The 44,951-nt window shown below is 65.8% G+C and carries 40 protein-coding genes and 1 tRNA gene; 9 read left to right on the forward strand and 32 right to left on the reverse strand.

Features of this window, described 5'->3' with window-relative positions:
- Positions 1-458 precede the first annotated feature (458 nt).
- Positions 459-725 (reverse strand): HigA family addiction module antitoxin, encoded by a 267-nt coding sequence (locus tag VF643_RS10445; protein WP_414713841.1) that lies wholly within the window; start codon positions 723-725, stop codon positions 459-461.
- 226 nt (positions 726-951) lie between these two features.
- Here VF643_RS10445 and VF643_RS10450 point away from each other — a divergent pair, with 226 nt between their 5' ends.
- Positions 952-1,347 (forward strand): hypothetical protein, encoded by a 396-nt coding sequence (locus tag VF643_RS10450; protein ID WP_331043329.1) that lies wholly within the window; start codon positions 952-954, stop codon positions 1,345-1,347.
- A 161-nt stretch (positions 1,348-1,508) separates the two neighbouring features.
- On the forward strand, positions 1,509-2,057 hold the full coding sequence (locus tag VF643_RS10455; protein WP_331043330.1) for a glycine zipper 2TM domain-containing protein: 549 nt from the start codon (positions 1,509-1,511) through the stop codon (positions 2,055-2,057).
- 19 nt (positions 2,058-2,076) lie between these two features.
- On the opposite strand, the gene VF643_RS10460 is transcribed toward VF643_RS10455, so the two are convergent.
- The 5 genes from VF643_RS10460 to VF643_RS10480 form a co-directional block, all read right to left on the reverse strand.
- Positions 2,077-2,421 (reverse strand): hypothetical protein, encoded by a 345-nt coding sequence (locus tag VF643_RS10460; RefSeq protein WP_331043331.1) that lies wholly within the window; start codon positions 2,419-2,421, stop codon positions 2,077-2,079.
- 52 nt (positions 2,422-2,473) lie between these two features.
- Complete coding sequence (locus VF643_RS10465) at positions 2,474-4,597, reverse strand: prolyl oligopeptidase family serine peptidase (protein ID WP_331043332.1); 2,124 nt, start codon at positions 4,595-4,597, stop codon at positions 2,474-2,476.
- 156 nt (positions 4,598-4,753) lie between these two features.
- A complete protein-coding gene (locus VF643_RS10470; protein ID WP_331043333.1) occupies positions 4,754-5,437 on the reverse strand; it encodes a Fe2+-dependent dioxygenase in 684 nt (227 codons plus the stop codon).
- The gene (locus VF643_RS10475; protein WP_331043334.1) at positions 5,431-6,147 is read right to left on the reverse strand and encodes a tetratricopeptide repeat protein; all 717 of its coding nucleotides are present in this window, start codon (positions 6,145-6,147) and stop codon (positions 5,431-5,433) included. The genes VF643_RS10470 and VF643_RS10475 overlap by 7 nt, the downstream gene beginning before the upstream one ends.
- Positions 6,147-8,639 carry a TonB-dependent receptor gene (locus VF643_RS10480; RefSeq protein ID WP_331043335.1) on the reverse strand — a complete coding sequence of 831 codons (2,493 nt, stop codon included), beginning with the start codon at positions 8,637-8,639 and terminating at the stop codon, positions 6,147-6,149. Before VF643_RS10480 ends, VF643_RS10475 begins: the two co-directional genes overlap by 1 nt.
- 123 nt (positions 8,640-8,762) lie before the next feature.
- Between VF643_RS10480 and VF643_RS10485 the strand changes: the two genes are divergently transcribed.
- A complete protein-coding gene (locus tag VF643_RS10485; protein ID WP_331043336.1) occupies positions 8,763-9,830 on the forward strand; it encodes a PA0069 family radical SAM protein in 1,068 nt (355 codons plus the stop codon).
- A 44-nt stretch (positions 9,831-9,874) separates the two neighbouring features.
- Positions 9,875-10,012: a hypothetical protein gene (locus VF643_RS10490; RefSeq protein WP_331043337.1), complete on the forward strand. Its 138-nt coding sequence runs from the start codon at positions 9,875-9,877 to the stop codon at positions 10,010-10,012.
- A gap of 6 nt (positions 10,013-10,018) precedes the next feature.
- Here the strand turns inward: VF643_RS10490 and rutA are convergent, their stop codons facing one another.
- The 11 genes from rutA to VF643_RS10545 form a co-directional block, all read right to left on the reverse strand.
- Entirely contained in the window at positions 10,019-11,092 is a 1,074-nt protein-coding gene (rutA, locus tag VF643_RS10495; RefSeq protein ID WP_331043338.1) for a pyrimidine utilization protein A, read from the reverse strand.
- Positions 11,093-11,095: 3 nt separating this feature from the next.
- The gene (rutD, locus tag VF643_RS10500; RefSeq protein ID WP_331043339.1) at positions 11,096-11,890 is read right to left on the reverse strand and encodes a pyrimidine utilization protein D; all 795 of its coding nucleotides are present in this window, start codon (positions 11,888-11,890) and stop codon (positions 11,096-11,098) included.
- Positions 11,890-12,273: a pyrimidine utilization protein C gene (gene rutC, locus VF643_RS10505; protein ID WP_331043340.1), complete on the reverse strand. Its 384-nt coding sequence runs from the start codon at positions 12,271-12,273 to the stop codon at positions 11,890-11,892. The genes rutD and rutC overlap by 1 nt, the downstream gene beginning before the upstream one ends.
- Before the next feature lie 3 nt (positions 12,274-12,276).
- Entirely contained in the window at positions 12,277-13,005 is a 729-nt protein-coding gene (gene rutB / locus VF643_RS10510; RefSeq protein WP_331043341.1) for a pyrimidine utilization protein B, read from the reverse strand.
- A gap of 66 nt (positions 13,006-13,071) precedes the next feature.
- Positions 13,072-14,664 (reverse strand): long-chain fatty acid--CoA ligase, encoded by a 1,593-nt coding sequence (locus VF643_RS10515; RefSeq protein WP_331043342.1) that lies wholly within the window; start codon positions 14,662-14,664, stop codon positions 13,072-13,074.
- Between the two features lie 14 nt (positions 14,665-14,678).
- Positions 14,679-18,170, reverse strand: a complete 3,492-nt coding sequence (gene dnaE, locus VF643_RS10520) for a DNA polymerase III subunit alpha (protein WP_331043343.1) — start codon at positions 18,168-18,170, stop codon at positions 14,679-14,681.
- A 285-nt stretch (positions 18,171-18,455) separates the two neighbouring features.
- Positions 18,456-18,935: a glutathione peroxidase gene (locus VF643_RS10525; protein WP_331043344.1), complete on the reverse strand. Its 480-nt coding sequence runs from the start codon at positions 18,933-18,935 to the stop codon at positions 18,456-18,458.
- Positions 18,932-19,708 carry an ABC transporter ATP-binding protein gene (locus tag VF643_RS10530; protein WP_331043345.1) on the reverse strand — a complete coding sequence of 259 codons (777 nt, stop codon included), beginning with the start codon at positions 19,706-19,708 and terminating at the stop codon, positions 18,932-18,934. Before VF643_RS10530 ends, VF643_RS10525 begins: the two co-directional genes overlap by 4 nt.
- On the reverse strand, positions 19,701-20,951 hold the full coding sequence (locus VF643_RS10535) for a lipoprotein-releasing ABC transporter permease subunit (RefSeq protein WP_331043346.1): 1,251 nt from the start codon (positions 20,949-20,951) through the stop codon (positions 19,701-19,703). Before VF643_RS10535 ends, VF643_RS10530 begins: the two co-directional genes overlap by 8 nt.
- Before the next feature lie 413 nt (positions 20,952-21,364).
- Positions 21,365-21,781, reverse strand: a complete 417-nt coding sequence (locus tag VF643_RS10540) for a nuclear transport factor 2 family protein (protein ID WP_331043347.1) — start codon at positions 21,779-21,781, stop codon at positions 21,365-21,367.
- The gene (locus VF643_RS10545) at positions 21,778-23,382 is read right to left on the reverse strand and encodes a GGDEF domain-containing phosphodiesterase (RefSeq protein WP_331043348.1); all 1,605 of its coding nucleotides are present in this window, start codon (positions 23,380-23,382) and stop codon (positions 21,778-21,780) included. The genes VF643_RS10540 and VF643_RS10545 overlap by 4 nt, the downstream gene beginning before the upstream one ends.
- 121 nt (positions 23,383-23,503) lie before the next feature.
- On the opposite strand from VF643_RS10545, the gene moaA reads away from it, so the two are divergent.
- From moaA to VF643_RS10565, 4 genes are all read left to right on the forward strand, one after another.
- The gene (gene moaA, locus VF643_RS10550; RefSeq protein WP_331043349.1) at positions 23,504-24,538 is read left to right on the forward strand and encodes a GTP 3',8-cyclase MoaA; all 1,035 of its coding nucleotides are present in this window, start codon (positions 23,504-23,506) and stop codon (positions 24,536-24,538) included.
- A 24-nt stretch (positions 24,539-24,562) separates the two neighbouring features.
- Positions 24,563-25,339 (forward strand): NAD kinase, encoded by a 777-nt coding sequence (locus VF643_RS10555; RefSeq protein ID WP_331043350.1) that lies wholly within the window; start codon positions 24,563-24,565, stop codon positions 25,337-25,339.
- A gap of 162 nt (positions 25,340-25,501) precedes the next feature.
- A tRNA-Asn gene (locus VF643_RS10560) sits at positions 25,502-25,576 on the forward strand.
- A 156-nt stretch (positions 25,577-25,732) separates the two neighbouring features.
- The gene (locus tag VF643_RS10565; RefSeq protein ID WP_331043351.1) at positions 25,733-26,347 is read left to right on the forward strand and encodes a CC0125/CC1285 family lipoprotein; all 615 of its coding nucleotides are present in this window, start codon (positions 25,733-25,735) and stop codon (positions 26,345-26,347) included.
- Between the two features lie 60 nt (positions 26,348-26,407).
- Here the strand turns inward: VF643_RS10565 and secA are convergent, their stop codons facing one another.
- The gene (gene secA / locus VF643_RS10570) at positions 26,408-29,146 is read right to left on the reverse strand and encodes a preprotein translocase subunit SecA (protein WP_331043352.1); all 2,739 of its coding nucleotides are present in this window, start codon (positions 29,144-29,146) and stop codon (positions 26,408-26,410) included.
- 80 nt (positions 29,147-29,226) lie between these two features.
- Entirely contained in the window at positions 29,227-29,481 is a 255-nt protein-coding gene (locus VF643_RS10575) for a hypothetical protein (protein ID WP_331043353.1), read from the reverse strand.
- Positions 29,482-29,609: 128 nt separating this feature from the next.
- On the opposite strand from VF643_RS10575, the gene argJ reads away from it, so the two are divergent.
- Positions 29,610-30,830 carry a bifunctional glutamate N-acetyltransferase/amino-acid acetyltransferase ArgJ gene (gene argJ, locus VF643_RS10580; RefSeq protein ID WP_331043354.1) on the forward strand — a complete coding sequence of 407 codons (1,221 nt, stop codon included), beginning with the start codon at positions 29,610-29,612 and terminating at the stop codon, positions 30,828-30,830.
- Between the two features lie 154 nt (positions 30,831-30,984).
- On the opposite strand, the gene VF643_RS10585 is transcribed toward argJ, so the two are convergent.
- The 13 genes from VF643_RS10585 to VF643_RS10645 form a co-directional block, all read right to left on the reverse strand.
- The gene (locus tag VF643_RS10585; RefSeq protein ID WP_331043355.1) at positions 30,985-31,269 is read right to left on the reverse strand and encodes a DUF1467 family protein; all 285 of its coding nucleotides are present in this window, start codon (positions 31,267-31,269) and stop codon (positions 30,985-30,987) included.
- Positions 31,270-31,272: 3 nt separating this feature from the next.
- On the reverse strand, positions 31,273-32,910 hold the full coding sequence (locus VF643_RS10590; protein WP_331043356.1) for a ribonuclease J: 1,638 nt from the start codon (positions 32,908-32,910) through the stop codon (positions 31,273-31,275).
- A 54-nt stretch (positions 32,911-32,964) separates the two neighbouring features.
- Entirely contained in the window at positions 32,965-33,762 is a 798-nt protein-coding gene (locus VF643_RS10595) for a type III pantothenate kinase (protein WP_331043357.1), read from the reverse strand.
- Positions 33,763-33,791: 29 nt separating this feature from the next.
- Positions 33,792-34,550 (reverse strand): biotin--[acetyl-CoA-carboxylase] ligase, encoded by a 759-nt coding sequence (locus tag VF643_RS10600; protein ID WP_331043368.1) that lies wholly within the window; start codon positions 34,548-34,550, stop codon positions 33,792-33,794.
- Between the two features lie 44 nt (positions 34,551-34,594).
- Positions 34,595-36,040 (reverse strand): NADH-quinone oxidoreductase subunit NuoN, encoded by a 1,446-nt coding sequence (nuoN, locus tag VF643_RS10605; RefSeq protein WP_331043358.1) that lies wholly within the window; start codon positions 36,038-36,040, stop codon positions 34,595-34,597.
- Positions 36,037-37,569 (reverse strand): NADH-quinone oxidoreductase subunit M, encoded by a 1,533-nt coding sequence (locus VF643_RS10610; protein WP_331043359.1) that lies wholly within the window; start codon positions 37,567-37,569, stop codon positions 36,037-36,039. Before VF643_RS10610 ends, nuoN begins: the two co-directional genes overlap by 4 nt.
- 7 nt (positions 37,570-37,576) lie before the next feature.
- A complete protein-coding gene (gene nuoL, locus VF643_RS10615; RefSeq protein ID WP_331043360.1) occupies positions 37,577-39,655 on the reverse strand; it encodes an NADH-quinone oxidoreductase subunit L in 2,079 nt (692 codons plus the stop codon).
- A gap of 4 nt (positions 39,656-39,659) precedes the next feature.
- Positions 39,660-39,965, reverse strand: a complete 306-nt coding sequence (gene nuoK, locus VF643_RS10620; protein WP_331043361.1) for an NADH-quinone oxidoreductase subunit NuoK — start codon at positions 39,963-39,965, stop codon at positions 39,660-39,662.
- A gap of 46 nt (positions 39,966-40,011) precedes the next feature.
- The gene (locus VF643_RS10625; RefSeq protein ID WP_331043362.1) at positions 40,012-40,623 is read right to left on the reverse strand and encodes an NADH-quinone oxidoreductase subunit J; all 612 of its coding nucleotides are present in this window, start codon (positions 40,621-40,623) and stop codon (positions 40,012-40,014) included.
- Positions 40,624-40,788: 165 nt separating this feature from the next.
- Positions 40,789-41,274, reverse strand: a complete 486-nt coding sequence (nuoI, locus tag VF643_RS10630) for an NADH-quinone oxidoreductase subunit NuoI (RefSeq protein ID WP_331043363.1) — start codon at positions 41,272-41,274, stop codon at positions 40,789-40,791.
- Positions 41,274-42,419 carry an NADH-quinone oxidoreductase subunit NuoH gene (gene nuoH, locus VF643_RS10635; protein WP_331043364.1) on the reverse strand — a complete coding sequence of 382 codons (1,146 nt, stop codon included), beginning with the start codon at positions 42,417-42,419 and terminating at the stop codon, positions 41,274-41,276. Before nuoH ends, nuoI begins: the two co-directional genes overlap by 1 nt.
- Before the next feature lie 43 nt (positions 42,420-42,462).
- On the reverse strand, positions 42,463-44,457 hold the full coding sequence (gene nuoG / locus VF643_RS10640) for an NADH-quinone oxidoreductase subunit NuoG (RefSeq protein WP_331043365.1): 1,995 nt from the start codon (positions 44,455-44,457) through the stop codon (positions 42,463-42,465).
- Positions 44,458-44,704: 247 nt separating this feature from the next.
- On the reverse strand, positions 44,705-44,951 hold a 247-nt coding region (locus VF643_RS10645), incomplete at its 5' end, for an NADH-ubiquinone oxidoreductase-F iron-sulfur binding region domain-containing protein (protein ID WP_331043366.1).

The following is a 44,951-nucleotide window of genomic DNA, read 5'->3' on the forward strand; positions in this document are numbered from 1 at the left end:
CTAGAGCGCGATGACTTGATACCGATCCGTTCGTCCTGAGGAGCCGCTGAGCGAAGTCGAAGCGGCGTCTCGAAGGACAGGTGAGACCCACTGTCCTTCGAGACGGGCCTTCGCCTGCGCTCAGTCCCTCCTCAGGACGAACCGAAGTAAGTCAATCCAAGGTCATCATGCTCTAAGTGGTCGCGGGCATGAGTAAGATTTTCCATCAACTCCGTAAACCCAGGTCGCGACCGCCATTCTCCTGGGCGATCCGTTTTCCAGCTCCGATAGATTCGGCCTTGATCCTCGAATCGGTCTTGCCACAACGTCACCGCAACGGTTTTGCCGTCCGTACTTCTACCGGACCAACTCCACCGCGTATTCCCTCGGAATAGTTCCGAAGAACTCGAAGCAATCGGTGTGACTGTAATTTCTCGGCACGCTTCACCTGTCCGAAACTTGTGATGGAGGCGCTTCAATTACGCAGCCACACGCTCCACAGCAATGGCCCCCTCACGCATGCGCACCTGCGCCAAGTCATACGCCGCCTGCATCCGCATCAGCGTATCCGCACTCAGCCCAAACGCCTTCTCGAACCGAATAGCCATCTCCGCAGACAGCCCCGCGCGGCCACCCAGCAGATTGCTCATCGCCTGCCGCGTGACGTGCAGCTTGGCCGCGGCGTTGGTTACCGACAAGCCATGCGGCTCGACGATCTCGCTACGCAGCCATGCGCCTGGATGCATGGCTATGCTCGGATGCAGCTTGACGGAAATTCGTGCCTCCTTTTACTAGGGCTGAAACAGCGCGTTTGGCGACAGATGCTTACCAGCGGCACGGCAAGACTGCCACCGCGCCACTCTCGAACATCCGGTTTGCTATTCCCGGCACCTCACAATAACATCACTGTCCCGCCACCAACCTGCAAAATTCCCACTGTCCTACAAGCCATCACCCCGGCAGACGGCCCGGATGACCCATCCGCAAGACCCCCTCGCCTTCACCCCCGTCGCCACCGCCACCGCGCGCCATGACGGGTGGACGCCCGCCAGGCAGCGGGAGTTTATCGAACAGCTCGCCCGGTGCGGCGTCGTCGCCGCCGCGGCCAAGGCGGTCGGGATGAGCGCCAAGTCCGCCTATGCGCTGCTCAAGCGCGCGGGCGCCGGCTCCTTTGCCGACGCATGGAACACCGCCATCGACTCGGGCAGGCAGCGGTCGCTCGACACCGCGATCGAGCGCGCGATCCACGGCGTCGCGCGCCCGGTCTTCTATCGGGGGCGGCAGGTGGGGGAATATCGCACCTATAACGACCGGCTTGTCATCGCCGCCATCCGTGCGCGCGATCCGTTCGCGCCGCCGCCGCCATAATCCAACGCTTCATCCACGCGTGCGTATGAATCACCGTTACCTTCGTTACCTTTGCGCAAGCGTTCGGCGCGCAGCGGACCAGCCGTTCAGGAACCGTCTCGGATCGCCCGCGTATGACCCGGCATGCCTCGTCGTTCGGGGCCAGCAGAGGATCGTCCACCATGTTCCCGAGTTTTCGCGCCGCCGGCCTCACCCTCGCCGCCTGTCTCACCCTCGCCACCGCCCCGGCCGCCGCGCAAAGCCGCGCCGCCGATGCGCGCTGGGCGCAGGCGCAGGCGCGCTTCGATCGCGAACTGGCGCTCTATCGCCAGGAGTTCGAACGCCACCGCGGCATCGCGCCACGCGGCGGTTATGCCGATCCGGCCTATGACAACGGCCAGTATCGCCAGGCGCCCGATCGCTACAGCGAAGACGACGATCGCGACGAGAACGGTTACGACGCGGCGCGTTATTATCGCAGCGGCCCGAATTATCAGGAGCGCGTCCTCTCACCCGAGGACCGCGTCTATGCCGGGCAGGACGGCCGCTATTATTGCCGCCGCAGCGACGGCACGACCGGGCTGGTCCTCGGCGGTGCTGCGGGCGGTATCCTGGGCAACGTCATCGACGGCGGTCGGTCGCGGATCGTCGGCACCCTGCTCGGCGGCGCGGCCGGTGCGCTCGCGGGCAGATCGGTCGACCAGAACCAGTCGCAGATCCGCTGCCGCTGAGCCTGCGTGGCGGTGGAGCCTACCCCTCCACTGCCATCAGCAGGCCATCCTGATATTTTTCGTCCTTGGACGCGAACAGCGGATTGCGCTCGAACCGCCGGGGCGTAAGCCGCACCGCACCCAGGCCGACGAGCTTGAACGTGCCCAGCTTCACCTCCTTGGGCGGCTTGCCGTCGCGCTCGATCGTCACCGCGTCGATATGAAGCTCGCCGTGGCGGGTGTAGATCACGTGCGGCGCCAAGATCACCTCGCCGCGATTGTAGGTCGCGGCGACGCAATGCTGCTTCACGATCGCCTCGAAGATGATCGGCGTCGAAGCGGGGGGCGGAGGCGGCGGGGCCGTCGCTGCGTCGTTGGTCTGCATCGCCGCCTCCTATCGCGTAGTGCTGCGCCGCAACAAGCGTTTTGCCGCGGCGCTAGTTCCCCGTCCCGTTTTGCGCCGCATCCGCCGGCGCCGGCCCGATCAGCTTCTGTGCGAAATACGTCATCTGCAAAGCCTGCAACCTTGCTCCCTGGGCGATGTCGGCGTCCCCCGAATGGCCGCCGGCGGTGTCCTCGTAGAACAGATACGGCAGCCCCAAGTCCTTCATCCGCGCCGCGAACTTGCGCGCATGCTGCGGCCCGACGCGGTCGTCCTTGGTCGTCGTCCAGATATACGGCTCGGGGTAAGCGACGCCCTTCTTCAAATTGTGATAGGGCGAGATCGTCTGGAGAAACGCACGTTCCTCGGGCACGTCGACCGATCCATATTCATCGACCCAGGACGCCCCCGCCGCGATCCGTTCGTAGCGAATCATGTCGAGCAGCGGCACCGCGATCGTCACCGCCTTCCAGAGTTCGGGATGCTGGTTGAACTCCACCCCCATCAGCAGCCCGCCGTTGGAGCCGCCATAGATGCCCAGCTTCGCCGCGCTGGTCAGCCGCCGCGCGATCAGATCCCGGCCGACTGCCGCGAAATCGTCGTAGATGATCTGCCGCTTGGTCTTGCGGCCGGCGTCGTGCCACGCCGGACCGAACTCGCCGCCGCCGCGAATGTTGGCGAGGACGAAGCTGCCGCCCTTCTCCAGCCACAGCTTGCCGGTGATCCCCGAATAGGCGGGGGTCCGCGACAGCTGGAAACCGCCGTAAGCGGTCATGATCGTCGGCGTGGAGCCGTCGAGCGCGATGTCGCGGCGGTGGACGATGAAATAGGGGATCTTCGTGCCGTCGCTCGACACCGCCTCGAACTGATCGACCACATGGGTGGACGCGTCGAACTTGGCGGGCAGCGCCTTGACGACCTGCGGCGCAGCGGTGCCGGCGGCGTCGAGCGTGACCAGCTGCGTGGGCGTCAGAAAGCCCGTGACGCTCATATAGGCACGGTCGCTGCGATCCGTCGTGCTGGCGACCGCGATCGCGGCATTGTCGGGCAGCACGACATCGCGGCGGGTCCAGCCCTGCCCGGCCGGCGCCATCACCATCGTTCGGCCCCGGACGTTGTCGCTATAGTCCAGGATCACCCTCGATTGCGTGACCGATACCCCCTCGATCGCCTGCCGCGGCCCCGGCGCGAACAGCAGCCGCGGCTTGCCATGGCCCTTTCGGAACTCATCGACCGGCATCCATGCCACCCCGCCGGCGGGCACGTCACCCCAGGCATCGCTGGTCGTGAACACCACCCGACCATCGACCAGCCCCACCGGGAAGGCACGCGCCGGCATCGCCACCGGCGTCACCCCGGCAGGCGACCAGACCAGCTTGTCGCCTTCGAAGAAGGTCCGTCGCCGTTCGATCACGATCAGGCGGTTGCCCTTCGCATCGGTGAACGTCGTCGCTCCCGCACCAACGTCGGTCACATCGCCGCGGAAGACCTCCGTCGCGGCGTCGAGCGATTGGCCGCGCTTCACCATCTTGACGACGAAGGGATAGCTGGATTTGGTCAGCGTGCCCGCCCCCCAGTCCCGCGCCACCAGCAGGGTATCGCGATCGACCCAGGTCACCTCATGCTTGGAGGTCGGCAGGTCGAACCCGCCGGTGACGAACCGCCCTGGCTCCAGGTCGAACTCGCGATAGCTGACCGCATCCTCACCGCCCGCCGACAGCGCGACCAGGCACAGCCGCTCCTCGGGCTGAAGACAGATCGCACCTTTCCAGACCCACTGCTTGCCCTCAGCCTTGCCGAGCGCATCGAGGTCGATCGCGACCGTCCATTTCGGCGCGGCATTCGCGTAATCGGCCTCGGTAGTCCAGCGCCAGACGCCTTGCGGATGTGCCGAATCGCGCCAGAAGTTGTAGATGCGGCCATAGCGCTGCTCGGGCATCGGAATCCGGTCCTCCGCCGAGGAAATCGCAAGCGCGTCTGCGTAGAAGCGCTTGTATCGCGGATCGTTCTGGAGTCGCGGCAGGCTCGTGGCGTTCTCGGCCTCGACCCAGGCGAGCGCCTTGGCCCCGTCCTTGTCTTCCAGCCAGATGTGCGGATCGGTTTCGGTCATCGGCCCGGTCTGCGCGAGCAGAGGCGCCGCTGCAAGGATCGTAGCGGCCAGCAGGATAGATCGGAACATTGCATCACCCATTCTTGTCATATGGCATTTGCCCGGGCGGTGCGCGAAGCGCAACGCACACCGGCGATGGAAGACATGGGCCACGGGCAGCAGGTGTCCAACGCGCGCTGGGTAATAGCGACAACTTACGACCTTCTCATCTGCGCGGCCGGCCGTTCAGACGTCGGCCCAGCGCCGGAGGAGGTTGTGGTACACGCCGGTCAGCTGCACCGTCGCAGGATCGCCCTGTCCCTGTAAGGACGCCACGGCCTGTACCCCGCGATCCAGATCGAACAGGATGCGGCGTGCACCATCATCGCGCACCATCGACTGCACCCAGAAGAACGATGCCAGGCGTGTACCGCGGGTAACCGGCGCCACGCGGTGAAGGCTGGACGCCGGATAGAGGATCATGTGCCCGGCGGGCAGCTTGACGGATTGCTCGCCGAACGCGCCTTCGACGATGAGGTCGCCGCCGTCATAGGCGTTCGGGTCTTCCAGGAAGATGGTCGCCGACAGATCGGCCCGGATGCGAAAGTCGGTCCCGCGGCGCACCCGCACGGCCGTGTCGACATGGGTGCCGAACGCCTGACCACCCGCGTAACGGTTGAACAGTGGCGGAAAGACCTTGAGCGGCAGCGCGGCCGCGATGAACAGCGCCGAACGGCCGAGCGCGTCGAGCACGATCCGCCCGGCCTCGGCCGCCGCGACGCCATCCTCGGGCAGCTGCGCATTATCCTTGGCGAGCGCGGATTGGCTGCCCGAGGTGGCGTTGCCATCCACCCATGCAGCCGCGTCGATGATGCCGCGCACGCGGGCGACCTCGGTCGCATCCAGAACTTGCGGGATTTCGATCAGCACGTGGCACCCTGCCGCATGGCATCGGCCCCGGCTGCTCCGAGCACCGGATCTGCTTCCAGATAGCGGATCGCCTGTGCGACGAACGCCGGCGTCGCCGTCTCGCCCGCACGGCGCAGCCACGCCAGCGCCTCGTCGATGCGTCCGGCAGCCGCCAGCAGCCGCGCATGGTTGAAACAACCGCGAAAGTCGCCCCCCTCGGCTGCAAGCGCATACATGGCAGCCGCACGCGTCAGGTCGCGGTCGCACGCCCAGCCGTCTTCGGCGAAGCTTCCGACGAAGTTCATCGCCTTGGCATTGCCCAGCGCCGCGGCTTTCTCCAGCCACTGCAACGCTGCATGGCGATCCTGCTCCACGCCTTCGCCCATCGCCAGCAGCGTCGCATAATTGTACATCGCCCAGTCTAGCCCGCGCTCGGCCGCGACCCGATAGCATTCGGCCGCACGGCACTTGTCAGGCAGGGTGCCCCAGCCGAGATCGTAACAGCGCCCGACCATGTTGAGCGCCATCAGATGATGCTGCGCCGCCGCCTTGACGAACCACCCAAGCGCCACTGCTGCCTCCCCGCGGTCGAGCAGCATCTGCCCCCAAACCGCCTGCGCCTCCGCCACCCCGGCCTCGGCGCCCGCACGGATCAACTGCTCGCGCTCGTCCGCCGATCCCGCCAGCCGGGCAGCGATGGTTTCGGGATCGAGCGCAAGCACAGACATCATCAATACCGCGCGGTCAGCGTCGCAAAGCCGCTGCGCCCCGGCGCGATCGTGGCATAATGCGAACTATAGGCTTGGCTGAAGTAGCGCTTGTCCGTGAGGTTCTGGATGTTGACCGCCAGTTCCAACCGGTCGCTGATCTTCACGCCGGCACGCGCATCGAACCGCCAATAGCTCGGCACCGATCGCGCCAGCACCACTGTAGCCGGCACGACGACCGCAGTCGCGCCCGTTCCCGAAACGTAGCGATTGTCGGCGTAGCCGCCGAACACGCGGCTGGTGTAGAAGGCGCCGCCGCCGATGTTGAACCGGCCGATGTCGTAGCCGGTCCAGATCGACAGGCTGTGCTTGGCGCTCTGCGGGAATTGCTTGCCGGTGTTGACCGAGGTTTGGAGCACGGTACGTGCCGCGACCCCGCCGCCTGCCGGCAGCACGAATGCCGTAAAACCGCCGTCGACGATCTCGGCATCGAGATAGGTGTAGCCGCCGAATATGCTCCACTGCGGCAGAATGCGGCCGTTGAAGCCGATCTCGACACCGTCGACCCGCCGCTCGCCGATGAACGTCACCGTATTCGCGTCGCTCGTCACCCGCGCATTCCTGGTCTCCGTGCGGAAGATCGCGGCGGTAAGCGCCAGGCGCTGGCCGAACAGGTCGGCCTTGGCGCCGATCTCATAGGACTTCGAACGCTCGACGCGCAGGGCGTCGATCGCCGCTTGCCCGAGCGCCCCCGCGACGGTGCCCAGCCCGTTCGCCTCCTGACCCTCACCGACCAGACTGTTGGGCGGAGTCGCCGAAGTCGCGATCGAGCCGTAGATGCTGGTGTTGGCGGTCGGCTTGAGCACGACGCCGACCTGATAGGTGACGAAATCGTCCTTGCGGCTGACCTCGGGCCGCAGATCGCTCACCACCGGCAGCTTGACGCGCGAGCTGAACTCCTCCCAGCGCGCGCCCAGGTTCAGGATCAGCGGCGCCGCGATCGTGATACTGTCGAAGGCATAGACCGCACGCGTCCGGCTCTCCGTAATCGTGCCCAAACCGCTCGCCGCCTTGGCGACGGGGGTCGCGACGACGGCAGCACCGGCAACATAATTGACCCAGGGGTCGTTCGGGTTCGGGCTGAACAGATCGGCGCAATTGTAGGGCGCGGTGCCCGGTGCCGTGCCGCAGCGCAGGCCGCCGCTCGCGTTATTGACGCCGGTGTTTACGACATACGCGTTGCGTTCGGCATCCTGCCAGGCGATCTCGGCGCCGGTGGCGAAACTATGCGCGATGCCGCCCGTGTTGAACTTGCCGGACAGATCAAGCTGATCCACCACGCTCTCGGTCGTCCCGAACCGGGTATTCGCCCGGCGCCACACCCGCCCACCGCCAGCATAATCGTTGAACCTCCCGCCCGGCAGCGCGCCGACGTTACGGTTGCCTGCGGGGATGCCGAACACGTTGGCCTGGCTATCGTCCGGCTGGGTGAAGATATAACGCTGGTTGGTGAAGCTGTAGCGTGCGGTATTGCGCAGAACGACGCCGCCGAAATCATGCTCCGCCCTGAGCGTCGCCTGATCGACATCGGTCTTGCGGAAATCGCGATTGACTAGCCCGTAGAAATTGTCGGGCGAGATATATCCGCTGCGGCCCGATGCCGTCGTGAACTGGCCCACCGCAGGGTTGCCATAGAGCAAGCCGGCACTGCCCGTGGGCGTCGCGTTGACCGATGCGCTTGCGACATACGCGTAAGGAAAGCCGCTGTCTGGCAGTTCGTCGGTATGAAGGTGGTAATACATCGCCGTCAGCCGGGTCGGTCCGCCGACGCCGATGGTGATGGACGGTGCGACGCCCCAGCGCTTCTGGAACAGGGCATCGCGTCCGGCCACGTCCTGATCGTGCCACATGCCGTTGACCCGCACCGCGACCTGATCGCCCAAAGCGACGTTCACGTCGGCGGTCGCCCGCTTAAGATCGGCGCTGCCATAGCTGATCGCGCCGCTGGCGAACGTGCCCGCCTCCGGCAGCTTGGACGTGATGTTGAGCGTCCCCCCAGCCGAACCGCGGCCGCCCAGCGTCGAGTCGGACCCGCGCACGACCTGGATGCTTTCGACCGCGAACACCTCTCGGCTTTGCGCACCGACGTCGCGTACCCCATCCAGGAACGTGCTGCCCTGGCTGTCGAAGCCTCGGATGAAGGGCCGGTCACCGATCGGGTTGCCGCCCTCGGCCGCGCCGAAGGTGATGCCGGGCACGGTCCGCAACGCGTCCTGCAGCGTCGTCGATCCAGTCTGTTCGATCACTTCCCTGGGCACCACGACGATCGATCGCGGCGTATCGATCAGTGGCGCAACCTGCTTGGGACCGCCATCTTTTCTCAGGCCCTCCACGATGACATCGGTGCGCTCCGGCTCGCCATAGCGCTGCGGGGCCGGATCGGCTGCATGCGCAGGTGCGGTAGCGATGAACCCCACGCACGAAAGTGCGAGGAAGGAAGTCGTATTCGTGGACATGCGGAACCCCTTTTCGAGTGCCGCTGCTATTGCGAGTAGTTCTCACTGTCAATGAATTTGCGATCGAGTCGCATCATTATGATAGTTCTTGCTTTGTTCTCGTGACTTTTACACGATCTCACGATGAAGAATCGGCCCTCTCGCGGCGCAACGCTCAATGACGATAGCCGACGCTTCAACCTGCCTCAGACAGAAGTGGATGGCGATTGGTTGGACGTGCGCGAGGTGATCGACGGTGCACCATCGCGGCTGCGCACGACGGTCACGGTCGAGAAGCCCAAAACCATCATCAGCCGCAACACGTCGCCCGATGTACCGTTCGATCGGTCAATCAATCCTTATCGCGGCTGCGAACACGGCTGCATCTATTGTTTCGCGCGTCCGAGCCACGCATTTCACGATCTATCGCCAGGCCTGGATTTCGAAAGCCGCCTGTTCGCCAAGCCCGATGCGGCTGCGTTGCTGGGCGGCGAACTCCGTCGTCCGGGATACCAAGTCGCGCCCATGGCATTGGGAACCAACACCGACCCCTATCAGCCGATCGAAGCAGAATGGCGGGTGGCTCGCGGTATCATCGAAGTGCTTGCCGAAACCAACCACCCCTTGTGCATCACGACCAAATCGGATCGCGTGGTGCGCGATCTGGATCTTCTTGCACCGATGGCGGCGAAGGGGCTGGCAACGGTCACTCTCTCGATCACCTCGCTCGACCGCCATATTGCTGCAACGGTCGAACCCCGTGCGCCGACGCCTGAGCACCGGCTGGCTGCGGTGCGCACGCTGGCCGACGCAGGCATACCGGTGCAGGTTTCGATCGCGCCGGTAATTCCCGCGATCACCGATCACGAGATCGAGCATCTGATTGAGCGCGCGGCCAAGGCCGGCGCAAGGGCGGCGTTCTTCATTCCCGTGCGTCTGCCCTGGGAGGTCGCGCCACTGTTCCGCGCATGGCTCGATGAGCATTTTCCCGATCGCGCCGCAAAGGTGATGGCGACGATCGCTTCGTTGCGCGGCGGGCGCGACAACGATCCGGCGTTCTTCACGCGGATGCAGGGCAGCGGTCCCTGGGCCGATCTGCTCCGAACCCGCTTTCGCATGGCATGCCGAAAACATGGCCTGAACCGGGACCGTATCGTCCTGCGCACCGACTTGTTCCGACCGCCTGCCGGGCCGCAGGGCGAACTGTTCTGAACCTTCCGCGCCCAGCGGGGTTCTCCCGACGAAGGAGCAAGATCATGCCCGACCCGAAGATCGAGAACACACCCCCCGCAGCCGAGGAATCGGGTGCCGGCTATGGCAACAATGCGCAGACCGACGACGTCGGCGCACCTGCCGTGGATGACGAGCAGGCTTCCGAAGCCCATCCTTCGTAAGCGGGTTCAGGAAACGGTAGCGACCGACCGACACGTCATCAGCGGTTGGATGCGCGTGCCGAACGCCTCCACCCCCTCGATGAAGTCGTCGAAGGTCAGCAACACGCCGCCTGTGTTCGGTACGGTCGCCATCTCGTCGAGCATCCTCGCGACATTTTCATAGCTGCCGACGAGCGTGCCCATGTTGATGTTGACCGCCCCTTCGGGCGCGGCGAGCTGGCGGACGTTGGTGTCCGTGTTGACGGTGTCCTTGGCCCCCTGTTCGGCCAGCCAGGCGATCGCATCGAGATCGACGCCGTCGTTGTACGATTTCCACTTCGCCGTCGCTTCCTCATCGGTCTCGGCAGCGATGATCATGACGAGGACGAATACCGATACGGCACGCCCGGTTTTCGCGGTGGCCAGGGCCAGTCGCTCGTTGTTGCCGGCGAAGGCGGTTGGGGTGTTGACGCCCTTGCCGAGGCAGAAGGCATAATCCGCCCATTTGGCCGAAAACGCCAAGCCCTCGTCAGACGATCCTGCGCAGATGATCTTCATCTCGCCGCCCGGTTGCGGCCGGACGCGGCAGTCGTCCATCTGGTAATAATCGCCCTTGAAGTCGGAGACGCCGGTCTCCCACAGTTCGCGCAGGACACCCGCATATTCGTCCAGCATCTTGTAACGGTTGCGGAAATGCTCGTCGCCCGGCCAGATGCCCATCTGCGTATATTCGGGCGGCTGCCAGCCGGTGATGAGGTTCAGCCCGAAGCGCCCGTGGCTGATCGAGTCGATCGTGTTGCACATCCGCGCGGCGAAGGCGGGCGGGATGACCAGGGTCGGGCAGGTGGCATAGATTTTGATCCGCGTCGTCACCGCGGCGAGCGCCGCCATCAGCGTGAAGCTTTCCAGCCCATATTCCCAGAATTCGGTTTTGCCGCCGAAGCCGCGCAGCTTTATCATCGAGAGCAGGAAATCGAGACCGTATTTCTCGGCGCGGATCGCGATCTCCTTGTTCATGTCGAACGAGGGTTTGTATTGCGGCGCGTTTTCCGAAATCAGCCAGCCGTTGTTGTTGATGGGAACGAAGACACCGACCTGCATGACCTACCCCTCTTCGCCGTCGAGCCAGTCGAGCAGCCACATCGTGAAATGATCCGCGCGCGTCACGTTGCACGCGTGGCCGCCGGTCGCCATGCGCGCGATCTGCGCGCCCGGTATCGCATCGCGCATCGGCCCGGAACAATGCGGCGGCACCAGCATGTCGTCTTCGGCCACCACGAACAGCGTCGGAACGCCGATATCTTTCAGCGCATCGCCCGGCGCGAACCGCCGCGCCGCCGCGATCCGCCGCTGCATCGTCTCCGCGCCCGGAAAATGCGCGAATTGCGCCTCTTCCTCATCCATCAACTGCGCATGATGGCCGGATATCCAGGCCGAGGGGTAGAGGAATAGCGGCTGGGCATGCAGGAACGCGCGCACCCCGCTGTCGCGGAGCAATGCGAGGCGGGTGTCGAAACAGCGCGCGGTATGCGGGTCGAGCTTCGCCCAGCCGTTGATGACCACCAACCGCTCGACCCGGCCCGGCGTCGCCAGCGCGGCGGCCAGCCCGATCATCCCGCCGATCGCATGGCCGATGATAGTGGCGCGCTCGACCCCGGCGGCGTCGAGCAGGATCGGCACATCTCGCGCCATCGCCTCGATCGTCACGTCTCCGGGGAGTTCGCGCGACGACCGCCCGGTGCCGCGGTGATCGTAGAGCAATACGCGGTGGTCCTGCGCCAGCGCGGTGAGATTCGGCGCCCAGTAATTCGCCGATCCACCCAGGCCGCTCGACAGCAGCAGCACCGGCGCCTCGCGCGGCCCGTGATCTTCCCAATAGAGGCCGTCCGCCTCCGCCATCAGCCGGTATGCGCGACCGAGGCGATCTCGACCAGGCAGTCGGGCTTGACCAGATCGCAGCGGATGCAATAGCGGGCGGGCCTGGCGCCGGGGAAATACTCCGCATAAACAGCGTTGAACGCCGCGTAATCCTCAAGGTCTCTGAGGAAGATATGGTTCATCGCGACATCGGCCATCGTCGCGCCGGCGGCCTCGAGCGTCGTCTTGATGACTTCGAGCACATGCCGGGTCTGCGCCGCGGCATCGCCTACGTGGAGCACCACGCCACCCTCGCCGAGCGCCAGCACGCCCGAGATGTAGACGGTGTTGCCCGCCTTGGCGCCCGCCGAATAGGGCGCGATCGGGGTCGGGAATTGCGGCGGGTTGATCGCTTCGAACGGCATGTATTAGTAATCCTTGGCAATCTGCCCGAACGCACTGCAGAAATCGGCGACCGTCGATATCCAGCCGAAGAATTTCTCGACGTTGTAGACGCTCGCTTCCTGCATCGCGGGCGGGCCGAGGTGGTGGGTGGCATCCTCCAGCATCACGCCGAAATATTCGAGGTGGAAGCCGTCGCGCAGCGTCGACTCGACGCAGACGTTGGTCGCGATGCCGACGAAGACGATGTTGCGGATGCCGCGCGCGCGCAGGACGCTGTCGAGCTGCGAATTGAAGAAGGCCGAATAGCGGGTCTTGTGGAGCGAGATATCGCCTGGCCGCGGCGCGAGCGCATCGACCAGCGCATAATCCCAGCCGCCGCGCGCCAGCAATTGCCCCGCCAGATCAGGAACCTTGCGCATGTGCTTGAGCGCGTTTGATTTATGCCAATTGGGCGACCCCGGCCCGCCGGCCTCAACGTAATCCGGATCCCAGCCGTTCTGGAAATACACCACCTGCACGCCCGCAGCCCGCGCGGTGTTGAGCACCTGTGCGATCCGGCCGATCGTCGCCGCGGCCCCTGCGATATCGAACCCGGCAAGATCGACATAGCCGCCGGGCGAGGCATAGGCATTCTGCATGTCGATCACGACCACCGCGGTCTCGGCGGGGTCGAGCCGCAGCGCCTCCGGCCGTGCGGGCAGCGTCACCGCTTTGGCATCGTCGGTCCCGGTCCGGATGATCGTGCCGTTCAAGCCGTGCTCCCGCCTGCGAGTGGACAGGGTGGCGCATCCACGGCCGCCAGCGCAAGCGCTATTCGCCTATGCCGCCGCCACGCGGAAATCGCCATATTGCTCGCGCAGCGCGGTCTTCAGCAGCTTGCCCGTCGCGGTGTGGGGCAGCGAATCCACGAACAGGATCGCATCGGGCAGCCACCATTTGGCGACGTGCCGGCCGAGATGCGCGACGATCTCCGCCTCGCCGACCGTGGCGCCGGGCTTGCGCACCACCAGCAGCAGCGGGCGTTCGTCCCAGCGCGGATGCGGCACGCCGATCGCCGCCGCCTCCGCCACGCCCTCGCAGCCCATCGCCGCATTCTCCAGTTCGACCGAACTGATCCATTCGCCGCCGGATTTGATGACGTCCTTGGCGCGGTCGGTGATCTGCATCGTACCGTCGGGGTGGAGCGCCGCGACGTCGCCGGTGTCGAACCAGCCATCGGCATCGACCGCATCCTCCTCGGCCTGGAAATAGCGTTTGACGATCCACGGGCCGCGGCATTGCAGCCGCCCGGTCGCCACACCGTCGCGCGGCAGCTCGCGGTCCTCCTCGTCGACGATGCGCAATTCGACCCCGAACGGAACCCGCCCCTGCATCGCGACCTGATCGACCTGCTGTTCGAAGGTCTGGTCGTCCCAATCGTGCGGCCGGGCGCCCATCGTACCGATCGGGGAGGTTTCGGTCATCCCCCAGGCATGGTTCACGCGGATGCCCATGCGCATCAACTTCTCTATCATCGCGCGTGGGGCGGCGGACCCGCCGATGGTCACGAGCTGCAGGTGGCGCGGCGCCTCTCCAGTGCTGTCCATGTGTGAGAACATGCCCAGCCAGACCGTTGGAACACCAGCCGAATGTGTCACCTGCTCGCGGTTCATCAGGTCGCACAGCACCGCGGGTTCGTTAACCGCGGAATAGACGATCTTCACGCCCGCCGCCGCTGCCGCGAATGGCAGGCCCCAGGCGGCGGCGTGGAACATCGGCACGATCGGCAACACCACCGAACGCCCTGAAAGGTCGAATACCGCGGGCTGAAGTTCGGCCATCGCGTGTATCACCGTGGACCGGTGGGTATAGAGCACACCCTTGGGGTTGCCTGTCGTGCCGCTTGTATAGCAGAGCATGCAGGGTTCGCGCTCCGCCCCCTCGACCCAGGCGTAATCGGCGCCGCGCGCATCGACTATCGTGCGAAACGCGTCAGGACCGTCACCGTCCATGACGACATAATGCTGGATCGAGGTCCAGCGATCGCGCAGGCGGTCGACGATCGGCTGGAAGGCGCGGTCGTAGAACAGCACCCGGTCTTCTGCATGGTTGGCGATATAGACGAGTTGGTCGTCGAACAGCCGCGGGTTGATCGTGTGGATCACCCCGCCCATGCCGATCGCGCCATACCAGGTCGCGAGATGATGCGCGTGGTTCATCGCCAGCGTCGCAATCCGGTCGCCCGGCTTGCAGCCCAATTCCTCCAGCAGCCGTGCGACGCGTCGTGCGTCGGCATCGATGCCCGCCCAGTCTGTGCGCGTCTCGCTGCCGTCGGCCCAGCGGGTGACGATTTCCCGGCGGCCATGTTCGCGCGCCGCATGGTCGATCAACCGCGGTACGCGCAGTTCGAAATCCTGCATTCCACCCAGCATCACGCTCTCCCGACCTAACCGACCAGCGCAAGCCTCGTCTCGGAGGTCTTCAGCGCAACAGCAGCCACACCGTGCAATGCTTCGATCGCGCTCGCAAGCTCCGCGTCGAGCAGAAAGTCGCGGCCTAGCAGCATCGTGACCGCGCCGCCGTCCGCCATCGGCGCCACCGCCCTCACCTCGCCGCGCGCGCCCCGGTGACGGTCGAGCAGCGCCGCGAGTGGCGCGAAGGCGGCGGCATCGTCGATGGTCACGTCGATCACGAATCGGGCGGTAGACGCCAGCGTCTCGAACGGCTGTATGCGCTTGATCGTGACGCGAGGCGCATCCTCGCCGGGCCGCCGATCCAGTTCAACCGTCGCCAGCCCGCAGCCGCCGGCGCGTGCCGCCTCCTCCAGATCCTTGGCGACCGCATCGTCGAAGCAGGTGGCGGCGAACTGGCCGCTGGCATCGGAGAGTTGCGCCATCATGTAGCGCTTGCCGCGTGCCGAGGTCCGCCACTTCGCATCTTCGACGAGCACCGCCATCGTCGCGCCCGCACGGGTGCCGTCATCGGGAATCGCCAGCTCGGCCAGCGCCGCGAATGCACGCGCGCCGTGCATCGTCGCCAGATGCCGGTGACGGTCGACGGGATGGGCGGAGAAGTAGAAGCCGAACGCCTCTTTCTCCTGCTCCATGCGCTGGCTGAGCGACCAGACCGCCGTCTGCGGCAGGCGGATCGCGTCGCCGGCGGGTTCGGCATCGCCGAACAGCCCGCCCTGCCCGCTCGCCTTGGCCTCATGCGTCCGTGCCGCGACCGCGATCAGCGTCTCGGCGATGGCGTGGACGCCGGCGCGGTTCGGCTCGATGCCGTCGAAGGCACCTGCCGCGGCCAGCGTCTCCAGCTGGCGCTTGTTCAGCAGGCGGGGATCGACGCGGCGGGCGAGGTCGTCGATGTTGGCGAAGGTGCCGCGTATTGTGCGCTCTTCAATCAGCCGCTCCATCGCGCCCTCGCCCACCGACTTGAGCGCGCCCAAGGCATAACGTATTGATAATACTCCGTTTTCTTCCTCGACGTCGAACTCGGCGGCGCTGCGGTTGAGATCGGGGGCGGTGATGGCGACGCCCAGGCGCCGGGCGTCGTCGACGAAGATGTTGAGCTTGTCGGTGACGCCCATGTCGTAGCACATCGAGGCGGCGTAGAATTCGTGCGGATAATGCGCCTTCAGCCACGCCGTCTGATAGGTGAGCAAGGCATAAGCGGCCGAATGACTCTTGTTGAAACCATAGCCGGCGAACTTGTCGATCAGGTCGAACAGCGCGTTGGCCTCGGCTGCCTCGATGCGGTTGATCTTCAGACAGCCTTCTACGAAGCCGGCACGCTGGGCGTCCATCTCCGCCTTGATCTTCTTGCCCATCGCGCGGCGGAGCAGGTCGGCGCCGCCGAGACTATAGCCCGCGAGGATCTGCGCGGCTTGCATCACCTGTTCCTGATAGACGAAGATCCCATAGGTCTCCTTCAAGATTCCTTCGAGAAGAGGATGAGGGTATTCAATGGCTTCGCTGCCGTTCTTGCGTCGCCCGAACATCGGGATGTTATCCATTGGTCCGGGTCGATAGAGCGCATTCAAGGCGATGATGTCCTCGAACACCGTCGGGCGCACTGCGGTCAGCGTGCGCCGCATGCCCTCGGACTCGATCTGGAAGACACCGACCGTGTTGCCGGCCTGCATCAGTTCGAACGTCGCTAAATCGTCCCACGGGAGCGCATCGAGATCGACCACGATCCCCCGCTTCGCAAGGAGTTGCACGGCTTTCTTCAGAACCGACAGCGTCTTCAGGCCGAGGAAGTCGAACTTCACCAGCCCGGCGCCCTCGACATATTTCATGTCGAACTGGGTGACCGGCATGTCCGAGCGCGGATCGCGATAGAGCGGGACCAGTTCGGCGAGCGGGCGATCACCGATGACGACGCCCGCGGCGTGGGTCGAGGCGTGGCGGGGCAGGCCCTCCAGCCGCATCGCCAGATCGAGCAGGTTGCGGACGCCATTGTCGTTGGCATATTCCTTCGCCAGTTCGGGCACGCCGTTCAGCGCGCGCTTCAGATCCCACGGGTCGGTCGGGTGGTTGGGGATCAGCTTGGCGAGGCGATCGACCTGGCCGTAGCTCATCTGGAGCACGCGGCCGGTATCCTTGAGCACCGCGCGCGCCTTCAGCTTTCCGAAGGTGATGATCTGCGCGACCTGATCGCGGCCGTATTTCTCCTGGACGTAGCGAATGACCTCGCCACGCCGGGTTTCGCAAAAGTCGATATCGAAATCGGGCATCGACACGCGTTCGGGGTTAAGGAAGCGCTCGAACAGCAGCCCCAGCTTCAACGGATCGAGATCGGTGATCGTCAGCGCCCAGGCGACGACCGATCCCGCGCCCGAACCGCGGCCCGGACCGACCGGAATGTCGTGATCCTTCGCCCATTTGATGAAATCGGCGACGATCAGGAAATAGCCGGGGAAACCCATCTGCGCGATGACGTCGAGTTCGAATTCGAGGCGGGCGTGATAGGTGTCGCGCCAGCCCGCCTCGCCTTCTCCCTGCAGCGCCGAAATCCGGTCAAGCCGCGCCTCCAGCCCGATGCGCGCGTCGCGGCGGAGCAATTCGGCCTCGCCCGCCACGTCGCCGGCGAGACTGGGCAGGATCGGCTTGCGGTTCGGCGCGGCGACCGCGCAGCGCTGCGCGACGACCAGCGTGTTCGCGATCGCCTCGGGCAGATCGGCGAACAGTTCGCGCATGACGGCCGCGGGTTTCATCCAGGCCTCGGGGCAGCTTTTCGGGCGGTCGTCGCTCTCGACATAGGTCGAATGCGCGATGCAGAGCATGGCGTCATGCGCGCGGCCGAAATCGCTTTCGGCAAAGCAGCACGGGTTGGTCGCGACCAGAGGCAGGTCGCGGGCATAGGCCAGGTCGATCAGCGCATCTTCGGCGGCGGTCTCGATCGCGTCGCCGCGCCGCGCGAGCTCGATATAAAGGCGGTCGGGGAACAGCGCCTGCAAACGGTCGGCGTAAGCCTCGGCACCGCCGGGTTGATCCTCGGCGAAAAGCCGCGCCAGGCCACCCTCGCCGCCGGCGGTCAATGCGATCAGCCCGGCGGTGCGGCCTTCGAGATCGGCGAAGGCGACGTGCGCGGGCTGTTCGATCGGGCGGTCGAGATGCGCGCGGCTGACGAGCGCGCACAGATTTTCGTAACCGGCCGCGTCCTGCGCGTAGAGCGCCAGCCAGTCGAGCGGCGCGGCGATGCCCTCGGGCATGTCGGGACGGGCGACGCCCAGCATCGTGCCGATGACCGGCTGCACCCCGGCCTTCTTCGCGGCATCGGAATAGGCCATCGCCGCATAGAGCCCGTTGCGATCGGTCAGCGCCGCGGCGGGAAAGCCCAGCGCGCGCGCCTGGGCGGCGATCGCCTTCGGCTCGATCGCGCCATCGAGCATGGTGTACGAGGAGAAGACGCGAAGGGGGACGAAGCCGGAGTGCATCGCGCGGGTATGGGCCGGGGAGGATGATTCGTGAACCGCTTAATCCTCTCCGGGCTATGCTCGGGGAGGAGGGCAATCGCATATGATCGCTAGAGTCGTTCGCGGCCAAGTTTGCTCTCCCCTCCCCTTCAGGGGAGGGGCTGGGGGTGGGGGCTCTCCACGAGCGATAAACCTGCGGAAGCACCCCACCCCAACCCCTCCCCTAAAGGGGAGGGGCTATCGCGTATCAACTTGGTCGAGTTCGACTCTAGAGAAAGCGGTCCCCCACAGTTCGGGGAGGATTGGTTAGAGGAGGCGTTCGATGTCGGCAGTCAACGCTTCGGGCTTGGTCGTCGGGGCGTAGCGGGCGACGGGTTTGCCGGTGCGATCGACCAGGAACTTGGTGAAATTCCACTTGATCCCCTTCGATCCCATCACGCCGGGCGCTGCTGCCTTCAGCGTTTCGAACAGCGGATCGGCGGCCGGGCCGTTGACGTCGACTTTCGCGAACATCGGGAAGGTGACGTCATAGGTCAGCGAGCAGAAGTTGGCGATCTCCGCCGCGTCGCCCGGCTCCTGCGCGCCGAACTGGTTGCACGGAAAGCCGAGCACCGCGAACCCGCGCTCCGCATAGTCGCGGTGGAGTTGCTCCAGCCCCTGATATTGCGGGGTGAAGCCGCATTTCGATGCGGTGTTGACGATCAGCAGCACCTTGCCCGCATGCGCGGCGAGCGGCGCATCGCTGCCATCGGCGGCGCGAACGGTGAGTCCGGTGATCGCGGTCATGCCAGCATCCCTTCGTGCAACCGCACCACGCGGTCCATCTGCGCGGCCAGCCGCTCGTTGTGCGTCGCGACCAGCGCCGCTGACCCCTCCTCGCGCACCAGGCGCAGGAATTCGGCCAGGACGATCCCCGCGGTATGTTCGTCGAGGTTGCCGGTCGGTTCGTCGGCTAGCACCAGCGCGGGGCTGTTGGCGAGCGCGCGGGCGACCGCGACGCGCTGTTGCTCGCCGCCTGAGAGTTGCGCGGGGCGGTGGGTGAGCCGGTGGCCGAGGCCGAGCGCGTTCAGCAGCGTCTCCGCGCGCGCCTGCGCCGCCACCGACTCGGCGCCGTGGATCAGCTGCGGCAGGATGACGTTCTCGATCGCGTTGAAATCGGGCAGCAGGTGGTGGAATTGATAGACGAAGCCGAGCCGGTCGCGCCGCACCAATGTGCGCCCGTGCGCGCTCAGCGATCCGGCTTCCGCACCCGCTATGCGGATCGAGCCGGAAAAGCCGCCTTCGAGCAGGCCGACCGCCTGGAGCAGGGTGGATTTGCCCGATCCCGACGGGCCGACCAGCGCGACGATCTCGCCCGGCGCAACCGACAGGTCGATGCCGCGCAGGACGTCTATGGTTTGGCCGCCCTGGGTGAAGCTGCGTGCGAGGCCGCGGGTTTCGAGAACGGCGGGCGCACTCCCATCGGCGCCGTCGGTCGCGGCAAAGCCGCGCCCCGTGGCGCCGGCCGTGCCGCGCCGCCCGTGCGGCATGAGCTGCGGCGCATTCGCGTCCTCACTCATACCGCAGCACCTGCACCGGATCGGTGTTCGCCGCCTTCCACGCCGGATAGACCGTGGCGAGGAAGGTCAGCAGCAGCGCGATGAGCACGATCGCGACGATCTCCGCCGGATCGGGCTTGGATGGCAATTCGGTAAGATAGCGGATCGAGGGATCCCACAGGTTCTGACCCGTCACCAGTTGCACGAAGTTGACCACTCCCTGGCGAAAAAACAGGAACACCGCGCCCAGCAGCAGCCCCGCGACGATGCCCAGAACCCCGATCGTCGAGCCCACGGTGATGAAGATCCGCATCATCGCGCTACGTGTCGCCCCCATCGTCCGCAGGATGGCGATGTCGCGAGTCTTGGAACGCACCAGCATGATGAGCGACGAGGCGATGTTGAAGGCGGCGACCAGGATGATGATGCACAGCACGACGAACATCGCCACCCGCTCCACCGCGAGCGCTTCGAACAGTTGCGCGTTCATCGTCCGCCAGTCGGAGACGACCGCGCGGTTGCCGATCTTTTCGACCAGCGGCGCAAGGATCGGGCCGACCTTGTCGGCATCCACCGTCTGCACCTCCACCATCCCGGCGGCGTCTCCCATCAGCAACAGGGTCTGTGCGTCCTCGATCGGCATCACGACATACGCCTTGTCATAATCATAGACGCCGATCTCGAAGATCGCCGCGACCGTGTAGCTGACGATGCGGGGCACCGTGCCGAACGGGGTGGCCTGCCCCTGCGGACTGATGAGCGACACTTCGCTACCGATTTGTGCGCCCAGCGATTCGGCCAGGCGGCTGCCGATCGCGATGCGGCCGCTACCCGGCGTCAGGCTTGCCAGACGTCCCATGACGACGTTCCCGGTCAACGAGGCGTTGCCGCGGATGTCCTCTGTACGCATGCCGCGGATCAGCACGCCCTCGACGCGCCCGTTGTAGCTCGACATCAGCGGCTGCTCGATCATCGGCACCGCCGACGTCACCCCCGGCGTGGCCTTGGCCTGCGCCACGATATCGCGCCAGTCGGGCAGGCGTCCACCGATGCCCTGGACGACAGCATGACCGTTCAGCCCGACGATCTTGTCGAACAGCTCGGCGCGAAATCCGTTCATCACGCTCATAACGATGACGAGCGCCGCGACGCCCAGCATCACCGCCCCCAGGCTGAAGCCAGCAACGAGCAGGATGAACGCCTCCCCCTTGCCGGGCAGCAGATAGCGCCGGGCGATCATGCGTTCATATCGGGAGAGGATCATGGGCGCGCTCTAAGGGCTGGGGCACGGGGAGGCAACCGGACCGAGTCTGTTGCGCAACCGACACAGGTTTCGGTCAATCGTATCCCATGTGTCACAAGACCGATGACAAAGGTTCGACTCGCGCCTAGCACATAATCACTGGCACACAGGCAACGGCCGTGGTTCGGGGACAAGCCTTTCCGCTCCGCTCCAAAGGAGCACGCGAGCGAAGGCGAATAATGGGGGCTGACGAGCGATCGTCACGCAGGCGCCCGGATCGGAAACGATCCGGGCGTTTGCTTGTCCGCCGTCTATCAGCTCGACTTGGCGGGCATCGACGAAGACATGGGAGCTTCCGACTTCACATGTCCCCGCCGATACTACCGGCGATAACTATGCGGCCGTAGCGATGAACGGATGCTTACCGCCGCGGATCAACTGCTATGATCGGTCAGGATGCGCCAAGCGTTTCCTTGCCGCTCGAACACCAGTGTCGTCATCCCGCTCTCGGTGACGGCACCCCCGCTCAACGTCCAGCGTGCGAACAGGATGTGGTGACGCGGGTCGACGGCGCGATGGCCGAGCATGCGAAAGGACAGGGTGCCGCGGCGGTTCCGGCCATCTGCGAAACTGGCACGATAGCGATCGGCGATGGCGGCCTTGCCGGTCACGAGGCCCTTGGGCGTCACATAGGTCGCGTCGTGCGCATAGACCTCCATGAAGCGCGCCAGGTCGCCCGCGTTCCATCCCGCAGCACTGGCGGCCATCGCTGCCTCGATACCGCTCGGTGAAGTCGCCGGCGCGGCTGCGACAACTGGCAAGGCCGCGGCTGCAGCCAGAAAAACCATCATGTGCGATCCTCCACCAATCGTGCGAGCGCGGCGCCGTCGATCGGCCCGGCGCAGAGAAAGCCCTGATAATGGCCGCAGCGTTCCTCCGCGAGCAGATCGCGCTCGGCCTGCGCCTCCACGCCTTCGGCCATCACCGCAAGCTCCAGCGCATCGGCCATCGCGATTATGCCGCGCACCACCGCCAGTCCTCGCGTCGAATCGACGATGTCGTGGATCAGCGATCGGTCGATCTTCAGCCGGTCGAGCGGCAATGCCTTCAGATAGGCAAAGCTGGCGTAGCCCGTGCCGAAATCGTCGATCGCGACCCGTATGCCCGCATCGCGCAGCACCGACAGCGCCGCGGCGGCGGCGACCAGGTCGGCGATCAGCGCGGTTTCGGTGATCTCCACGGTCAGCCGTTCAGCTGCGAAGCCACTGGCGGCAATGCGCGCCAGCAGCGCCTGTGCAAACCCCGGCCGCGCGATGTCGGCTGCGGTCAGGTTCAGCGAAAGATCGAGGTGAGATAGGTTTTCGGGCCACGCAGCTGCCTGTCCCAGCGCCAGCGCCTGGATATGGTCCGACAACGCCAGCCCCAGATCGGCCCGATCGGCGGCGGCGAAGAGCGGGTCGGCACCCAGCGCGCCGAGCGAAGGATGATCCCAGCGGGCAAGCGCCTCGACCCCGGTGATGCGATCGTCGGCGATCCGCACCTGCGGCTGAAAGAGTATCGCGATCTCGTCGCGTTCGATCGCGCGGTGCAGGTCGATCGCAAGCGACGCGATTGGGGCGGCGCCGTCCGGTCCGGCGACATGCACCGTCGCGCCGTCGCTCGCCCGACTTTCCGCCAGCGCGCCCGCCGCGCGATCGAGCAGCCGCGCAGCATCGTCGCCGGTTTCGCGCGCCGCCACCCCGAACCGTGCACCGAGCACGGCAAAGCCATCGCCGACGGGAAAGGGGGTGGCGAGCGACTCCTCGAGTCGCGTGGCCACGTCCCTCGCGGCGCCAATGCCCGCGACCAGGAAGGTCGCACCAGGCATGCGCGCGACGTGCGCACGCGTGAACGCTCCGGCGGCAACGCGGCGGATGCGGAGTTCCGCAACCGCCAGAAGGGCGTCACCCGCTGGTCGCCCGTAAGCCGCGTTGACGATGTCGAAGCGCGATAGCGACACCGCTACCACATGATCGGCGGTGTGCGCTTCGATCCACGTCAACGCGGCGGCCGTGTCGGGCGACGTTTCGCCGCCCCGCCGATCGCCACCACGCGACCAGCGCGCGGCGAAGTGCAGCGCATCGTCGATCGCCAGGTCGTCGGCAGGGTCGCCCAGAAAATGGGTCGCCCCGGCAGCGTGAAACAGCCGAGCATCATTCGCGGGGGCGAGTGCAAGCAACGCCATCCCGCGATCCGCCAGCCGTTTGACCGCCGCGAGCGCACCCTCCCGACGGTCGCGCGCGTCGATCAGCACGATTGTACCGCCTTCCCCCGTCCCGATCGCCTCCTCGGGCAGGAGTTCGGCAGCGGGCCATGAAGGCAAACGGGGCACCTGCACGCCTGCCAATGCCACAACGACCACCCGCGGCATGCCAGACAAGGCATCGTCTCGGAGCGTGGCGACAGGCTGCATTGCCAATGCCTAAGCGTCGAGCCGCAATCCGGCAACGGCAGTCGTTCAGTGTCTTGGCCAGATCTTGGAACACGCCGGGGTGACGGGGGTTGTTCCCCCGCATGCCACGCCTTAGGTCTCGATGATGGCGCGCACGTCACCTCCAGCTGTACTCAGCGCGCCGTCGACGACAGGGCTGATCGACGCCCACGGGCGGACGATCCGGTATCTGCGGATATCGGTTACTGATCGCTGTGACCTGCGCTGCCGCTATTGCATGGCCGAGGCGATGACCTTCCTGCCGCGCAGCGCGCTTGCCAGTCTGGAAGAGATCGCGCTCATTGCGGAACGCTTCATCGCACGCGGGGTGACCAAGATACGGCTTTCGGGCGGCGAGCCGCTGGTCCGGCGCGATGTCGGCGAACTTGTCGCCCGGCTGGGCGGCCACGTCGGCGCAGGGCTGGACGAACTGACCATGACCACGAACGGGACGCGGTTGCGCGCACATGCGCCGGCGCTGGCGGCGGCAGGCATTCAGCGATTGAACGTCAGTCTCGACAGCCTGAAGCCTGATCGGTTTCGCTTCATCACGCGGCACGGCGATCTGTTGCAGGTTCTCGACGGGATCGACGCGGCGCGGGAGGCCGGCCTTGGGGTCAAGATCAATGCGGTAGCCCTGAAGGGGCTGAACGAAGACGAGCTCGGCGACATGCTGGCCTGGTGCGTGGACGAGGGCCATGATCTGTCGCTGATCGAGACCATGCCGCTGGGCGCGATCGACGAGGATCGGGTCGATCGCTTCCTGCCGCTGACCGGGGTGTTCGAGACGCTGGCGGCGCGCTTCCCGTTGGTCCGCGACTCGCACCGCACCGGCGGCCCCGCCCGTTATTGGCGCGTGGAGGGCAGCACGACGCGGCTGGGCCTCATCTCTCCGCTGACCGCCAATTTCTGCGACGGGTGCAACCGCGTCCGGCTGACCACCGAGGGCAAGCTCTACATGTGCCTGGGCCACGACGATCAGGTTGATCTGAAGGGCGTGCTGCGCGACCGCGGCGTCACGGCGCTGGACGACGCCATCGACTTGGCGATCGCTGCCAAGCCCGCCGCCCATGATTTCCGCATCGGCATTGGCGAAGGCCCTGCGGTGACCCGACACATGAGCGTCACCGGTGGATGATTTTCGCCAGATGACCTATGCCACATGATCTATGAACGCCGGGCTTTGCTGGCCTCGCCGACTGCACCCGCACAGGCGGCGGCGGCTGAACTGGCCGATGCCGCCGACTGGGTAGATGCAGAGGAGGCCGATGTCGTCATCGCCCTGGGTGGCGACGGCTTCATGCTCCAGACGCTGCACGCGATGCTCGAACGGCGCAAACCGACCGTGCCGGTGTTCGGGATGAACCTGGGCACAGTCGGTTTCTTGATGAATGAATGGCGGTATCACGGGCTCGACGATCGGCTGGCGCGCGCCAAGTCGTTCAAGGTGACGCCGCTACAGATGACCGCGACCGGGATCGACGGGCGCATCCATCAGCTGCCCGCGATCAACGAAGTGTCGCTGCTGCGCGAGACGCGGCAGACGGCCAAGTTGGAAGTGACGGTCAACGACCGCATCGTGCTGCCCGAATTGGCGTGCGACGGCATTCTCGTCGCCACCCCGGCCGGCTCCACCGCCTACAATCTGTCTGCGCAAGGCCCCATTCTGCCGCTCGGCTCCGCGCTGCTGGCGCTGACACCGATCAGCCCGTTCCGGCCGCGACGCTGGCGCGGCGCGATCCTGCCTGACAAGGCGCGGATCGCGATCCGGGTGCTCGACCCGGCCAAACGCCCCGTGTCCGCCGTCGCCGATCAGCGCGAGATCCGCGACATTGCCCATGTCGAAATCTGCATGGACCGTGCCCGCGAACTGACCCTGCTGTTCGACCCCGAACATGCGCTGGACGACCGGATCACGATGGAACAGTTCATCGGGTGATGCGCAGGGCGGCCCGCCGCCAAGCAGCGGGACTCGCCCCAGCACGGTCGGCCGGGCCAACGGCCAGGACCGACGGCGCGGCTTTGCCGTGACGTGCCACATGCCACCCGCCAGGGGTTGCATCCTGAAATCGCAGCGGTATAGACCCCGGCACGGCATCATTCCCTGATAGCTCAGCGGTAGAGTAGGTGACTGTTAATCACTTGGTCGTTGGTTCGAATCCAACTCAGGGAGCCACCGTCTGACGGTGATAAGCCGCAGCGTTTCGCTCTTACGTATCGATCTGCACGCGAACATTTCGTCGCGGGATCGAACCTGTTCATCGCTCGTTCCAGATCAAGGTGTTACGGCGATTCGTGTTCGCCGCAGGTGCCGCGAATGGAGATGATGGACATGATGACTCTTGGTCGCAAGGCCGTGCTCGCCGCGCTGGCGTCGAGCACATTGATGGTCGCGGGATGCGCGACCGAAACTACCTATCGCCCCGCTACCGGAATGGGCTTCAGCCGGACCGGCTATAGCGAACGGCAGGTCGAGCCTGACCGGTTCCTGGTCAGCTTCGCTGGCAATACCGTGACGTCGCGCGATACCGTCGAGCGCTATCTGCTCTTCCGCGCCGCCGAACTGACGTTGCAGCAGGGCTTCGATTATTTCGTCACGGCCGAACGGGATACCGATCGGCAGTCACGGACCTATACTACGCCCGGCGTCGGCTATGGCTGGGGCGGCTTCGGCGGCTATTGGGGTCCGTCGTGGAACTTCTATGGTCGCGGTTATGGATGGCGGCGCTTCGGCGGCGGCTTTGGTTACGGTGGCTATGGTGGGTTCGGCGGTTTCGGGGGCTTTGGCGGATTCGGCAACGACTTCGACATCCGCACCGTCGACCGTTTCGAAGCGACCGCCGAGATCGTGATGCGCAAGGGACCGATCCCGCGCGACAACCTGCGCGCCTTCAACGCCCGCGCGGTGGTCGACAGCATCGGCCCGAGCGTCGTGCTGCCGAAATAGGCTTGGCCTATTCGAAATGAGAGGGGCCGGATCGCGATAAGGCGATCCGGCCCCTTTTTTTTACACCGCGCCGTGGCAGTGCTTGTACTTGCGTCCCGATCCGCACGGGCATGGCTCGTTGCGGCTCACCCGCCCTGCCCAGTCCGCCGGATCGTCACCCAGATCGCCCAATTGCGGCTGAACCATCTGGAGCGGGGGCAGCCGCGTCTGGATCAGCCCGCGCGTGCCCGCGTCGATATCGCGCGAATTGTCCTCGCCGGTGAACGGGTCGAAATGGGTCGTGATGAAGTCCGGCAGTTCGGGGAGTTCGGGTAGCGGCTGCATCTGGAACCGCGCATGCGCGATCGTGCGCGTCACGTCCTCGCGGATGGTGTCGAGCATCCGCTGGAAAAGCGAAAACGCCTCCTGCTTATATTCGTTGATCGGTGTCTTCTGCGCATAGGCGCGCAGGTGGACGACCTGGCGCAGCGCGTCGAGCGTCGCCAGATGCTCCTTCCAATGATGATCCAGATTTTGGAGCAGGATCGACTTTTCCACTGAAATCCAAGTTTCCGGCTCCAGTTCGCCCGACTTCTCCTCGATGGCAGCGTCGGCCGCGGCGCGGACGCGCTCCTCGACGATCTCGGGGTCGATCGCCTCCTCCTGCATCCAGTCGTCGATCGGCGGCTCCAGGTTGAGCGTCTCGGCCAGCTTTTCCTTCATCCCCGCGATATCCCATTGCTCGGGGTAGGAATTGGGCGGGCAGGCGCTGCCGACGATCGCGTTGACCGTCTCGGCACGCATATCGGCGACCATCTCGTCCACCGCCTCGGCATCCATGATATCGGCGCGCTGTTCGTAGACGACCTTGCGCTGGTCGTTCATCACGTCATCATATTCGACGACCTGCTTGCGGATGTCGTAATTGCGCGCCTCGACCTTTTTCTGCGCGGTCTCGATCGCCTTGCTCAGCCACTTGCTGCCGATCGCCTCGCCATCCTCGATGTTGTTGCGCATCATCTTGGCGAACAAGGTGTCGGGGCCAAAGATGCGCAGCAGGTCGTCGTCCAGGCTGAGGTAGAAGCGGCTCAGCCCCGGATCGCCCTGGCGCCCCGAACGGCCGCGCAGCTGGTTGTCGATGCGGCGGCTCTCGTGGCGCTCGGTGCCGAGCACGAACAGCCCGCCCGCCGCCAGCACCGCGGCCTTTTCGGCGACGATCTCCTCGCGGATCGTCACCGCGCGCGCCTCGTATTCGGGCGTGCCCTCGACCAGTTCGGGATGTTCGTCGAGCATGCGGAATTCCAGATTGCCGCCGAGCTGGATATCGGTGCCGCGCCCCGCCATGTTGGTGGCGATCGTCACCGCGCCGATCCGCCCGGCCTGCGCGACGATATGCGCCTCCTGCTCGTGATAGCGCGCGTTCAGCACCTTGTGCGCGACGCCGTCCTTCTGGAGGAATTCGCTGAGCATTTCGGACTTTTCGATCGACACCGTGCCGACCAGCACCGGCTGGCCCTTTTCGGCATGTTCGCGGATGCGCTTGGCGATCGCGGCGAACTTGTCCTGGGTGTCCTTGTAGAATTCGTCCTCTTCGTCGACGCGGCGGACGGGCACGTTCGTTGGGATGGTGACGACGTTCAATCTATAGATGTCGTAGAATTCCGCCGCCTCGGTCGCCGCAGTGCCGGTCATGCCGCCGATCTTGGGGTACATGCGGAAATAATTCTGGAAGGTGATCGACGCCATCGTCTGGTTCTCGGGCTCGATCTCGACGCCCTCCTTCGCCTCCACCGCCTGGTGCAGCCCCTCCGACCAGCGCCGCCCGTCCATCATCCGGCCGGTGAATTCGTCGATGATGATGACCTTGCCGTCCTTGACGATATAATCGGTGTCGGCCTTGAACATCATGTTGGCGCGCAGCGACTGGTTCAGGTGATGGACCACCTGCGTATTCTCGAAATCATAGAGGTTCGCGCCTTCGAGGAGTCCTGCATCCTCCAGCATCCGCTCGACCTTTTCGGTGCCGTCCTCGGTCAGCACGATCGACTTCTGCTTTTCGTCCTTCTCATAGTCGATGGGGTCGAGCCGCTTCACCACCGCATCGACCTGCATATACAGTTCGGACTTGTCGTCGGTCGGGCCGGAAATGATGAGCGGGGTGCGCGCCTCGTCGATCAGGATCGAATCGACCTCGTCGACGATCGCGAAGTTGAACGGCCGCTGCGTCATCGACGCGCGCTCGTATTTCATGTTGTCGCGCAGGTAATCGAAGCCGAATTCGTTGTTCGTGCCATAGGTAATGTCCGACGCATAGGCCTCGCGCCGCTGCTCGTCGGTCAGGTTCGGGATGATGACGCCGACGCTCAGTCCCAGGAAGCGGTAGACCCGGCCCATCCACTCGGCATCGCGCGCCGCCAGATAATCGTTGACCGTCACCACGTGGACGCCCTCGCCCGGCAAGGCATTCAGATAGGTCGCCAGCGTCGCGACCAGCGTCTTGCCCTCGCCGGTGCGCATCTCGGCGATCTCGCCGCGGTGGAGGACGATGCCGCCGACCATCTGGACGTCGTAATGCCGCTGGCCCAGCACCCGGCTCGCCGCCTCGCGCACCGTCGCAAACGCTTCGGGAAGCAACGCATCGAGCTTCTCGCCCTCGGCCAGCCTCGCGCGAAAACGCACGGTCTGCTGCGCGAGATCGTCATCCGACATCGCCTGCAACGTGGGTTCGAAACTCGCGATCTTCGCAAGCGTCGGGTTGAGCGACTTGACGTAACGGTCGTTGGACGACCCGAAGATCGACTTGGCAAGGCCACCGAACATGTAGGGATTCCTGAATTACGGGAGACTGGCGGCGCCGCACATCGCGCACCGCATGGCATGAAAGATCGGCGTAGCGGCGGCTATTCGCGCCGACGGTTCGCCCAGAGGGGCTCGGCGTCCGAAACAGCCACCGGCTCACCCGCCAGCTCAGCCACCGCGCGAAGCACGGGCACCGTCGCCATCGGCCGCAGATTGACGGCCCGTTGCGCAGGCGCCAGCGCAAGTGTCACGACACTCCGCTCCGCCACCGTGTGAGCCGCGCTGGAGACGCGGGCACTCGCGCCCGCGCCGGTCAGCGCGGACAGCAATACGGAGAGAAGGAGGAGCAACCTCATCGGACACGCGACATAGGGATCGTACCGGCTGACGTCCACCGGCTAGTGATCGCCGCGCTGTTCTGCGGGACGATCGTCGCCCCGCCCGCCGGCTGGCCTTGCGGATCGACTCATCGTATCGGCGCGTCATGCAACGCTCCCCCCTCGCTCTGCCCTTTCCCCTCCTGCCGCCGATCACGGGTGTCGACCTCCGCGTCGCTCGCGCGCGCTACAAGACCTGGGACCGCTGTGACCTGACGTTCGCGGTGCTGGCGGAAGGCACGACCATCGCCGGCGTGCTGACCCAAAGCCGTTGCCCCTCCCCCGAAGTCGAATGGTGCCGTGCTGCCATGACGCTGGGGCAAGCGCGCGCGCTGGTCGTCAATGCGGGCAATTCCAACGCCTTCACCGGCGGGCGCGGGCGGGCAGCGGTGGAAGCGATTGCGGCGCGAGTGGCGGGGTATCTGGGGTGTCAGCCTTCGGACGTGTTCGTCGCCTCGACCGGGGTGATCGGCGTGCCGCTGCCGGTCGACAAGGCCGAGGCGGGCCTCGATGCCGCCTTCACCGCCGCCCCCTGCGGCTGGGAGGACGCCGCCGCGACGATCATGACCACCGACACCTTCGCCAAGGGCGCGACCGCCGCCGCGATCGTCGACGGGCGCAAGGTGACGCTGAACGGCATCATCAAGGGATCGGGCATGATCGCGCCGGACATGGCGACGATGCTCGGCTTCGTCTTCACCGATGCCGCTGTTGACCCGGCTTTCCTCCAGCGCGCCATGACCGCGGCAAACGCGACCACCTTTTCCTGCATCACGGTGGATGGCGACACCTCGACCAGCGACACCGTGCTCGCGTTCGCGACGGGCAAGGCCGGCAATGCGCCGCTGATTGACGACGACAGCATCGGCGCGGACGCTTTCCGAGCGGCGCTGGCCGATCTGTGCCACCAGCTCGCGCTCCTGGTCGTGCGCGACGGCGAAGGCGCGTCCAAGCTGATCGAGATCGCGGTAACGGGCGCCGAAAGCGATCGTAGCGCGCATCGCATCGCGATGAGCATCGCCAATTCGCCCCTGGTGAAGACCGCAATCGCGGGCGAGGACGCCAATTGGGGCCGCATCGTCATGGCGGTGGGCAAGGCCGGCGAACCCGCCGAACGCGACCGGCTGTCGATCCGCTTCGGCGACGTCCAGGTCGCGCGCGAGGGCTTGGCGGTCGAAGGGTATGACGAGGCCCCGGTCGCCGCGCATCTGAAGGGCAGCGAGATCGCGATCGGCGTCGATCTGGGGATCGGCGAGGGATCGGCGACGGTGTGGACCTGCGACCTGACCCACGGTTACATCGCCATCAACGCGGATTACCGGAGTTAAACTATCTTCGATCCTCCCCGCAAAGCGGGGAGGGGGACCAGCCACAGGCTGGTGGAGGGGGCTATCCGCCGGTGGATCGCCTGTTGCGAACCCCCTCCACCCCTCGCCTTCGGCGAGCGGTCCCCCTCCCCGCGGAGCGGGGAGGATCGAAGAGTCACTCCGCCGCCGCTACGTTCGCGCGCCCGAACAGGTCCACCGTCTGCGGCGTGATCCAGCCGTAGGTGTAGTTGAGCAGGAACAGCCCGAAGAGGATCGTCGCGACGATCGTCACCCGCAGCGCGAGGCGCCCGGCGCGAAACTCGTGCGGGGCGCTGTCCGCCTGGCCGGGCACGTGATCGCCCCCGGCTTCGCGCGTGGTGCGGACGCCGAACGGCAGGACGAGAAACACCGAAAACGACCAGAACAGGACGTAGATCGCGAGCGCCGACGTCCAACGCACCGATCAACCCTCGATCACCAGCACGTCGACGATCGGCTTCTTGCCCGTCCACTTGGTCGCAACCTTGCGCACCGAAAGCCGCACGTCCTCACGCAGCCGGTCGATGCCGCGGCGGCTGCCGTCCACCGCCTTGGCCGCGGCATCGGCGGCTTCCGCGATGAAAGCGTCGCGCTCGTCCTCGACGGGCACGCCCTGGACGCGGACCACCGGCCGGCCGACCGAACGGCCGCCCTTGCCCAGCGCCACCGCGACCGAGATCTGGCCGTGCAGCGCGATGCGGCGGCGCTCGTTGATCGTCGATCCGTCCGACGGCAGGATCACGTCGCCATCGAGCACCAGCCGCCCGACCACGGCGTTGCCGACCTTGACCGCGCCCTTGGGCGCCAGCCGGACGATATCGCCGTCACCCTGCACCAGCGCGCGAGGAATACCCTGCGCCAGGCCGTAGCGGGCATGCTCCATCATGTGGCGCATCTCGCCGTGAACCGGGATCAGCACGTCGGGACGAATCCATTCGTACATCTGCGCCAGTTCGGGGCGGCCGGGATGGCCGGAGACGTGGACGTGCGCCTGGCGCTCGGTCACCATCTCGATGCCCTTGGACGCCAGGATGTTTTGGATACGCCCGATCGCGACTTCGTTGCCGGGGATCTGCTTGGACGAGAAGATCACCGTATCGCCCGATTCCAGCGCGATCGTGTGGCTGCCGTCGGCGACGCGCGCCAGCGCAGCGCGCGGCTCGCCCTGCCCGCCGGTGGCGACGATCAGCACCTTGTTCTTGGGCAGCCGCATCGCGGTGTCTGGGTCGATCGTGTCGGGGAAATCCTTCAGGTAACCCGTCGCGCGCGCCACCTTCAGGATGCGGTCGAGCGAGCGCCCGGTGACACACAATTTGCGCCCGGTCTCGCGAGCGACCTCGCCCAAAGTATGCAGCCGGGCGGCGTTGGAGGCGAAGGTGGTGACGAGTACGCGCCCCTTTGCCTTGGCGACCGTCTCGGCCAGCCCGCGGCGCACGGTGCTCTCGGAACCCGATGCCTCGGTGTTGAACACGTTGGTCGAATCGCAGACCAGGATATCGACGCCCGCATCGCCGATCGCGGCCAGCTGTTCGGGGCTGGCGGGGTTGCCGATGACCGGGGTCGCGTCCAGCTTCCAGTCGCCGGTGTGGAACACGCGGCCGTGCGGCGTGTCGATCAGCAACGCGTTCGCCTCGGGAATCGAATGCGACATCTCGACGAAGGTGAAGCCGAACGGCCCGAGCTGGAAATTGCCGCCCATCGGAATCATCTTCAGCTTGACGCGGTTGGTGATCCCTTCCTCGTCCAGCTTGCCGCGGATCAGCCCCATCGTGAACGGGGTGGCGTAGATCGGCACGCCCAGATCCTCGGCCAGATACGGCAGCGCGCCGATATGATCCTCATGCCCGTGGGTGATGACGATGCCGAGCAGATCGTCGATCCGCTCCTCGATGAACGCCAGATCGGGCAGGATCACGTCGATGCCGGGATAGGCCGGGTCGGCGAAGGTGATGCCGCAATCCACCATCACCCATTTGCCCTGGGTGCCATAGAGATTGACGTTCATGCCGATCTCGCCGGAGCCGCCGAGCGCGCAGAAAAGAAGTTCGTTCTTGGGAGTCATATATACTTTCGAGTAGGATTTCGGTCGGTCAGCAGGCCGGAAGCGGCGCGACCGTTATACAGGTATATGGGCGCGTTCGCACATGATCGCCAGTCCCTGGATCGTCAGGTCGGGTTCGATATGGTCGAACACCTGCGTATGGCGTTCGAACAACGTCGCCAGCCCGCCGGTGGCGATCACCTTCACCGGGCGGCCGACCTCGGCCTTCATCCGCGCGACAAGCCCCTCGATCATCGCGATATAGCCCCAGAAGATGCCGATATGCATCTGATCGACGGTATTGCGGCCGATGACAGTCGCGGTTTGCGGCGCCTCTATCGCGATCCGCGGCAATTTGGCCGCCGCGGTCACCAGGGCGTCGAGCGACAGGTTGATGCCCGGCGCGATGATCCCGCCCTTGTACGCGCCCGAGAAATCGCTGAGATCGAGTGTGGTGGCGGTGCCGAAGTCGATCGTGATGAGGTCGCCGGCATGCAGTGCGTGCGCCGCGACGGTGTTGACCGCACGGTCGGCGCCCAGCGACTGCGGCTCGGCGACGTCGATCGCCATCGTCCAGTCGAGCGGCGGCTTGCCGGCGATCAGCGCCTCGACCCTGAAATATTTGGCGCTGAGCACCTGGAGATTGTGGAGCGCGCGCGGCACGACGGTGGCGATCGCCACCGCGCTCACCTGCGACCGGTCGTATCCCTCGATCGCGAGCAACTGGGTCAGCCACACCGCATATTCGTCGGCGGTGCGGCGCGGATCGGTCGCGATCCGCCAGCGCGCCTTGATAGTCCGCGCGCCATGCGAGTCCCTGGCAACGAGCGCGAAGACGACATTGGTGTTGCCGGCGTCGATCGCGAGCAGCATGCGGCAGACCCTTGTTAAAAGCAGGAACGTTAAAGCAGGAAGACGTCGGCGGCGTGAATGACACGCCGCTCGCCGCCACCCAAGCGCAGAATCAGCGCACCGTCGGCGTCCAGCCCGTCGAACAGCCCGTCGATCGCGTCGCCACCGGGCAGCCGGGCGGTGAGCGCGGTGCCGGGCGGATGCGCACGCTCCAGCCAGCGGGCGCGCACCGGCGCCAGCCCTTCGCCGCGCCAGCGCGAGAGCCAGCGCGCGAAGCATTCGGCGAGCGTTTCGAGGAAGGCGGCGGGGGTGACGTCCACCCCATAGGCCGCGAGGCTGGTCGCCGCGCGATCGGGCAGGTCGGGATGGTGCGCGAGATTCACGCCGATGCCGATCACGACGGCATCCTCGGCACGCTCCAGCAGGATGCCGCTGAGCTTGGCGCCGTCGAGCAGCAGGTCGTTCGGCCATTTGAGTTGAAGCAGCGCATCACCCTCACCCTTCCGGCGCTGCGCGCCTCCCTCCCTCTCCCGCCGGGAGAGGGAAGGGGCCCGCCCGGCGCAGCCGGGTGGGAAGGGTGAGGGTGGGTGGGCGAGATACGCCCACACCGCCTCCTCCACCGCCACCGCCGCCACCAGCGCCAGCGTCGCCGCAGCCGGATCGGTCGGCCGCAACCGCACCAGCGTGCTGGCATACAGATTGCCCACAGGCGATACCCACGCCCGCCCCTGCCGCCCGCGCCCCGCGCTTTGCCGGTCCGCGCGCAGCCAGGTTCCCTCGCCTGCGCCCGTGCGCGCCGCGGCGAGCATGTCGGCGTTGGTCGACTTCGTCTCCGCGACCGCGCGTATCTCGCTCAGAACAGCGCCTTCGCCGCAGCGGTCGTCCACACGCCCAGCAGCGGAATCGCCAGATAGCCGAGCGGCGAGACGAACACCGCCGCGGCGACCAGCACGCCGCCCTCGACCACGTCCCGGCTCCTGCCATAGGCCGGCGCGGGATCGTCGAAGTACATCGTCTTGACGACGCGCAGGTAATAATACGCACCGATCACCGATGCGGCGATGCCGATCGCCGCCAGCGGGAACAGCCCCGCGGCGACGGCGGCCGAGAACACCGCGAACTTGGCGTAGAAGCCGAACAGCGGCGGGATGCCCGCCAGCGAGAACATGAACATCGCCATCGCCGCCGCCAGCCCCGGCTGGTTGCGCGACAGGCCGGCGAGGCTCGCCAGCGATTCGATCGGCTGCCCGTCCTCCCCGCGCATCCGCAGCACGACCAGGAAGCTGCCGAGCGTCATCGCGATATAGATCGTCATGTAGATCAGCACGCTGGCGACGCCCGCGGGCGTCCCCGTCGCCAGGCCGATCAGCGCGAAGCCGACGTTGTTGATCGACGAATAGGCCAGCAGCCGCTTGACGTTGACCTGCCCGATCGCCCCCACCGCGCCGAGGATGATCGAGGCGAGCGCGGCGAAGATCACGATCTGGCGCCACTCGCCGGTCGCCGGTCCCATCGCCTCGATCGCGACGCGCACCGCCAGCGCCATCGCCGCGACTTTGGGAGCCGAGGCGAAGAAGGCGGTCACCGGCGTCGGTGCGCCTTCGTAGACGTCCGGGGTCCACATGTGGAACGGCACCGCCGAAATCTTGAAGGCAATCCCTGCGAAGACGAACACCAGCCCGAACAGCAGCCCGAGCGAGTCCGCGCCCGCATAAGCGTCCGCGATGCCGGTGAAGCCGGTCGTGCCCGAAAAGCCATAGACCAGGCTGATACCGTAGAGCAGGATGCCGCTGGCGAGCGCGCCCAGCACGAAATACTTCAGCCCCGCCTCGGCCGATCGCTGATCGCGGCGCATGAAGCTGGCGAGCACATACGCCGCCAGGCTCTGCAGCTCCAGCCCGACGTAGAGGGTCAGCATGTCGCTCGCCGACACCATCATCCCCATCCCCGCCGCCGACAGCAGCAGCAGCACCGGATATTCGGGCTTCAGGTCGTCGCCCGCCGTGCGCGCGAAAAAGCCCGGCGCGATGACGATGGCAACCGCCGTGCCGAGGAAGATCAGCACCTTGGCGAAGGCCGCAAAGGCATCCGCGCGGTACAGCCCGGCAAAGGCGTCACCGCCATAGGAAGCAGGCCCGGCGAGCGCGACGCAGGCACCCGCCAGCACGAAGACCGACGCGATCGAGATGGCGCGGGTCGCTCCCTGACCGCCCCAGGCGGCGGCGAGCATCAGCACGACCGCGCCGAAGCCCAGGACCAGTTCGGGCAGGACCATCGCGAGATTGGCGGAATAGCTCATCGATGCGCCTCCGCGGGGCCGTTTACATGGAGCGCAGGCGCACGGCCAGCGGTAGGCACCGAGTCACTGCGCGGCGCCGCCCGGTCGATCCGCGCGAGCAGCACGCCGACGTCCTTGCGCATCGGCGCGAGGAAGCTCTCCGGATAGACGCCCATCCACAGCACGACCGCGGCGATCGGGGCGAGCAGCCAGACTTCGCGGCTATTGGCATCGGCCATCGTCCGCACCTCCTCCGACTTCACCTCGCCGAACACGACGCGGCGGTAGAGATAGAGCATATAGGCCGCGCCAAGGATGATGCCGGTCGTGCAGAGCAGCGCCGTCCAGGTCGAGACGTGATACGCCCCCATCAGCGCGAGGAATTCGGCGACGAAGCCGCTGGTGCCCGGCAGCCCGATGGACGCCATCGTGAAGAACAGGAACAGGATCGCATAGCGCGGCATCGTGATCGCCAGCCCGCCGTAGCGCGCGATCTCCCGCGTGTGCAGCCGGTCGTAGATCACGCCGACGCACAGGAACAGCGCGCCGGACACCAGCCCGTGGCTGAGCATCATCAACATCGCGCCTTCGATGCCCTGGCGGTTGAACGCGAACAGCCCGATCGTCACGATTGCCATGTGCGCTACGCTCGAATAGGCGATCAGCTTCTTCATATCCGCCTGCACCAGCGCGACCAGGCTGGTGTAGATCACCGCGATCGCCGACAAAGCGAAGATCAGCCAGGTCAGCGCGCCGCTCGCCTCCGGGAACATCGGCAGCGAGAAGCGCAGAAAGCCGTAGCCCCCCAGCTTCAGCAGCACGCCCGCCAGGATCACCGATCCCGCGGTCGGCGCCTGGACGTGCGCATCGGGCAGCCAGGTGTGGACCGGCCACATCGGCATCTTGACCGCGAAGGACGCGAAGAACGCCAGCCACAGCCATGTCTGCGCCTCAGGCGCGAAGTCATACGCCTGGAGCGCGGGAATGCTCGACGTGCCAGCTTGTCCCACCATGTAGAGCATCGCGATCAGCATCACCAGCGAGCCGAGCAATGTGTAGAGGAAGAATTTGTAACTCGCGTAGATACGGTTCGCGCCGCCCCAGATGCCGATGATGAGGTACATCGGGATCAGGCCGGCTTCGAAGAACAGATAGAACAGGAACATGTCCTGCGCCGCGAAGGTGCCGATCATCAGCACCTCGGTCAGCAGGAACGCCGCCATATATTCGGGCACGCGGTTCGTCACCGACCGCCAGCTCGCGCCGATGCAGACGGGCATCAGGAACACGCTGAGCATGATGAGCATCAGCGCGAAGCCGTCCACCCCCAAGTCCCAGGCGAAGAAACCAAAGCGCGGACCGTGCTCGACTAACTGCCACTGGGCGCCGCCGACGTCGTAGGTCGCCCACAGGACGATGCCGAGCGCCAGATCGACCAGCGTCGCGGCCAGCGCCATCCGCCGCGCATTGGCCGCATCGGCGAACAGGCACGCGACCGCGGCCAGCGCGGGAACGCCGAGCATCAGGGTGAGGATCGGATATTCTAACATTGGGCGATCACCGCGAGATCGCCCAGGTCAGCGCGGCGGTCAGGCCGATCAGCATGACGAAGGCATAGGTATAGACATATCCCGTCTGGAACCGCACCGCCGCCCGACTACCCGCCTGGACCAGCCAGGCCGAGCCGTTCGGCCCGAAGCGGTCGATCGTCTTCTCGTCGCCGCGGTGCCACAGCAGCCGGCCGATCGCAAAGGCGGCGCGCACGAAGAGCAGGTCGTACAGCTCGTCGAAATACCATTTGTGGAGCAGCATGCGGTAGAGGATGCGGAACTGGTCCGCCACCGCCGCGGGGAAGCCGGGGCTGCGGATATAGGCGTACCACGCGGTCACCAGCCCGATCAGCATCGCGATCGTCGCCGACAGCTTGATGAACAGCGGCACGCCGTGCATTTCGTGCATCAGATGCTCGCGGAACGCGATCGCGCCGCGCCAGAATTCGGCACCCGCCTCCGGCTCGATGAAGGCGCCGTGGAACACGAACCCGGCCGCGACCGCGCCGACCGACAGCAGCAGCAGCGGGACCAGCATGGCGAGCGGGCTTTCGTGCGGGTGATAGCCGCCGGTGCCGGCCGGCACCGCTTCGGCGCCGCGCGCATGCTCGTCCGGCTCGCCGCCCGCGGTCTCCTGCGCCGCCGTGCCATGATGCGCCTGGGTCGCGTGATCGTGCGCATCATGAAGCGCGTGCCGGATATGCTCGGACGCCGCCCAGCGCGGATCGCCCCAGAAGGTCAGGAACATCAGCCGCCAGGAATAGAAGCTGGTCAGCAGCGCGACCAGCGTACCGACGAACCACACCCCCGGCTCGCCCGCCGCCCAGCTCGCCTCGATGATCGCGTCCTTCGAATGGAAACCCGCAAAGCCGATCGCGGCATTGCCGAAGATGCCCGGAATGCCGACGCCGGTGATCGCCAGCGTCCCCATCATCATCGTCCAGAAAGTGACGGGTATGCTTTTGCGCAGGCCCCCGTAGAAGCGCATGTCCTGCTCATGGTGCATCGCATGGATCACCGACCCCGCGCCCAGGAACAGCAACGCCTTGAAGAAGGCGTGGGTGAACAGATGGAACATCGCCGCGCCATAAGCGCCGACGCCCGCTGCGAAGAACATGTAGCCGAGCTGCGAGCAGGTCGAATACGCGATCACGCGCTTGATGTCGGTCTGCACCAGCCCGACGGTGGCCGCGAACAGGCAGGTCGCCGCGCCGATCGTCGTCACCACGCCCAGCGCCACCGGCGACGTCTCGAACATCGGCGACAGGCGGCACACCATGAACACGCCCGCGGTGACCATCGTCGCTGCATGAATCAGCGCCGACACCGGCGTCGGCCCCTCCATCGCATCGGGCAACCAGGTGTGCAGCCCCAATTGCGCCGACTTGCCCATCGCGCCGACGAACAGCAGCAGGCACAGCACGGTCATCGTATCGAAGCGCGCACCCAGAAAGCCGATCGTCGACCCCGCCATCCCCGGCGCAGCGGCAAGGATCGCGGGGATCGACACGGTGCCGAACACCAGGAACGTCCCGAAGATGCCGAGCATGAAGCCGAGATCGCCGACGCGGTTGACCACGAACGCCTTTATCGCCGCGGCATTGGCGCTGGGCTTGCGGAACCAGAAACCGATCAGCAGATAGCTGGCGAGGCCCACGCCCTCCCAGCCGAAGAACATCTGGACGAGGTTGTCCGCGGTCACCAGCATCAGCATCGCGAAGGTGAACAGAGACAGATAGGCGAAGAAGCGCGGCTGGTCCGGATCTTCCTCCATATAGCCCCAACTATAGAGGTGGACGAGCGCCGAGACGCTGGTGATGACCACCAGCATGACCGCGGTCAGCGCATCGACGCGAAAGCCCCAGTCGACGCGCATGTCGCCGCTGACGATCCATTCCAGCACCGGCTGCACGCTTGCCGTACTCGTCCCGGAAAGGAAGCCGAGAAAGATCACCCAGGACAGCGCCGCCGCCACGAACAGCGCCGCGGTGGTCACGACCTTGGCCGGGACCGCGCCGATGGCCTTGTTGCCCAGCCCGGCGACGATCGCGGCCAGCAGGGGCAGGAAGACGATTAACAGGATCACGCCGTCACCCCTTCATCCGGTTGACGTCGTCGACCGCGATCGTGCCCCGCCCGCGGAAATAGATGACCAGGATCGCCAGCCCGATCGCCGCCTCGCCCGCCGCGACGGTCAGCACGAACATCGCGAACACCTGACCGACCAGGTCGTTCAGATAGGCCGAGAAAGCGACGAAATTGATGTTCACCGCCAGCAGGATCAGCTCGATCGCCATCAGGATGACGATCAGGTTCTTGCGATTGAGGAAGATGCCGAGCACCCCCATCGTGAACAGGATCGCGGCGACGACCAGATAATGGATCAAACCAATCACGTGCGAAGCACTCCGCGAACCCGTCTGTCCTGAGCCTGTCGAAGGATCACAGATCCATCCCCTGCCCGACCGGCGGCTGCATGTTGCGGGTCGCGTCCTGCGGTCGCCGCGCATTCTGGCGGCTGATGTTCTGGTAGCGCGCGCCGCTGCGGTCGCGGTGGGTCAGCACGATCGCGCCGATCATCGCGACGAGCAGCACGAAGCCCGCGGCCTCGAAGATGAAGAGATACCGAGTATACAGCAGGTCGCCGATCGCGCGGATGTTCGGCACCGTCGGATCGACCGGCGCGGCACGGCGCGCCAGCGCGACCCCGCCCAGCCGCCAGGCGCCGATCGCCACCATCACCTCGGCCGCCAGGGCGACCGCGAGCGCCAGCCCGATCCCGGCATAGCGCGCGACCCCCGCCCGCATCGTCGCGAAATCGACGTCGAGCATCATCACGACGAAGAGGAACAGCACCGCGACCGCGCCGACATAGACGATCACGAGCAGCATCGCGATGAACTCCGCCCCGACGAGCACCATCAGCCCGGCGGCGTTGAAGAACGCCAGGATCAGCCACATCACCGAATGCACCGGGTTGCGCGACGAGATCGTCATCGCCGCGGAAACGATGACGACGACCGCGAAAAGATAGAAGGCAATGGCCTGGATCACGCGCTTCTACCTCCCCGGAACGGGGAGGGGAACCGCTCGGCGCTAGCCGAGTGGTGGAGGGGCAGTTCCAAGCGGGTCGCGCGTGGCTGCCCCTCCGTCGCGCCTTCGGCGCGCCACCTCCCCGTTCCGGGGAGGAATTGATCGGTGAGAATCATCCCGAGCCGCCTAACGATACGGCGCATCGGCGGCAAGGTTCGCTGCGAGCACCCGCTCCCAGCGATCGCCGTTATCGAGCAGCTTGGCCTTGTCGTAGATCAGCTCTTCGCGCGTCTCGGTCGAATATTCCAGGTTCGGACCTTCGACGATCGCGTCGACCGGACACGCCTCCTGGCACAGACCGCAGAAGATGCACTTGGTCATGTCGATGTCGTAGCGCGTCGTCCGCCGCGATCCGTCGTCGCGCGGTTCGGATTCGATCGTGATCGCCAGGGCCGGGCACACCGCCTCGCACAATTTGCACGCTATGCACCGCTCCTCGCCATTGGGATAGCGGCGCAGGGCATGCTCGCCGCGGAACCGCGGCGACACCGGGTTGCGCTCATAGGGATAGTTGATCGTCGCCTTGGGCTTGAAGAAATACTTCAGCGTCAGCGCGTGCGCCTTGAGGAATTCCCAAAGCGTGTACGATTTGATGATCTGCGCGAGGCTCATCAGCGGTCCATTTCAGAAACGGTAGTTGCCACGCAGCCTGCTGGGTAACCAGGCCCGGTGACGAGCGCCGTGGAGACCGCGGCGCGTGGCGTATGGCCGGGGCACGGCACCCGCATGAACATCAGCACACCCGACACCAGAAACACCCAGAACAGCGACACCGGCAGGAATATCTTCCACCCCAGCCGCATCAGCTGGTCGTAGCGATAGCGCGGCACCGTCGCCTTCACCCAGCTGAACAGGAAGAAGAAGAAGAACATCTTGGCGAACAGCCAGATGATCCCTGGCACGACATACAGCGGCGCCCAATCGACCGGCGGCAGCCATCCGCCCCAGAAGAGCGTCGCGTTGAGCGCGCACATCAGCAGCACATTGGCATATTCGCCGAGCCAGTAAAGCGCGAAGGACATGCTCGAATATTCGGTCTGATAGCCGGCGACCAGTTCCGATTCCGCCTCGGTGAGGTCGAACGGCGCGCGCTGCGTCTCGGCGAGCGAGGAGATGAAGAACATCACCGCCATCGGGAACAGCAGCGGATTCAGGATGAAGCCGTTGAAGATCCAGACGTGCGATTTCTGCGCCAGCACGATCGCGGACAGGTTGAAGCTGCCCGCCCACATCACGATCGAGATCAGGATGAAGCCGATCGCGACTTCGTAACTCACCATCTGCGCCGCGGCACGCAGCGCCGAATAGAAGGGGTATTTCGAATTCGACGCCCAGCCCGCCAGGATGATCCCGTAGACGCCGAGCGACGACGCCGCGAGCACGTAGAGCAGCCCGACGTTGATATCAGCGAGCACGACGCCGGCCGAGAACGGCACCACCGCCCATACGATCAGCGCGACCGTGAAGGTGATGATCGGCGCGATCAGGAACAGCGCGCGGTTGGCGGCCGAGGGGATGATGGTTTCCTGAAGGAACACCTTCAGCCCGTCGGCGAAGCTCTGCAACAGCCCGAACGGCCCGACGACGTTCGGCCCGCGGCGCAGCGCCATCGCCGCCCAGATCTTGCGATCGGCATAGATTATCATCGCCACCGCCAGCATCAGCGGCAGCGCGATGACCAGGATGCCGACGATCGTCGCGGTGAACCACGCCCAGCCATAGGACATGCCTACGGTGGTATTGAAGAAGTCCGTCATTCGCAAACTCCTCCCCGTGCCGGGGAGGACTTCAGGAGAGCCATCATTCCGCCGCCTCCGCAAATTCTTCACCGTGCAGCAATTCCGCCGAACAGCGCTGCATCGTCGGCGACGCGCGGCAGATCGCGTTGGTCAGGTAGAAGTCCCGGATCGGATAGTCCTCGATCGCGCCGACGGCGGTCGCATCGAGCGCCGGCGGGTTCCAGTCGAAGGTGACGAGTCCGGTATGCCGCAACGCCGGCACTTCGCCCGCCATCGCTTCGCGCAGCCCCGCCAGGCTGTCGAACGGCAGCGTGTGGCCGAGCCGCTCCGACAGCGCGCGCAGGATCGTCCAATCCTCGCGCGCGTCGCCCGGCGGGAACACTGCCCGCTCGCCGCGCTGTACCCGGCCTTCCAGATTGACCCACGTCCCCGATTTCTCGGCATAGGTCGCGCCCGGCAGGATCACGTCGGCGTGTGCCGCGCCGCGATCGCCGTGGTGGCCGATATAGACCTTGCACCCGGCGAAGGCGGCATAATCTACCTCGTCCGCGCCCAGGAAGAACGCCAGCTTCGCATCCGCGACGTCGGCGATGCCGCCGCCTTGCGCGTAACCCAGCATCAGCCCGCCCATCCGCGCCGCCGCCATGTGCACGACGTTATACCCGTTCCAGTCCTCTCGGACGAGGTTCAGCGTCTGCGCCAGCTTCAGCGAAGCGCCATGCCCGCCCTTCAGCGCGCCGCCGCCGACGATCACCATCGGCCGCTCGGCCTTGGCGAACGCCTGCGCGACATGCTCCGGCAGCGATCCCATCAGCGACAATTCGCTGCCGAGCCATTCGACCTTATAGGTCAGGTCGGTCTCCGCGCCGATCGCGAACACCTTGGCGCCGCGCTTGATCGCCTTGCGCACCCGCGTGTTCACCAGCGGCGCTTCCCAGCGCAAATTGGTGCCGACCAGCAGGATCGCGTCGGCGCGCTCGGTCCCGGCGATCGTCGTGTTGAAACTCACCGCGCCCAAAGACGACGTGTCATACGCCATCCCGGTCTGCCGCCCTTCGAGCCGCGTCGATCCCATCGCGCGCGCCAGCACCTTGGCCGCATACATCGTCTCGCAATCGACCAGATCGCCCGCGACCACGGCGACGCTATCGCCCGCCCCTACCGCCGCGATGGCGGTAAAAGCCTCGTCCCACTTCACCGCCACCAGCTTGCCGTCGCGGCGCACATAAGGCTTGTCGAGTCGCCGCCGGACGAGTCCGTCGACATGGTGGCGCGTCTTGTCGCTCGCCCATTCCTCGTTCACGTCCTCGTTGATCCGCGGCACGCAGCGCATCACCTGGCGCCCGCGGCTGTCGAGCCGGATATTGGTGCCGACCGCGTCCATCACGTCGATGGTCAGCGTCTTCTTCAATTCCCAGGGCCGCGCCTCGAACGAATAGGGTTTGCTGGTCAGCGCGCCGACCGGGCACAGATCGACGACGTTGCCGCTCAGCTCGCTCGTCACCGCCTTTTCCAGATAGGAGGTGATCTGCATGTCCTCGCCGCGGAAGATCGCGCCGATCTCCTCGACGCCGGCCACTTCCTCGGCGAAGCGCACGCAGCGGGTGCATTGGATGCAGCGGGTCATGATCGTCTTGACGATCGGCCCCATATATTTCTCGGTCACCGCGCGTTTCGGCTCGTCGTAGCGCGAACGCCCGCGGCCATAAGCGACCGACTGGTCCTGCAAGTCGCACTCGCCGCCCTGGTCGCAGATCGGGCAGTCAAGCGGATGGTTGATGAGCAGGAATTCCATGATGCCCTCGCGGGCATGCTTGACCATCGGGGACGTCGTGAAGACCTCCTGATTGTCCGCCGCAGGCAGCGCGCAACTCGCCTGCGGCTTGGGCGGGCCGGGCTTCACCTCGACCAGGCACATCCGGCAATTGCCCGCGATGGACAGCCGCTCGTGATAGCAGAAACGCGGGATTTCCTTCCCCGCGATCTCGCACGCCTGGAGCACGGTCGCACCCTGCGGAACCTCGACTTCGACACCGTCAACTTTCAGCTTAGGCATTAGCGCCAGCCTTGAATGCTAGTGGGTGTAATCAGCGACGGACGTGCTGAAGTGCCGTCCTCACGCTCCATCCAGAGATGCCATCCGGCGCGGAGCTTGTCGGTGACCGCAGTCTCATCTGCAACATGCTCACGAGCAGACCACTTCTGAGCGTCCGTAACAGCCGCTCGATCCGTCATCGCAATGCCCCGACCCAATTCGGTATATGGGCGGTAAGCACGACTTAGCTTGTCTGTACGTGTCAGCCTCACTCCGCCGCCTCCTGCATAGGCGTCAGATCACCGCCGCCACGCTCGACTATGCGCCGCTCCATCTCCGGCCGGAAATGCTTGATGAGCCCCTGGATCGGCCACGCCGCGGCATCGCCCAGTGCGCAGATCGAATGGCCCTCGACCTGTTTGGTCACCTGTTGGAGCATGTCGATCTCGCCGATCTCGGCGTCGCCGGTGCGCATCCGCTCCATCACCCGCCACATCCAGCCGGTGCCCTCGCGG

Origin of the sequence: Sphingomonas sp. (assembly GCF_036387595.1) — a bacterium.
In the GTDB taxonomy this organism is placed as follows: Bacteria; Pseudomonadota; Alphaproteobacteria; order Sphingomonadales; family Sphingomonadaceae; genus Sphingomonas.

What these genes read in the sequence shown, in the direction of transcription:
- VF643_RS10455 (WP_331043330.1), top strand. Translation starts at nt 1,509, where the DNA reads ATGTTCCCGAGTTTTCGCGCCGCCGGCCTCACCCTCGCCGCCTGTCTC.
- VF643_RS10445 (WP_414713841.1), bottom strand. Translation starts at nt 725, where the DNA reads ATGCATCCAGGCGCATGGCTGCGTAGCGAGATCGTCGAGCCGCATGGC.
- nuoH (WP_331043364.1), bottom strand. Translation starts at nt 42,419, where the DNA reads ATGACGGACTTCTTCAATACCACCGTAGGCATGTCCTATGGCTGGGCG.
- VF643_RS10530 (WP_331043345.1), bottom strand. Translation starts at nt 19,708, where the DNA reads ATGAGTGAGGACGCGAATGCGCCGCAGCTCATGCCGCACGGGCGGCGC.
- VF643_RS10490 (WP_331043337.1), top strand. Translation starts at nt 9,875, where the DNA reads ATGCCCGACCCGAAGATCGAGAACACACCCCCCGCAGCCGAGGAATCG.
- VF643_RS10575 (WP_331043353.1), bottom strand. Translation starts at nt 29,481, where the DNA reads ATGAGGTTGCTCCTCCTTCTCTCCGTATTGCTGTCCGCGCTGACCGGC.
- VF643_RS10515 (WP_331043342.1), bottom strand. Translation starts at nt 14,664, where the DNA reads ATGCTGGGTGGAATGCAGGATTTCGAACTGCGCGTACCGCGGTTGATC.
- VF643_RS10535 (WP_331043346.1), bottom strand. Translation starts at nt 20,951, where the DNA reads ATGATCCTCTCCCGATATGAACGCATGATCGCCCGGCGCTATCTGCTG.
- VF643_RS10465 (WP_331043332.1), bottom strand. Translation starts at nt 4,597, where the DNA reads ATGTTCCGATCTATCCTGCTGGCCGCTACGATCCTTGCAGCGGCGCCT.
- VF643_RS10610 (WP_331043359.1), bottom strand. Translation starts at nt 37,569, where the DNA reads ATGTTAGAATATCCGATCCTCACCCTGATGCTCGGCGTTCCCGCGCTG.
- argJ (WP_331043354.1), top strand. Translation starts at nt 29,610, where the DNA reads ATGCAACGCTCCCCCCTCGCTCTGCCCTTTCCCCTCCTGCCGCCGATC.
- nuoI (WP_331043363.1), bottom strand. Translation starts at nt 41,274, where the DNA reads ATGAGCCTCGCGCAGATCATCAAATCGTACACGCTTTGGGAATTCCTC.
- rutC (WP_331043340.1), bottom strand. Translation starts at nt 12,273, where the DNA reads ATGCCGTTCGAAGCGATCAACCCGCCGCAATTCCCGACCCCGATCGCG.
- VF643_RS10460 (WP_331043331.1), bottom strand. Translation starts at nt 2,421, where the DNA reads ATGCAGACCAACGACGCAGCGACGGCCCCGCCGCCTCCGCCCCCCGCT.
- VF643_RS10595 (WP_331043357.1), bottom strand. Translation starts at nt 33,762, where the DNA reads ATGCTGCTCGCGATCGACGCCGGCAACACCAATGTCGTCTTCGCGCTC.
- VF643_RS10565 (WP_331043351.1), top strand. Translation starts at nt 25,733, where the DNA reads ATGATGACTCTTGGTCGCAAGGCCGTGCTCGCCGCGCTGGCGTCGAGC.
- rutD (WP_331043339.1), bottom strand. Translation starts at nt 11,890, where the DNA reads ATGGCGGAGGCGGACGGCCTCTATTGGGAAGATCACGGGCCGCGCGAG.
- VF643_RS10545 (WP_331043348.1), bottom strand. Translation starts at nt 23,382, where the DNA reads ATGCAGCCTGTCGCCACGCTCCGAGACGATGCCTTGTCTGGCATGCCG.
- VF643_RS10540 (WP_331043347.1), bottom strand. Translation starts at nt 21,781, where the DNA reads ATGATGGTTTTTCTGGCTGCAGCCGCGGCCTTGCCAGTTGTCGCAGCC.
- VF643_RS10475 (WP_331043334.1), bottom strand. Translation starts at nt 6,147, where the DNA reads ATGATGTCTGTGCTTGCGCTCGATCCCGAAACCATCGCTGCCCGGCTG.
- nuoG (WP_331043365.1), bottom strand. Translation starts at nt 44,457, where the DNA reads ATGCCTAAGCTGAAAGTTGACGGTGTCGAAGTCGAGGTTCCGCAGGGT.
- VF643_RS10600 (WP_331043368.1), bottom strand. Translation starts at nt 34,550, where the DNA reads ATGCTCGCCGCGGCGCGCACGGGCGCAGGCGAGGGAACCTGGCTGCGC.
- VF643_RS10525 (WP_331043344.1), bottom strand. Translation starts at nt 18,935, where the DNA reads ATGACCGCGATCACCGGACTCACCGTTCGCGCCGCCGATGGCAGCGAT.
- dnaE (WP_331043343.1), bottom strand. Translation starts at nt 18,170, where the DNA reads ATGCACTCCGGCTTCGTCCCCCTTCGCGTCTTCTCCTCGTACACCATG.
- VF643_RS10555 (WP_331043350.1), top strand. Translation starts at nt 24,563, where the DNA reads ATGATCTATGAACGCCGGGCTTTGCTGGCCTCGCCGACTGCACCCGCA.
- nuoN (WP_331043358.1), bottom strand. Translation starts at nt 36,040, where the DNA reads ATGAGCTATTCCGCCAATCTCGCGATGGTCCTGCCCGAACTGGTCCTG.
- secA (WP_331043352.1), bottom strand. Translation starts at nt 29,146, where the DNA reads ATGTTCGGTGGCCTTGCCAAGTCGATCTTCGGGTCGTCCAACGACCGT.
- VF643_RS10590 (WP_331043356.1), bottom strand. Translation starts at nt 32,910, where the DNA reads ATGACTCCCAAGAACGAACTTCTTTTCTGCGCGCTCGGCGGCTCCGGC.
- rutA (WP_331043338.1), bottom strand. Translation starts at nt 11,092, where the DNA reads ATGCAGGTCGGTGTCTTCGTTCCCATCAACAACAACGGCTGGCTGATT.
- VF643_RS10480 (WP_331043335.1), bottom strand. Translation starts at nt 8,639, where the DNA reads ATGTCCACGAATACGACTTCCTTCCTCGCACTTTCGTGCGTGGGGTTC.
- moaA (WP_331043349.1), top strand. Translation starts at nt 23,504, where the DNA reads ATGATGGCGCGCACGTCACCTCCAGCTGTACTCAGCGCGCCGTCGACG.
- VF643_RS10485 (WP_331043336.1), top strand. Translation starts at nt 8,763, where the DNA reads ATGAAGAATCGGCCCTCTCGCGGCGCAACGCTCAATGACGATAGCCGA.
- VF643_RS10450 (WP_331043329.1), top strand. Translation starts at nt 952, where the DNA reads ATGACCCATCCGCAAGACCCCCTCGCCTTCACCCCCGTCGCCACCGCC.